We start from the raw sequence: 57,671 nt of genomic DNA, 5'->3' as shown, positions 1-57,671 counted from the left end.
GATCTCCGCGTTTGCGGGGTGGGGAAGCACATATCGCAGCAACACGAAGCTCATCACCGCTCCGATCGAGTTGGTAAAAACCAACGCTGCCGCATACGCGAGCGTGATCGGCTTAAGGAACTGGTTGAAGATGGGGACAAATGATTCTGGAAGCTCAGGCAGGCGCACCGGGCGCGTCATGACGGCGCACCTCCAGTGGTTTTGCGTGCACCGTCACTGAGCCGTGCGGCCAGCAACGGCTCAGCAACGGTGAGGTCTCCGAGGCGGATGATCTGCCACTGAGCGGCCTCATCGGAGTCAGCTGCGTTGATCGCCTCGACTGTTGCGAGCACCCGGCTGGGCCGCGTTTTAGCGTGATCACTGAGTTGAGTTGCCTTGATCACTGGCATCCCGAGCACCGTGTACTCGAATCGTTCTGCGGCGCCGATGTTGCCAGCGAGCGCGCTGCCAAAGGCGACACCGATACCGAAATCGAGGGCTATCCGTGCGTGCAGTGTGGCGCGCATGTCGCGGGCGCATTGCAGCGCAGGTGTGACAGAGTCGGGGATCTCAAGCGGCGCACCGAATACCGCGACGGCTGCATCGCCCTCGAACTTGCTGACGAAACCGCCATGCTCGCTCACGGTGTCGACCACAAGCTCGAAGAACTCATTCAGTGCAGCGACGACGACCTCTGGTGGCTTTTCGGCAGCAAGCCGGGTGGATCCGGTGAGGTCGATAAACAGGGCCGATACTTTCCGGAGCGCGCCGCCGCGTGCATTGCCGTGTTCAAGGGCGGCGCGCGCGACCTCCTCGCCAACATGTTTGCTGAATAGCTCTGCTAGCCGCTCACGTTCCGCAAGACCCTTCACCATGCTGTTGAAGCCGGCCTGCAACTGTCCGATCTCGGAGCCGTCATAGACGGCGGCGCGCGTCGACAGATCCCCGGCTTCGACCCGGTGCATTGCGTCACTGACCTGCTGCAGTGGGTCCGAGATTGAACGGGCCATAACGATGATTCCGACGAAGCCGATGATCATGGCTATCAGCGACAGCACTAGTACGGCTGTGTTCATCTCGGTGGCCGCTGGGCCGGCGTGATCGGTGATCTGCGAAACAGAAATCATCACGACGCCCAGCACCGGCACAGCCGTGGTGAGACCCCAAATGAGCACGATCCGAGTGCCCACGCCCGGTGCAGTATGGGCAGCCGGGAAGCGGACCGACATCGCGATCGCGGTAAGCGGCCGAAGCATCCGCTCGCCGATGATGTAACCGAGCGTCACAGAAACTGAACCAACCAGCGCTGTGGTGATCACAATGAGAACCAGTAGCTCCGGCGACCGCGCGGCAAGGTTCACCACCACAAAGCAGAAAGTGGCGGCGACCCACGCGCCTGATTCGATCATGACCTGGCGTTTCGTCTGACCGAGTGCGACGTGAGCTTCATACGCACGTGGCGTGCCGCCCCGCGCCAGCCACATGAGGTTCGGCCAGGAGTACCGCAGGTGCAACCCACCGAACGTGGCGGCTGCGAAAGGCACGGCGAGGAGGAACCAGCCGACGTTGCGTTCCCACACGCCCTCGGGATCCTCGAGGACAGGGATCGGCAGCACCGCACCGATCAACAGAAGCGCCGTCATCGCCGCGATGAGATTGATCATCAGCATGCTGAGGATGTAGGTCAGCACGATAGGGTGCGCTAACTGTCGCAGCACATCCCATTGATTCATCGTGATTTCGCTCTTCCGGATCGACTAGCGGTTATCCGGCTCCGGCGCTGCACCGTCACCAGGCGGTGACTGATCATCATTATGATCAGCCGACGTCTCATTGGAGTGGAAGATATCGCCTTCAGCGAATTCGCGGTCCAAGTCGGCGTCATCGGCCTGGCTGGCTCGGAAAAGGAAGAAGAAAATTATCCAGCCCACGATGTTGACCAGCACTAGGTTGATGAGGCGGTAAACGAACACCGTCGCGAGTGCCTGTGAGGCCGGAAGCCCGGCTGAGATCGTCAGTGCGGCGAAAAGGGTGGCATCGACCGTGCCGAGTCCGCCGGGCGCCAGCGGAACCGATGCGACCGCCTTGCTGGCGGCGAACGCGATGAGAACTCCGGAAAGCCGTGGTTCAGCGCCAACCGCCAGGCAAGCAAAACCTAGGCAGGCGACGTCGGTGATACGGTGCAGCGCCGACCACCAGAAAGTCTTCAGCGCGTCCCAGCGGTTCATCTGGACCGCCTCAATCTGCTGGAGAACCGCACCTACCCGGTGCATACCGTCCTGCCGGGGGCGTCGCCGCACCCGGTTGATCGTGCCGACGATCCACCGGCCGAAAGACTCGAGTGACTCCGGGTTCTTGGAGACGTACCGGCTGCCCACCGCCAGTGCGAGCAGCCCCACAAACGACGTGATCAGCATCACCGGGCTTACGGTCGTGCCGACGACGAGAGCTCCAATCGCAGCCAGGGCGGCAAGTGTCGTCGTCGCGATAACGCCAGCCATCGCGAGTTGCCAGGAAGCCACCACATGATTAGCCCCCCACCTGCGGGTTTGCCGGTAGGTGAACGCCGCCGAGAACACTTGGCCCGCGGGCAGCGTCAGCGTCATCGAGGTTGCCGCGTAAATTACCGCAACCGATTTGCGCTGCGACACCTCGACCCCGCCCGCGCGGAGCAGGGTCTTCTGCACCCAGCCGAAGCTTGACATCGAGAGGGCCATGGCCGCGATACACGCGGCCAGCCAGGGGATGTGGAGTTCGCGCAGCGCCCGAAACGAGTCGCTGAAGGTTGGCCAGAGCACCACGCCCTGCACAACCATGAGCCCGAGGAGTGCGATGCCGCCGGCAATTTTGATCCAGCGCCAGCGGCGCTGCTTTTTCGTAACCTCGGTGGCATCCGACGAAATGCTAGTGGCGTCCGCTCCTGCAGCATCGTTTGCACCGGCAGACATTGCCCGGGGCTGCTTCGGCGCGGACTGGGTCACTACGCCAGAGTAACCATTACGCTCGCAGGATGCCGCAGGGCGTGTGCATTGTTACCGCATCTCCGCATCGATGCCTGATTCGTTCGGTTCTTGCTGGTCGCCGTGATCGGACGGCTCTTTCGGCGCGGCCGACAGCTGTGTCGACGGCGGTCGGCTCGGTTCTTGCGCCGTCCGGGGCCACGCGAGTTGAGTGAGCTTCGTGCGCCCACGCAGCGCGACGAGTTCCCCGAGTTCCCACAATTCTTGTTCTTCGTCGCTCGCGAAGTACACCGTGTAACTGGAGGCGAGGACACTGCCTGGACGTGACTTCGCGAGTTCCGTGAGCCGGGCAGCTTCATTGACCGGGTCGCCGATCACGGTGTACTCGAAACGTTCTTCCGAGCCGATGTTGCCCGCGACCACGGTACCCGAGGACACCCCGATGCCCACTGAGATCTCAGGCATGGCTTCGAGTTCTGCTCTGAGTTCACGCGCGGCGTTCAGCGCCGCCGTAGGGGCGTCGGCGCGGTAAAGCGGAGCCCCGAAAATCGCGAGCGCTTCATCACCGACGAACTTGTTGACGAACCCACCATGCCGCTTCACCACACCGATGACGATGTTGAAGAACTGGTTCAGCAGCGCGACTACATCCGCGGGACGCTTCGTCGATGCCACCGATGTCGAACCGACCATGTCTACAAAGAGCACAGCCACGAAGCGGGTTTCGCCCCCCAACTCGGTGCCGAACTGTAAAGCTTGTCGCGCTACGTCTTCACCGACATGCTGCCCGAAAAGCTGACGTAAGACGCGGCGCTCTGCCGAGTCCGCCATCATCTGGTTGAAGCCGACTTGAAGCAGACCGACCTCGCTACCGTCGTACACCTCCACCTGAGCGTCGTCACCGCGCTGCGCATCTGTAACAGCCTGGGTGAGCTCCCGCAGCGGGGTCGAAACCTGGTTTGCCAGCAGCACCGTCGTCACCAGGGCCGACACGATCATCGCGACCGCCACCATCAAAACCGCCCAGGCGAAAGATCGCGGCGCGTAAGCGTGGGTCGAGAGCTGCGTGAAGCTGAGCAACGTGATACCGATCGCGGGCACAAGAGTGCCCGCCAAGAGCCCCACCCCCATGCGCAGCCGAACGCTCGGAGCGATGCGTGGGTCCACGTTGCCGTCAGATAACGCGCGCGCAGCCACTGGCCGCATGACCCGCTCACCGAGCAGGTACGCAAAGCCACACGTGACCACGCCAGCGAGAGCGGTCGTGAACGCGGTCGTCGTCATCAGCTCGGGCATTTCCCGGCCGATGAGCAGCACAAAAAGCACGCCACCGATCAGCCACAGCACCAGATAGACAAACGACTGAATGAGCGGCCCCCGCACCGCCATGATTTGCTCCTGGCGCGTCGGCGGACCGCCGCGCACGTACCATCTGATCACGAATCGGAGCATCACGATCGCGGAGCCGAGAATCATGACCGCGCTGAAGCCCAGGTAGACCGCGAAAATGATTTCACTTACCGGGTCACGGACGATCAAGCCCGGGCCGGGCGACACCGGCAGTCCGTAACGGATGAAGGACAGCACGAACAATGCGCCCACACCGTTGACTACAAGCATGGAGACGACGTAGAACACCCACCGCGTGCTGAGTGTGCGGGAGAGCGAACCCGGAATCAGTCTCACCGGTAATACGGTACTGGTACTGTGCGCCGGATTTCACTGGATACGCAGTTCACAGGAATTCACCAGATCAGCGCGGCGGCCCCGCGTCCGGCGACGAAGGCCAGCACCCCCACTGTCAGCGTCGCGGCGACATTTGCGATCGCGATGAGGCGGGCACCGTCTTCGGCAAGCCGCACTGTTTCGTACGAGAACGTGGAATATGTCGTGAGTGCCCCGCAGAAGCCGGTGACGAGCACAAGTTGCAAGTGGTCAGGCAAAAGGCCAGCCGCGATCAAACCCACCAGTACGCCGAGGAAGGCGCTGCCTGCCACGTTGACTGTGAAGGTCCCCCATGGGAACGCCGGACCAAGCCGGGTCGCTACCCAGCGATCGACGAGATATCGGAGGGGCGCACCCACCGCAGCCCCGGCGGCAACAAGCAGCCAGGTCACGATTCAGCCTGGTAGCGGACGAACTCTACCGGATCAACGAGAACAACCGCTTCCGTCAGTATCTCGTCGAGGTGCGGAAGGAACGCGCGGACTTTCTCCTCGCTGTCGACAATGACAACAACGATCGGCAGATCTTCGCTCAGCGACAAGAGCCGCGATGTGTGCACCAGCGCGGACGCTCCGAATCCCTCGATGCCGCGAAATACACTCGCGCCCGCGAGTCCGGCGGCGCGGGCGCGGCGCACAACCTCGCTGTACAGCGGTTTGTGCCGCCACGTGTCGTCTTCGGCCAGTAACACCATGATGCGCAGCGCAGTGCTATGCCGTTTCACAATGCTCCTTTCTGCCGCCGATCCTGAGCTAACGGCTCGCGATTGCCCGCGTGAACCGCATTCCGGCCCACGCGCCGGCCAGTGAGGCGACGAGGGTTAATAGTGAGTATCCGGCAGCTGCCCATACCCGCGCATGCTCTGCAAGAACAATGATTTCATCGGTGTGCAGCGAGAACGTGGTGAATCCGCCGAGGACACCGGTCCCGAGAAAGGGGCGGACCAGCCGGTGCGCGGTGCGAACTTCGCTCACCAGGACAATAATTACGCCCAGCAATGCCGAGCCTGACACGTTTGTGACGAGTGTGTGCCACGGAACGCCCTCTGGGGCAGCAGGCCATGCGAGCGCAAGCGCGTGTCGCGCGACAGCGCCGAGTGCGCCACCGACTGCGATGACGGCGAGGATTCCCCACTGGCCGCGGAAGAGGTGGCTCCGTGACTGTCTTGACGTACCCGGCACGCGCTGCCTCGCCGTGGGACTAGCCGCGCTGGCCGGGCGGCGTCATCTCCGCGGGCGCGGGGCCCGCGGCAGGAAGGCTGTCCGCAGTCAACCGCGGTGCGTTCATACCGCCGGGGCGCAGTTCGTCTTCGAGTTCGTGCTCCTGCAGGCCGATCCTGCGCTGGATTCGTTTCATCCACGCTGGGGCCCACCAGCAATCCTCACCGAGGAGCCGCATTACCGACGGGACAAGAAGCATTCGGATCACCGTAGCGTCAATTATCAGCGCTGCGATCATGCCGTACGCGATGTACTTCATCATCGCGATCTCGGACAGACCGAAGGCGCCGGTCACAACGATGAGGATCAGAGCTGCGGCAGTAATGATGTGGCCGGTTTGCGCCGTCCCCATCCTGATGGCCTCACTTGTGCTCGCACCTTTGGCTCGTGCCTCGACCATCCGTGATACAAGGAAGATCTCATAGTCGGTTGAGAGGCCGTAAATAATCGCCACAATCAGCACGACTACCGCTGCCATGAGAGGTCCGGGTGTGAAGTTCAGCAGCTCGGCCCCGTGGCCGTCAATAAAGACCCACGTCAAGATTCCCAGTGTCGAGCCGAGACTCAGGGCCGTCATGACGACCGCCTTGATCGGCAGCGTGAGTGAACCAAACGCAAGGAACATCAGCAGCGTCGTGATGAGAACGACCGCGATCGCCATCAACGGCATCATGGTCACCATTGCGTCGATGCTGTCTCGTTCAATCGCTGGACCGCCACCGACAAGGACGACGGCCCCCTCGGGTGTGTCGATCGACCGCAGGGCGCGGACCGCCTCGCCGGCAGTCGCTTCGTCTTCTAGCCCCGCGGACAGGACGACGGCGGTCGCACTCCGGGACTCCAGCGAGAATGGCGCGGTGAACCCCGGCACCTCGTTGGCCTGCCGCAAAACCGCGCCCGTGGCGCCAACATCACCGGTCACGACCACCTTGATCGGCTTGGTGCGGAACTCCGGGAAAAGCTCATCGAATTGCTGTTGCGCGATACGTGTCTCATTGTCCGGCGGCAGGTAGTTCTCCGACATGCCACCGAACTGGATGTTGCTGAACGGAATGACGAGCAGCAGCAAACCGATCGTCACTGGTACCGCAACGCGCAACGGCCGCTTGATGGACCAGCCAGCGATGCGGCCCCAGAACGTATGCTGCATTTCCGCCGCGGGCTTCGTGGGGCGCAGCTTGGCGAAACCAAGCGAATCCACCCGCCGTCCCAAGATGGAGAGCATCGCGGGGAGCACTGTAACGGCGAGAATGGCGGCGAGCGACACCGCGGCGATCGCACCGTAGGCGACCGATTTCAGGAAGCCCTGCGGGAACACCAGCAGCCCGCCGAGGCTGATCGCAATGATGGTGGCTGAGAAGACGACGGTGCGGCCAGCAGTCGCCACTGTTCGGCGCACTGCGTCAGGCACCGGATAGCCTTCTGCTAGTTCCTCACGGAACCTGCTCACGACGAATAAGCCATAGTCGATCGCGAGGCCCAAACCGATCAGCGAAATCACGGATTGCGCGAAAACGTTGACTTCGACAACGCTGGTGAGCAGACGGGTGATGCCCCACGCGCCGCCCACCGTGAGTACGCCGATGATCACGGGCAGGGCTGCGGCGACCACACCGCGAAAAATGAAGAACAGCAGCACGGCGACCGCGGGCAGGGCGATCAGCTCCATGCGCTTGATGTCGTCTTCCATGCCCTGGCTCAGCGCGTTGGCGACCGGCTGCAGGCCCGCAAGCTGAACGCTGACGTCGCCTGTCCGGAACTGATCCTTGATTGCCTGGAAGTTGCCCAGGACCTCGGTGTCGTTCTCGCCCCTCAGCCCGATGCTCGCGAAAGCGTGCTGGCGGTCCGCGGTCGCGAGCGCATGCAGGGCGCCGCTATCCCAGTAGCTGTGGACGAACGCCACCTCGTCAGGGTTGTCGTCGCGGACCGTGCTGAGGAGTTGCCGGGCTTCGGCAGCGAATTCCGGGTCGTCGACAGTGCTCCCCGCAGGCGCGGTGAAAAGCGCAACGATGTCGCCGGCGTTATCGCGGCCGAACTCGGCCCGCATGACTGCTTCCGCCGCGATGGATTCGCTGCCCGGATCGTCCCACCCGCTTTGGCTGAGCCGATCGCCCAGGCCGAGCCCAAATGCGCCGAGCCCGGCCAGGATCGCAACGAGCAAGGCAAGCACGGTGAAACGCGCCCGATAGACGAAGTGTCCCATCGTCGCGAACAATGTGTACTCCTCACGTTTCAGCGCACGGCGCAGCTGCCGACGCGAACAACGCAATCAACAGTGGCAGACGAGGCCCGCTGCTGTCAGCGCATGGTGAGCAACGCCGCAAGCGGGCGGAACGGCTGCAGCCATGCTCCCTCTTCAGGCAGTGAATCAAGGCTGACGCGCGGCAGCGGCTCGCGGAACACGCCGGGGATCTCTTCGAGGTCGACGAAATCGAGCGTCGCCGACGAAACTGCCCAGCTTGCGTGCTCGCGGAAGCCAATTACCTGGACCGGGACTTCTGCGGCAGCAAGTTCTTCAAGCGGTTCACGGAATGCCTGACCATCAGCCGAGGCAACCATGACACCCGCGAGGCCGTCACCAGTGTGGCGGTGCTCGATGTGGCGGAGCATGTCCGCATCGACGTCGCTGTCTTCGTCGATCTTCGGCTTGGCGAACACCGCGAAACCAACGTTGCGCAGCGCCTCGACCCAGGGCCGGACTACGTCCGCGCTGCCTGGCGCGATGTTGGTAAAAACAGTCGCTTCGGGTTCGAGGCTCCCAGCGGGGAGACCGCGGATTTGTTCGATCTCGGCGGTGCGCTGCAGCAGCCACCGCCCGAGGGCGTCGAACCGGGGCCGGTATGCGGCAGTGGGGCGGCCGCCCAGAATCGCTCCGAGACCCATATCCAGATTCGGTGCGTCCCACACCAGCAGCACGCGGGACCGGCGCCCGCTGAGGCTGGGGACGTCAAACGCGTCCCGATCGGTTGTCTCAGGTATCTCCTGGCTGACGCTCATTCCGTAATTCTCCCCCATGCGAGGTCCGTAATCGCGCTACCGACGCGCGCCGCCCGCCCTTCGAACTTGGTCTCGGGACGGACGCTGCTCATCGGCCACGGCCACGTGACCGAACCAAGCATCGGTTCGGAATTCCCGGATTCTTCAATGAACTCAGCGTACTCGGCGTGATCCGTCGCGACATGCAGAACGCCGTGCGGCTGCAGCCTCGTTGCGATAAGCCGAAACATCTCGGGCTTAAGCAGCCGCCGCTTGTGGTGCCGCTTTTTTGGCCACGGGTCTGGGAAGAACACGCGCACACCGGCCAATGAGGCTGGCGCGATCATCTCTTCAAGAATCGTGACGGCATCACCGCGAACGATACGAATATTCGCAATGTTGTTCTCTTCAATCAATTGGAGCAGCTTCGCGAGTCCCGGTTTGTACACATCAATCGCGATGACATTGACACCCGGTTCGGCGAGCGCCATTTCCGCGGTGGACGTGCCCATACCGCACCCGATTTCCACGACGGTTGGCGCTGTCCGCTCGAACCACCCGTCCACGTCAATGGGCCCAGCGCCGGCGTCGCGGCCGAACGTGGCCCACAGGCGGTCCCACGCGTCCTGGCGGGATGGCTTCAGCACGCCGGTGCGTGTCCGGAAGCTCGTCACACGCGGGAAGCCAGCGCGGTCCGGTGCGTCGCCGGATCGGCCGCTGGCGGGCCCGGGGCCTGCGCTGGTCTCGGGTTCAGGGTCGTTCAGCACCCGTCTATGGTTCACGATTCTTGCGCTCTGTCCAAGTCGGGGCGGCGCAAGCGCAGTTCTGATGTGCCATTGGGGCCGGTGAGTGGGACAATCCCCGCGGGGAGATTGGGGGAAGTCTTGAGTGCGGAATCATATCGCGTCGCGGTCGCCGGAGCCGCGGGCGCTGGCGTATCGATACTGGCAGAGTATTTTCGCGAAACTTTGCCGGAGTGTGTCACCGTGTTCGACGCTAGCGCCTGTGACGTCTCGGTGGATGCGGACGCCGTCCTTTACGTATGCGGACCCGTGCCGCGCCCGGAAGATGTCACCGCGGTCGCAGCTCTGTGTGAAGACCGGGCCGGCGGTGCCTCCGCCCGGCCGGAGGCCTGGCCACGGGGTGTTCTCGGCGTGCTCGCACGAGCCGACCTCGTTGGCTGGATGCCTGGTCGCAGTCAGCGAGTTTCCGCTGCCGCGGCGCGTCCTCACGCGGATTCGGCGGAACGTGTCCTCACAATAGGGGTGGTTCCCGTGAGTGCAATGCTGGCGCGGGCGGCGAGGCGCATCACCGTTGAGGACTTTGATGCACTGCGCCGGATCGCCAGCGTGCGTTCCACGGACGACCGTGGGCAGCCGGATGGAGTGTGGTGGTATTCCGCTGATCTCTTCCGCACGCACGCGGTCTGGGTGGAGCGCAGCCAGCGTGAGCAGCTGCTGTCGCTGCTTGACCTGCCGGGCGTCCGGCTGGCGGTGGATGCGTTGCGGGCGAACCCGGGTATGACGCTCGACGAGATGGGGGAGCTGATGCGCAAAGCAAGTGGAATCGCTGCGCTCGACACGTGGGTTCGCGGCGCCTTATGGGATGCCGCCGCAGCGCGCGCGGGAAGCGCCCGCATGGCGCTCGAAAGACTGATGGTGACTGAGCTGGCATCGGGCCGCTCCCGTGCAGCGGCGAGCCTGCGGCTGCTGCGGCGCTCAGCGCTTATCAGCGTGCCGTGGGCGGTCGACCAGCTTGTGAGCGGCCCGCGGACGCTCGAGAACGTGCTGGCATGGGCTGCGGTTGCGCGGCGCGAGGCCGCGAGTGCCCGCACCTCGCATGGCGCGCACGCGGCGCTCGCCCGATACCGCCATTTTCTGGCGGTCGCGGAGGATCTGATGTTGGAGGGACGGGCGGCGTGAGCGGCCACGATCCGGCCCGTACCGCAGTGCAAAGCCGGCATGCTGCCCGCATTCTGTGTGACGAGATGCTGCGGACTCTTGAAAGGCATGAGCCTGCCGCAGCCGCACGCCTGGCGAGCCGGAGCAAACTGCGCAGCCCACGCGGGCAGGACACAATCGAGGTCGTCGTGACAGGGCGCGAGAACACCGGAAAGTCCGCGCTGGTGGAGGCACTGAATGCAGTGCAGCCGCGCGGCCCCGTCCTGTTTCGCGAGTGGTCAGAAGCTGACGGGGACGGTGTGCAGCTGGCGGTCGTGCTGATGGTTTTTGACGCTGCAGGACCGATGGGCAGCACCGAGCTCGCCGAACTTCGCCGTCTGAATGCCAGCGTCGACCGGGTTGTCTTCGCGATCACGAAGACTGACATGCACCAGAACTGGCGTCAGGTGCGCGACCGGGATGCGCAATTGCTCTCGATTCACACTCCGAGGTTCACCGGCGCGGAGATTCATCCGATCGCGACCCCGCTTGTCCAGGCGGCCAACGACCGCCGTGATTCTGATCCGGAAGCTGCACGAGCGCTCGCTGAGTCGGCTGGGGTCGAGGCGCTTTACGAGGTGATATGCAATGAGTTGCCGCCGCCGGGCGCCGACTATGTGGCGCGCAACCTGCTGTGGTCGGTGACTGGGGCGCTGCAGGAAGCACGCGCCGCGCGGCAGCGCGTCAGCCGCGACGTCCAGAACAACCCGGAGATCAACAGGCTGCATCGCATGCGCGCCGAACTGTTGCGTAATCGGGGTGCGGGGCGCAGCGATGAACTGAGCTCGTTGCGGTCCGATGTGCAGTTGTCTCGTGTCGAGCTCGGGCACGATGTCGCTGAGTGGGCCCGGGCGACCGCGGCCGTGACCAGGGCGGAAATCGACGCACTCAGTGGCAGCGCGATAGTGAGCTATCCGGCGCGGGTGCGTTCACTGGTACGTACCGGGCTTAACGAGAATGATGCGCGTGTCACCGCGCGCTCCGGCGCGTTGCAGGCCGGGCACGGCGTGGACGGCGAAGCCCCGGCAGACGCGATGACAGCTGAGCCAGACAGCGCCGCACCGGCAGGTGATGAACCGGGTTCCGGACCTGCCGGCGTCGTACCCAACGACGAACTGCCACTGGAAGCTCCGCGCCGGGGAGCTGAAGACTATGTCATGATCTTGATTGGCGCGTCGGTTGGCGCGGGTCTGGGCAGGATCGCGGTCGCGCCACTGTCGCTGGTGCCTGTGCTGGACATTCTGACAATTCCGCTCACGCTGCTTCTTGGCGGGGCGATTGCGTTTCTGATGTTGCGCCTTCGGCGGCAGGTCGCTGCGCGTGCCCGCCTTCGGGAGTGGGCCGCAGAACAGTTGTTAGATGCGCGCGGCAAGATGGAACGCGCTGTCGCCACCCGGCTAGTCACCGTCGAGCAGGAAATCGCCACCGCAATCGGGCGGCGCTTCGACGCGAAGATCGCGGACACCGATGCGCAGGTACACGCGATCGAAGCGGAACTGCAGCACCTCACGTCGACCAGGGATCGCGAACTCAGCGTGCTATCGAGCGAAGTAAGTCATATCTCCGCCGCAATGGAGCGGGGTATGCGCTTCCTCCATGGCGAGCGCATACCGCAGGAATAGCAAGGAATAGCTCTGTGCTTGGTGGAACCGAACCGGGACGCGCTGCGTCCTAACTTCACACAGGGATCACCGGACGCGCGGATGAGAGGGTTGTGGGATGTGGACGCCAGACGAATTGGGCGCAGCGGAGTGCCTAGGGACACTGCTGGACGGCACTTCGGCAGAACTATGCCGCGCGGAGCTGCTGAATCCCACGATCGACATGAGTGGTGACGGAGTTGCCGATAGCGGCAGATTCTTCGCCGATGACCTCGTGTACGTCGGAACAGACGAGACGGGTGACGGATTCGCCGATACCGTGACCGAAATTGCCCCGGATGGAAAGTTCGATGTGTGGGAGCTGGCGGAAGACGCAGCTAGCGGTGCTGTGCAGTGGCGGCTTGGGAAAACCGGGCTGATAGCCTAAGGGGGTGACACACCAGGTTGTGCTTGGCATCGGGATTCCAGGCGCGGCTCTCATGCGCAGGAACAGTCAGCCGGCTCCTACCCCGGTCGGTTCTGAATCGGTCCTGTGCGACATCCAACAAGGCAGGCGCCGCCCCACCGACCGTGTTGGCGCTAACCTCTTAGTCAGGACACCTGGTGCTTGCGTTTTCGTCGCTCCGAATTCGGTTAGGGTTTGAGAACGACGGGCGTTGAGCACCAAATGAGTGGATCCGGTCAGTTCGCTTACTGTCGCCCGGGGGCAGCGGGCACAGGGCCGGTTCCTATACCAGGAGAGGCTGATGACAGCAGCGACCATTCCAGGGCTGAACGGAACGGACGACACGGTCCCCACGAAGCATGCAGGACTTCTCGCTTGGGTGCAGGAAGTCGCTGAACTCACCCAGCCTGACCGTGTGGTTTTTGCCGACGGTTCTGATGCTGAGTGGGAGCGTCTGACGAACCAGCTCGTCGAAGCGGGAACCTTCATTCCCTTGAACGACGAGAAGAAGCCGAATTCTTACCTTGCGCAGTCAGACCCGTCTGACGTCGCCCGCGTCGAGTCGCGCACGTTCATCTGCAGCGAGCGCGAAGAGGACGCTGGGCCCACCAACAACTGGGTCGACCCAGATGAGATGCGCGCGACCATGACCGAGTTGTATCGAGGGTGCATGCGCGGTCGCACCATGTTCGTCGTCCCGTTCTGTATGGGGCCGCTCGGTGCAGTGGAGCCAAAGCTCGGCGTTGAGATCACCGACTCTGAGTACGTGGTGGTGTCCATGCGGGTGATGACTCGGATGGGGCAGGCGGTACTCGACAAGATGGGTACGGACATGCCGTTCGTCAAGGCGCTGCACTCTGTTGGCGCGCCGCTCGAACCGGGTGAGAAAGACGTCCCGTGGCCCTGCAATGACACGAAGTACATCACGCACTTCCCAGAAACCCGGGAGATCTGGAGTTTCGGTTCTGGCTACGGCGGCAATGCACTGCTCGGCAAGAAGTGCTACTCGCTGCGCATCGCCTCGGCGATGGCCCACGATGAGGGCTGGCTCGCAGAGCACATGCTCATCCTCAAGCTGATCTCGCCCGAAAACAAGGCCTACTACGTCGCCGCGGCGTTCCCGAGCGCGTGTGGCAAGACGAACCTCGCGATGATTCGCCCGACGATTCCGGGCTGGCGTGCCGAAACACTCGGTGATGACATCGCGTGGATGCGGTTCGGAGAGGACGGCCGGCTCTATGCCGTCAACCCCGAATTCGGATTCTTCGGCGTCGCCCCAGGCACCAACTGGAGTTCAAACCCGACCGCTATGCAGACAATCGAGGCGGGTAACACCGTGTTCACCAACGTTGCACTTACCGACAATGGTGACGTGTGGTGGGAAGACCTCGAGAACATGCCCGACCACTTGACTGACTGGCTCGGGCAGGACTGGACCCCGGATTCCGGCCGTAAAGCCGCGCACCCGAACTCCCGGTACTGCACTCCGATGGCGCAATGCCCGACCTTGGCGCCGGAGTGGGACGATCCACAGGGTGTGCCCATTTCCGCAATCCTCTTCGGCGGGCGGCGCAAGACTACAGTCCCCCTGGTCAATCAATCTTTCAACTGGCAGCACGGCACGTTCATGGGCGCCACCATGTCCAGCGAGCAAACCGCAGCTGCGGAAGGAAAGGTCGGTTCCGTCCGGCGCGACCCAATGGCGATGCTGCCGTTCCTCGGCTACCACGTGGGTGACTACCTGCAGCACTGGATCAACGTCGGAAAGAACGCCGACGAGTCGAAGCTGCCTAAGATCTTCTACGTCAACTGGTTCCGCCGCGGCGACGACAAGCGTTTCCTCTGGCCAGGATTCGGCGAGAACAGCCGCGTGCTGAAGTGGATCGTCGAGCGTATCGAGGGCACTGCTGACGCGCAGGCCACCCCAATTGGGTACGTTCCTACAGCCGCCGACATGGATCTTGACGGACTTGATGCCAACCCCGCCGATGTCGACGAAGCGCTGGCCGTGAATGTCGAAGACTGGAAGGCCGAAATCCCGCTAATCGAGGAGTGGCTCCAGTTCGTTGGGGACAGGCTGCCCAGCGGTATCCGCGACGAGTTCGAGGCGCTGAAGGACCGGCTCGACAGCTGACACCGTCAGGGCTACAGGTTCACGACTAACGGGACAGGTTCACGGGTTTTTCCTGTGAACCTGTCCCGTTTCCCGTGCGTCTGGCTTAGGCCGGGCCCTACGCAGGCACCCACAGTCCTGACGGGCGCCGCTGTGCGCGTGCCCGGCTGAGGGCCTGCAGTACGCGGCGCACGAGGATGAGCGGGCGGTTGAGGTCATCCCACATCCACCTGATGATGAGCCAGCCGAGCTCCCGGAAGGCATCTTCGCGGCGCTTCTCGCGGATCACCGCGTCGGCGGCAGTTTCACCCGGATTCAGCAAGGCGCCGTACTTCACCTTCCCGTCGAACTCACCGATCAAGCCGTCGTCGTAGAGGAAGTCTGCCCGGCCTACCAGCGCATGTGCCTCGTCGAATACGCTGGCCTGCAAATGTGGAGCCGCGAGTCCGTGATTGTGGAACAAGACGCGGCTGCGAGACTCGCCTGGGCTTTCGCTGCGATTGTCCATGAACGCAACTGCCCGGCGTGCGCTGGCTATCCCTTTCCAGTTGCGGGCGTGAGCGAGTGCCGCATCGAGCTCGGACCGGGTGACGAGCCCGCGGTTGAGCGCCGCGTCACCAATGACTACAGCCTGCTCGAACGGGGCAGTGCGTGCGACATCGACAACAGTGCGGGCTGGGCTGGTGATTAGCGCGCCGTTTGCCTCCGATGTGTCTGCGGCTTCAAGTGGTGCGGAATGAAGCACCTGGTGACTGAGAATCCGTCCCCCGGTCCGGGACGGCTGCGTGAGATGAACTTGACGCAGCGGAAGGTTCCAGACCGGCAATCCGTGCACGACAGCTGCGGAAACGTGGCTTAGCACGCAGTCAGTGCGCTGCTGATCGCCGACGGCCGCGAGGGCCAGCAGAAAGTGCCGCTCCCGCTGGGTGAGTGAATCCCACACTGCAGTAGGGACGTAGGTACCGCGCCGGACGCGGTGAAGGTGCTGAGTGCGCGCGTTGGTTCGCCGTTCACTGGCCGAGAGGCCGCGGATGAGATGTCTTCTTGTATCGCCGTGCCCGTGCATGCAGCGATTCTTCCCCACCTCGCCGACTCGGCCCTGAAGTTATCCACAGCTGTGGATAACCGCGGGTGTGCCTGCAAAAACGCTCGCGGGACAGGCTCACAGGAAACGAGACAGGTTCACGACTTCTGCTCGTGAACCTGTCCCGTTTCCTGTGAAACTGACGGAATCAGTGGAAACGACACGGACGCAACGGCATCAGCGAAAGAATGGAGCGATACTGTCCGCTAGTCGAGGAGAAGCCATGTCGGACCACACCTACCGGGTCACCGAAATCGTCGGATCGTCCGCGACGAGCGTGGACGATGCCATCAAGGGGGCCATCGCACGCGCGTCACAGACGCTGCGGGACCTCGATTGGTTCGAAGTGACGGAGATCCGCGGCCACATCGAAAAAGGTGCCGTCGGCCATATTCAGGTGGGGCTGAAGGTCGGTTTCCGGCTGGAAGAAACGAGCTAGCGCTTACGCAGCACGAGGACAAGATTGCTGACGATAAGCTCCCGGATTCCGGGTACGGACGTCACGAACCAACTCCAGCGCGGGTTGTATCGGGGGAACGCGCCGAGCAGGTCGGCGCGGCCCTCGTCGCTGATCCCGCGCGCCCACCGCAGCCCCGCGGCAGCCGTGATCGGGAACAAGGAAACCCCGTAACGGTTCTTTGGCTCCGCGCCGTGCTTTCGGCGGTATCGGCGCGCAGCAAACTCCCCGCCGAAGTAGTGCCAGCGCCCGGTCTCGTGGCCCCCAAAGGGCCCCCACCACAGGGTGTACGACAGGACTGTCAGCCCACCCGGACGAGTCACGCGCACCATCTCGTCGGCCATATCCCAGGGGGTGGCTACGTGTTCGGCAACGTTCGAGGAGAAGCAGATATCGACACTCGACGAACGAATCGGCAGTGCCATGCCAGAACCGCGGGCGGAGCCGGCGAACGCGATGCCAGCGGCGTGCATTTCGCTGGGATCTGGTTCGACCGACAGGTAATGCGCCCCATGGCGAGCGAACACGTCGGCGAAGTATCCAGGTCCGCCGCCGACGTCAAGGACCACTGTGCCGGTGAGATCCTGCCCGGTGACCTCGTGATAAAGGTCGCTGAGCATGTCGGCAGAGTCGCGCGCGATCGCTCCGTAAAACAGGTCGGGACGGGTTTGTTCATGCTTGAAGTCGCTCAACAGTCGCAGCGAGCGGCGCAGGCTGGCGCGGCGGGCGAACTGTCGGGCGGCGGGACTGGTAACGGCTAGCGTGCGCACATCGATACAGAATACGGACTGTTACGGATTGGGACACCCGGTCCGGAGCCGTCGCAGTGGCCCCGCCTTCGGGGCTATTGTGTGGCATAACCGCCCTGTACGGTGACGTTGTGCTCTGCGTGAGACACGGCAGAGGACAGGGGCGGCCGTGATGTTGGGAGCGACGCGTGCGAGAAGTACTACTCTTGTGCTGGCGGGACACCGGCCACCCGCTGGGCGGGGGCAGTGAGCGCTACCTTGAGGAGGTCGGTGCTGCGCTCGCCGCGAAGGGCGTGCGCGTAACGCTCAGGACGTCACGGTACCGCGGGTCGGCACGATCGGAGCACCGCGACGGCATGTTCATCAGCCGGGGCGGAGGCAGGCTGACTGTTTATCCGCGCGCGTTGCTGGCGATACTCGCGGCGCGGTTCGGCTTCGGGCCATTGAAGTCAGTCAAGCCGGACGTCATCATCGACACCCAAAACGGTGTGCCCTTCTTCGCACGGCTCGTCGCCGCAGTACCGGTCATTCTGCTCGTCCATCATTGCCATCGTGAGCAATGGCCAGTCGCTGGCAGGCTGCTAAGCCATCTGGGCTGGTGGATCGAATCCTGGCTTTCCCCGCGTGTGCACCGGGGCAACCAGTATCTGACGGTTTCGCTGCCCTCAGCGGAAGAACTCACGACCCTTGGGGTTGATTCGCATCGTATCGCTGTAGTGCGCGCAGGTGCGGACGCAATCCCCGCACAGACGAAGATCGGTTCAGCGCTTACGCGCGCCGAATCGCCGCGCTTGTGCGTCCTTTCCCGGCTGGTGCCGCACAAGCAGATCGAAGACGCACTCCACGCCGTCGCGTCGCTTCGCCACACCTATCCAGATGTGCAGCTTGACGTCATCGGTGATGGCTGGTGGATGCAGCCGCTCCGAGACGCGGTGCATGAGTTGGGAATCGAAGGCTCTGTGACGTTCCACGGGCACGTCACAGAAGAGCGCAAGCACGAGCTGCTTTCGCGGAGCTGGGTGCACGTCATGCCGTCCCGCAAAGAAGGCTGGGGGCTCGCGGTGATCGAGGCAGCTCAACACGGCGTCCCCACCGTCGGGTACGGGACGTCGAAGGGACTGACGGATTCCATCATTGATGGCGTCACAGGGCATCTGGTGTCCAGTCCTGCGGAACTCACTGCTGCGGTTGGTGAACTGCTTGCGGACCCTTCACAACGGCTGCTGATGGGCGAAAAGGCGCGCATCCGCGCTGGCGAGTTTTCCTGGGAGCTGTGCGCCGACGGCGTCGGTGAAGTGGCCGCGTCGGTGGCGGACGGGCGTCATCTTGCAGGCATCGTTACGCCGGTCCACTCACATTTTGGTACTGCGCGTACTGCGTAGTCGCCCAACTGCGAGCATTACTCCCGCCGCAAGGGTGACGGCCAGCCACAGGGCGTGAGCTCCTACAACAGCTGTCCTGGCGGCGCTGGGTGCCGAGAAGTCAGCGGGTTCTCCTGGTACGCGGTACAACGCCACGTCGATACCGGAGTGTTCGAGCACAAGCTGGTCAAGCGTCTCTCGGGAGTCCCCGCGGTCACCGGGCGTGTCGAGTTGCACGAGGACCCATTCGATCCCGAGGTCCAGAAGTTCCGCGCTAGATGCTCCCCCCAGCAGCGCCGCCTCGGCCGCCCGGCCGCGCCCGCCTTCACCCTCCACGAGAGTTCCAGCGACAACAAGATCGCCGGACAGGAGCACGTCACGCGGCATCATCCGTGGTGCTGGGTCGAGGACCACGACGTCACCCGTGAAGGGATAGACGCGAAACATGCCTGCGGGCAGCACCGCGACCGCTCCGTGCGGTGAACCGTCTTCGACAATGCGTGCTGCCGCCTCCCACCCCGGAGGGTACTGAACGGTGCGTAACTGGCCGCCAGCGCCCCATGCGAGGTCCGGCAGTACACCGATGACCATCACACAGGCGAAAGCTGGTACGGCCCGCGTGAGAGCCCGAGCGTGCGGTGCGAGTAGCAGGACCGCTGCAGCTGCGCAAAGAGCGTAGAACGGCATGGCGAGGGCGACGAATTTTTGTGTGTCACGCAGGAGGCCCCCGCCCGGCACACTCGACGTCACCCACGTCAGCGCGGTGAGGCCAGCGGGCGTCGCGGCGAAAGCGGGGATGGTTATGCTCGTGAGCGCGATAAGCCCCAGTGGCAGCGCACCCGCGATTCGCAGCCGCCGCAACGCCCCCGCACCCCCTGCCACAAGGATCAGGAGCCATGCGGTCGCGAGCAGTGCGACCGGCGTGGTCCGGCTTACCGGCACCGCGTCGCCATTCCAGATGCCGCCGAGGCCAGCGAGGCTGCCGAGAGTGCCGAGCCACGGTTCAGCCCGCGCAGCAAAGGCCTCCGTGCCGGCGCGGCCAGACACACCCGGATCACCACTCAACAGCGCCGCGACAACCCAGGGCGCACCCGCGGCGGCGCCGATCACAAGAATGAGTCCGCTTCGCTTCAGGTGCCTCAACGTGTCGCGAGCATTGACGCCGAGCGCAAGCATGACCGCGAGCACGGCGCCCGTAGGAGTGAGGGCGGCGCACCCCACGGCGAACACCAGCAACGGCCAGCCACCGGCGCGGGCGTTCTTGATCCGGTGCATCGCAACAACAATCCAGGGCAGCGCCGCGTACCCCGCGAGGAGGCTCCAGTGCCCTTGCAGCAACCGCTCAGCGACGAACGGATTCCAGATCGCAACTGTCGCAGCTGTGCACTCCGCTCCCGGCCCGGCGCCGTGTTCACGCAAGAAAGTGCGGGCAAGCAGGGCCGCGCCACAGCCCGCGAGCCACACCGAGAGGACGAGTAGGACGGTCACGGCGAGGCCGCCATCGATGATCACCGACACGCCCGCGAGCAGCCAATCTTGAGGCACTGCCCGCGGTGCCGCATCACCGAGCCCGAGCGCAGAATCGGTGAGATACGACCGTGGCGTACTCACGGCATCGCGAAATAGCAGGTAGCCGGGCTGCAGCAGGGGAGCGAGGACAATGAGCGCGAGCAGTGCGGACCACGAGGGCGCGATGATCCGCTGCCGTTCGACTACTCGCATGGCGGCACCTTAGACCGGGGATGTCGAAGATCAGCTCACAACACGCCATGATGGTGGGATGAATATGGCACCCCGGCGCAGCACAGTGATCGCCGGGGTGTCAGTTGTGACGGCCGGTTCGATGACGGCCAACGCGGCAGCGTATCTTCTGCACTTGCCCGCGAGCCGGTGGCTTGGGCCAGCTGGCTACGGCGAGTTCGCCAGCTTGCTCGCGGCGCAATTGATCGTCGCCGTGCCCGCGCTGGCGCTACAGATGGTGATCGCGCGGGAGGTCGTTACAGCCCGTCTCGACGGACGTGCAGCCACATCCCAGTTCCGCCGACTGGGCTATTCGACGGCGGCGCTGGTGGCGCTGGCAGCGCTGGTGGCAGCGCCGATGGTTGCATCGGTACTGAACACTTCGCTCGCCGCTGCGGCCGCGGCGCTGTTCGCGGCTCCGGCGCTGGTGCTGCTCGCCACCGAACAAGGCTTGCTGCAGGGCCAGCACCGGTTCACTGAACTTGCAGCGGTGCTGGCCGGCGCGGGAATTGCCAGAGTGGGGCCCGCAGTGGTCACGCTGGCGCTGGGTGGCGGTCCCGCGGCTGCGCTGGCCGCCGCGGCCCTGGGTGCACTCGCAGCGGCGATTGGCGCGAACATGCTGGTGCGGCTCGGGCCAGGAGCAGATGGTGATTCTCCTCGCGTGGCTCGCACGGCCCGGCAGGAGGATAAGCGTCTTAGCGTGACAGCGGTGTTGCGCGCATCGCAGATTCAGCTGGCAATCGTTGTCTTTACCTCGCTTGATTTGGTTCTTGCGCGCGTCGTGTTCGAGGACACGCTTACGGGGCAGTACGCGCTGGGTGCCGTCGCGGCGAAGGTGGCGTTCTGGCTGCCACACGCGGTGGGCATCGTGTTCTTCCCCAGGATGGCGAATCCCAGCCTCACCAGGTCTGCGCTGAAGTTCACGATCGCTGTACTCGCCGCGCTCGGAGTCCTCATGGTGATCGCTGCGGCGGTACTTGCCCCCGTTGTGCCGGTGCTGGTGGGGGAGGACTACCGCCCGATCGTGGGTCTGTTGTGGCTGTTTGCCGCGCAGGGAGCCGTTCTCGCGATCCTGCAGGGCGTACTTCTCTCCGCGATTGCTCGTGACCGCACCGCTGTCTCGCTTGTCGTGTGGGGCGGCCTAGCAGTTGAGGGTGCACTGCTCCTCACACTGCCGCTCACCCTCACCACGTTCCTGCTGGTAGCGCTCGGGAGCGCGGCGGTGACTACGTTACTCGCGCTTGTCACAGTGCAGGCTGCGCTGCGTCGCTAGCGGTGTTCGTCTGCGTTCGCCTCACGGTGGCTGCTTGCTTCGACGTCATCGAGTTCGCTGTGGGGCCCGTCATCGTGAGGCACGTACATAGCGACGGCAGGGTCGTCATCGGCGGCCGTTTCTTCTTCGATGGTGTGCTCCGCCGAATCGTCTGCAGCTCCCTCAGCTTCAGGACGTCGCGTCGCTGAGAGCCCCATGAGCACGCCGAAGACGGTGGTGAGGAGCCCGAAGAAGCCGACGAGCCACGGTGCGGCGATTGCGACCGGCCCCAACTGCCACACCATGCCAACCCGGTCACGCTCAGCGTCGGCAACTCCCAGCATGGCGTTCACGGTGGCGTCCGTGTAGCGGACGTCGTACGACGCGACTGAAACAGCGCGGTCATCGGCGCCGGTACCGAAGAACTGGCTGACCTGTTCGCGAGAGTCCACGATGATTCCGCTGGCCGGTTCCACCCACACGTCGCGCGTGGTGGTCGAGAACCTGTTCATGAACACGATTTCGCCGGCGTCTGCGCTGCCCTCCTCGCTGAGCCCCCACGCCGCACGTGTCTGCCCCACCCGGTTGGCCGTGTCTCGCGTGGCCACGAACAGGTCGACGGGCTCGAGTTCCTGACGGTAGTGGTAGACCTCGGTGCCACCGAGTGTGGTGGACTCAACGAAATCGATGTCCGCGGTGGTCCGGGAGGGCAAGTCGAAGAACGGATAACTACGCTGCTCCGCGCCGTAGGGGAACTTGTATTGAAGCCCGTCGCGCGGCAGCTGCGCGGCAGGCCGCTGCCGGTCCGTCTGTAGCGAGCCGACTGGGTCGTTAGTGGGCAACCCAGTTGTGCGGTCGATGGTGACCCGATCGATGCTTGCGTTCAACAGGCCGCGGCCGGGTGAGGTGTCAGCCCGCACGAGCGTGAGTCCGCCCTGCAACGTGGCGATATCGCTGTCTGCCGGGTCCTCGACGGTGATGTAGAGCTGCTGCCGCAAGGGGACTTCGTCCCCAAGCGCGTCCTCCGGGTCGCCGGTTAGCTGCGCGTTCGCATCGAGGAAGGCGCCGCTGCCTTCAGAAACCTGTACCGCTTCGTAATCAAGGGGAAGCTTCTTGAGCTTCGGGATCGTGTACAGCGGAAGCAGCACCGCGCAGACGAGGAGGAAAACGCCCAGGCCAACGAGCACGGATGCGATTATTCGCTGCGAGCCCCCAAGGCGTGCGGTCATACGGTTACTCCTCCATGGCTGTGGGCGCGTAGCGCGACCCGAACGGGCTGCTTTCCCCAGTGAGCAGCCGCATGCGTCCCGACCCTAACAGGTTCTCAGCCCGCTGCGCCGTGACGAAAGCACACGAGGGCTGCATGTTGGACTCAATTCGATACCCATCAGTGGCCAGAAATGTGTATTATCGCCTGTTTCCCTGCACACTAGATGAGAAATGACTGCCACACAGCTGGAACCTGGCTCCCGACAGCACCACGCGGTCGCGGGCGCACAGGGGTTTCTCCCCGCATTCGAAGGCATGCGAGGCGCCGCCGCGCTTGGCGTGCTGCTTACCCATGTGGCGTTCCAGACTGGCGAAGTCACCGACACACTTCTCGGCCGGGTTTGGGGGCGCTTCGATCTGTCGGTGGCGCTGTTTTTCGCCCTGTCCGGGTACCTGTTGTGGCGTCCGCATTCCCGTGCGGCACGAGGTTTTTCCTCTGCCCCCGGAATTGCCCGATATCTCCGGCACCGGATCGTCCGCATAATGCCCGCCTATGTTGTCGTGGTTGTCGCGGTCCTCATCCTCCTGCCAGAGGCACGGACATCGAATCTGCAGGTGTGGTTCGCAAACCTGACCCTGACGCAGGTCTACACGCCGTACACGCTCGTTGAGGGACTTACCCAGATGTGGAGTCTTTCCGTGGAGATGGGGTTCTACCTCATTCTTCCGCTCGTGGCGGCGATTCTGATCGCCCTTCGGGGCCGCCGCGCTCGCTGGCGCATCCCGGTGATTCTTCTCACCGCGGTGCTCAGTCTGGGCTGGAAGTACCTCCCGATCGCTACCGCTGATGGCGTGCATCATGACAACTGGCTGCCGGGATACCTTTCGTGGTTCGCGGCCGGAATGATCCTCGCAGAGCTTGCTGTGGCCCCCCAACCCCTTATGGTGCGCCTGGTGCGTGTCCGCTTCCTCATGCCGGTGATCGCGGTAGCGGCGTTTGCGGTTGCCGCATCCCCGCTGGCAGGACCACCTGGCCTCGTGGAGTTGCGGCCGCAAGAATACGCGATCAAGATTCTCTGCGGGGCGCTCATCGGTTTCGCGCTGTTAGCGCCGATCGCGCTCGCTGCGCCAGGTCATCAGCACCGCATCTTGGCGAGCCCCGCGGGGCTGATGATCGGCCGCTGGTCGTACGGGATCTTCCTGTGGCACGTCGCGATACTGATGGTCGCCTTCCCTATCCTGGGCGTGCCCGCCTTCTCTGGGTACATGTGGCCGATCCTGATTGTCACAGTGCTGTTGAGTGTGGCGGTGGCATCGGTGAGCTACGCGCTGGTTGAGGAACCCGCGCGCCGCGCGCTGCGTCAATGGGAGGCGCGACGTGCGAATGCGTTACCCGTCCGCGCTCGGGAAATAATCGATCAGGTGCCGCCGGACTCGCCACGCCAGCAAGGCAGCGCGGCGATCACAACCGCTGCCACGGCAAGCAGCGCGAGCAACTGAACCCAGCCGGAGTGGCCGAGATAGCCGGACGCCGCACGCCACGGACCGGTGGACAGCACTGCGGCCGCGCCCGCCATGCCGGTCCCTGCTACCGCGACGAGCAATTGCCCCGCCGCGGATGCACCCCAGCGCCGCCGTACCACTAGCGCAAGGCCGCCGAGTGTGAGCGCGCCCGCCACACCCGCTGGACCGGCGATCACAGCCACCGCAACGAGGGCGGCTAGCGGAGCCGCGATGCGCGGCTGCCACACTCGCACCGGCACGCTGTGGTCGCGCGGACGGGGACGAATGAGAACGAGGAGCGCAAGCGGTACGAGCAGGCCAAGTCCGCCGAACAGCGCGGTCCGGTATATGCCGTCGTGAGCAAACGTCAGCGTCACTTCCCCAGCTGTGCCTGCGGGTATCACCCAGCCTTGCTGCCAGCCGTTGACAGGTATTCGAGGTAACTCACGTCCGTCCTCGGTGACCGCTGACCACGCGTTGTTGTCACTTTCCGGGATTGTCAGCAGCCGGTCCGTGTCAGCGCGATCGAGAACGATGACTCGGTGGGTGTCGCTCCACGAACGTACGTTGACCGGTGCAGCGGTGATCGGGGTGCCGGTGTCTGCGACGGACGCGCCATTCGTGTTTTCGTGGGCTTCGTGCAGGGTCAAACGGTCGACGATGAAGGGGGCTGGCACTTCGGTCTCGATGTCCACAGTTCCGGTCGGCAGATTGAGCGGCTCCGCCTCGCAGAGGGTGGCAGGGATGGCTGCGCCGGTGCGCAGGTCGTCCGCTCGGGCACTGATTGCCAACTCGGCGCTCGTATCGCCGACTTGGACGAGTGGGCCATCTCCGCAGGCGATCTCGATGATCCGATCTGGGTCAGCGGATTGTGCGGGGATTGGGTCTCCGTCTGCACCGATCGCGGTGATCTCTGCGATGCCGGGCGGCATCACAGATGACCAGCCGAAGAGATCTGGGGCTCGTACCTCATCCCAATCGCTCACAGTGATCGTGATGCTCGATGTCTCACGCGGATCAAGCTCGACGGTCGTGTCGCCTTGCGGGCGCAGCTCTGCGGTGACGGTCCCGTTACCGTTGCCCACGCGGACCTCGGTCGGCCGCGCGGGAGCAGGCCCGGGTGCTGGCGTGATGCGCACCGCGGTGACCATTCTGGATTCCGGCAGTTCCAGGGTCACGGTGGGCCGTGTCCCGTTCCCGGGGGCCGAACCGAGCGGCGCGTACCACACTGTTTCTGGATCACCGTCGGCGGCAGCGTATGCATTGCCACGGGGGTCACGGATGCTGCTGAGCCCGCGTGTATACGCGGCTGTGTCATCGGTGAGGAGATCATCGAGCGCGGGACCTGGTACGGCCCGTACGTGAAGCTCCGGTCTGACACTGCTGGGTTCGCCGACACTAAGCCGCCGGACAAAAGCACCAGCTTCCTCGGGAACAAGCTCAAGACCGGGCGAGCAGAGAACCTGACTGGGGCCGGTCACGCATTCGCGACGACCCGGAAACTCCTGGCCAAGGTGCCACGCGCTGACGTTCGCGCTGGTCGTCAGCGGAGGAAGCGTCGCCACCCGGCGCAGGGGGACATCGCGGCCGTTTGCTTCCACAGTGACGTCCGAGATGCCGAACTGGTCGCCTGCGGTGCCAGTGTCCGTGGCACGCGCGGTAATGCGTACCCAATCCGCGGTTCCGGCGGGCAGCGCCACCGTCAGCGATTCGCCGGGGGATTGGACGACGGCTGAGGTGGAGCCATTCGGGGTCGTGACTTCAAGGATCCGCACGGTCGGACCGACTGCTTCGCGGCTGGTGGTTACGCGTAGAAGCGCGTTTTCGATTGGCTGTTCGAAGTCGATATGCAGCCACTGACCTACCGCGGCCTGGAAGGTGCTGCTCAGCCAGGACGTGTCGGGATTGCCGTCCACGGCGGCAGCAGGGCCGCGACCCGGTTGAACGGCCCCCAACTGGGTGGCGTCTGAAACCGCTGAGGACACTGTGACATGGCCACCGCCTGACTCTGCGAGAACGAGGGGGTCGGCAGCGGGGTAGTCGGGTACTCGGTTGGTGGTGCGCCGCGGGTCCGCTGCGCTGAGCAGTCCGGAACGTTGGTGATCGACGCGGCCGAAGTCGGTTTCGCGAGCCTTGGGCGTATCAGTGATGATGACACCATCGACTGAAATTCCCGCATTCGCGGCGTCGGCGCTGACGAGGATGGGCAGCGGCTCGTTCGTCCCACTGTCTTCGTTGACGCGAACGATTGCTTCTGGCCCGCCCTGCACAATCGGGATCCCGGAAAGGTCAGTCGTGAACGGTCCTTGCGGCCAGGTCTCACCGACGGTGACGCGGTAAATCTCGACGGGAGGCAGGGGTGCGCGCATACCAGCGCCTCGCACCACGGACGCACGCGCCTCGTCGCCGACCGGCGTGCCGAACTCGGCGACTTTCTCAAACCCCGGCGACGTCTCAAGGGTCTGGCGGACGAGCAGCGGAGTGGTCGCGCGGGCCGTGTCAGGGTCGAGATCGTTCCGCACTACCAGGTAGCGGTAGCCCTGCGCCAGCAGGGCAGGGGCTAACCCCGGAGAGGATCTTCCGTCGGCAAGCACCCGCTGCACGGCGTCCATCGCACGAATCCCGCCGGGCGGGATGAGGGGAATCGCGTCGCGCACGCCCCATGGTGTGCGAGCAAGCGGCTGAAGTGGTTCGTCACGTGTGAGGCCCCAGCGCTGCGAACCGAACGGCGAACCTGGGACCACGAGTGCACGGTCAGTGGCCGCCTCGCCGCCGCCTTCAGCACCCGCATGTTTGGTCAGCCAGTCTGCCGCCTGGTGCCAATAGTCGGGGACCTCGCTGTATGCGCCGCGTGGTGCGAGCTTCCCAGTCCACGCCACGGAGGTGGCGACTACCAGTGCTGCGAGCGTCACGGTGCCAACCGCAACGAGCGGCTGGCGTTCTGGGCGTGCGAAGGCTCGCTGCCACTCGCGTGGGGGGACCCCGCCCGGAAGTGGGACACGGGCGAGCAGATGCGCGATTCCAAGCACCAGCGGCAGTCTGATGAGCGGTTCGATCTTGTGCACGTTTCGCAACGGCGCGCCGGTGCCGTCGAGGAATGTGCGAACCTGGTCTGCCAGCGGGGAGCCAAGATCACCGGCGTAGCCTGCGCCGATTCCGGCGAGTCCCGCTACGAGGATGAACACGAGCCGCCCTTTGGCGGGCATGCCGCGCATCGCGAGTCCGGCAAGCCCCGCCGCCGCCAGGGCACCGGTTGCGAGCACGGTGATCGGCTGCGTCACGAGGGCAGCCCCCGCGACACGGTCAGGTGAGACGAAGGGGGTCCAGCTATCCGTCCCGCGCAGCACTTCGACAAGTGACGTCCAGCGTGTCGTTGTTGCGGCTGACTCGATGTAATCGAGGAACGGCGGGCTCACAAGCCCCATCAGGAAGAGTGGTATGACCCACCACAATGTCGCGATCAGGCCGAACAGCACCCACCATCCGGTGAACGCAAGCCAGCGCCGGTCGGGGCGATGCGCGAGCCACCACAGCAGCGCCACCGCAACGCCCCCGGCAGTTGCAACAGCGTTAATCGCACCCATACACGCGACCGCCAGCGCCGACCCGGCAGCGAGCTGCCAGAGTGGCCGGCGCGATCGCCCATTCAGCGCGAGGATTACCGGTAGCAGCGCCCACGGTGTCAACATCATCGGTGTCGTTTCCGAGGAGATCGCACCGATCGTCGTCAGAACTCTGGGAGACAGCGCGAAAGCTGACGCAGCGATGATGCGGGAGGGCTGACTGCCGATATCGAGTGCTTCTGCGACCCGAATGATGCCCCAGAACCCAGCTGTTAACAGCAACGCCCACCACAGACGCTGTGCGGCCCAGGCGGGGATTCCCACACTGTCAAGGACGACGAAGAAAGCGCCGTGCGGAAAAAAATACCCGTAAGCCTGGTTCTGTACCTGTCCGAACGGGGAGAGGCTGCTCCACAGATGAGCTGCCCGTCCGAGGAAGCCCTGAGGATCGACGGCAAGGTCCAGCTTGGTATCAGCGACAATCAAGCCGGGGGACTGTGCGAAACTCAGCAGCAGTGACACACCGAAAACGACAAACAGCCCACGCCGGGGAAACCGGTTCGGCGGGCTGTTCGTGTGAGGCGAGGTTTCGGGTTTCAACACCCCGATGTGCGGTTAACGCGCGCCATATTCAGGCTGGTTCAGCAGGTTGTTTTGCTCTTGAACGACGCGGTTGATTTCGGGGCGTGAGTTCTGCTCCGCGAATGTCGTGCCCGTAATCACCAGAGCGAAAGCGAGAGTCGTGCCCGCGAAGGCGCTAATGGCCCCGGGGATCAAGAACTTCATAGGACTCTCCTCGTTGCTTCCACTTCAGCCCGGCCGGTATGCGGGCCAGGACACTGCGCGCGAAACTCGTGTAACAGCTTTCAGGGTAACGCCTCCACCTAGCATGACCTAGCATTGCTGTGATGCAACCCATATCCGTGTCGCGCGTGTCCTCAGCTAGTTTTTAGCATTTTTTCAACGTTCCCGCTGAACGCGCTGAGTAGTGTGCGCAGTTTCACCGTCGTTTCGGCGAGTTCCTCCGCAGGATCAGAGCCGCGAACGATGCCGCCGCCCGCGTACGCTCGTGCCGTTCGCCGCTGAACCTCCGCGCAGCGGATCGCGACCATCCACTCGCCATCTCCGCTCGCGTCGCACCAACCAACCGCGCCCGCGTAGAAGCCGCGGTCGCCCTCGTACTGGGTGATCGCGCGCAGAGCGGCCGCATGGGGAGTTCCGCAGACCGCTGGAGTGGGGTGCACCGTGAGCGCGAGATCCAGCGCGGTCGTGGCTGGATCACGCAACTCCCCGGATATCGGCGTTCCGAGGTGCCACACCTCCGGCGTCGCGAACAGCGCTGGCTGGGGCTCGATTCTGAGTTCACTGCACAGTGGCGCCAGTCGTTCCCGCATCCACTCGACGACGAAGGCATGTTCGTGCTGATTCTTTTCCGAGGCGAGCAGGCCCTGGGCCCGGGACTCGTCAACAGCGGGGTCGCTCGAGCGCGCCGCCGACCCGGCGAGCGGCCAGCACGAAACTGTCGTGCCTGTCTTTCGGATCAGCGTCTCGGGGCTAGCCCCCACCAGATAACTGGCGCGGTACTTGCCGCCCGCGGGCGAAAGATCGGCACAAAACCCGTTCCCTACGTGGTCTAGCTCAACCAGCCGCGCCAGCAGGGACAGCGGATGAATATCGTCTTCGCACTCGACCACGACGGATCGGGCCGCGACCACTTTGTCCAGCTTCTTGTCCGCAACCTCGGCGAGCAGTTTTTCGACGGTACGCATGTGCTCCGCAGGTGCGGGATGCTCAGCGGCAACCGTGCCACGCGGCAAGGGAGGCAGACCCGTGGGCGAGGTCCAGGGGCCCAGATCGAAGCGGTAGGTCTCCGGCGCGATGAGCGCACAGTTCTGGGAGGCGAGGAACGGTATAGCACCGACGATCATGGGTACAGCGCGGGTATGCAGGGCATGCTGGGCTGCCGCGACGTCGGCAAAGGCCTGCCGCGCTCCGAACGCTGACAGCGTATGGTGCGGCCGTGACAGCACGAATCCAGCATCGTCCACGCACCTGAGTATTGCTGGTGCGCCCGCGCGCCCGTGCAGCAGGTCAGCGTGGCCGGATCAGTTTCCTTCGTTGGGCGGCACGATCAGCACGGGGCGATGGCAGTGTCTGAGCACCTGGTCTGCAACGCTGCTGTGCAGGAGTGCACGGATGCCGGTGCTGCCGCGGGTGCCCGTCACGATGATGGTCGCGTCGAGTTCCTCGGCGGCGTCCACGATCGCTGCCCACACTGTTGTCTCGGTTTCAATGCAGCGGCCATCGGCCTGCAGGCCGGCAGCTTCCGCGAGCCGGATGCCCTCGTCATTGATGGCCTTTGCATCCGTCAGCGCCGCGTCTTCTTGCTGAATATCGGGAACCCATCCGGGCTGCATCACGCCGCTGAGGCCAGAAATGCGGGCTGCCTGCCGCGCTAGCGGTTCCCACGCGGTCACCACAATTGCTCGGCCTGCACTGAGAAAGTGTCCGGCATACCGGATTGCGCGCTGTGCGTTCTCTGAGCCGTCGTACGCGATAAGAATGAGATCAGCTGAACTCTGCGCCATGTTCCCTCCCGTTTGTTGCTGGCTGCGCACTGTCGCTTTGGTACGGGCTGCTATCGGACGAATCCGGCGATGGTTTTGAGCGTACTCCGCCGCGCTGCTGTTCGGGCGGAAGATCATCTCGCGCCGGTAGGATGCGGGCAGCCCGCACATCCGTCAATGTGAAGGAAAGCCGATGATCCTGCGCACCCAATTCACGCGTGTGCTTGCGCTGACCGGCGTCGTCGCGACCGCGGCTCTCGCTTGCGGTGCGCCAGAGGGCGGCGGCGATGAGGTGGGGGGCCCAACGTCGCCGCCGGGCACAGTGACGTCCCCGGCCCAAACCGAGCAGGTGTCGCAGCGGCCGGTGGGGTGCACCGGCCACGATGAGTTTCTCGCGCAATTCACGACGCGGCAGAAGCTCGCGCAATTGCTTAATGTGGGCGTCACCGGCAAGGACGATGCCCTGGGTGTCGTGAACGATGAGCAGATCGGTGGAATTTTCGTCACCAGCTGGGCGGACCCAGAGTTCTTGGCGAGCGGCGGAGTGCTCGAGGTGGCTGCGGCGTCCGACGTGCCGCTCATGATCACCATCGACGAAGAAGGCGGCCGGGTCAGCCGCGCCGCGCACGTGATCGGGCAGGCGCCGTCAGCAAGGCAAGTTGCGCAAACCCTGACGCCCGAACAAACCTACGAGCTCGCGAAGGAACGCGGTGAGGCCCTGCGTGAACTGGGGATCACCGCCGATTTTGCGCCCGTGGTCGATATTACTGATCAGGCAGACAACGAGGTGATAGGCGACCGTGCTTTCGGGGCGGCGCCGGACGATGTTGTTGCGTACGCCGGGGCTTACGCGCGGGGCCTGCGGGACGCTGGGGTGCTCCCCGTAATCAAGCACTTCCCTGGACATGGTCGCGCGACCGGCGATTCGCACTATGAAGGTGTGACGACACCGCCGCTGAGCGACCTCGTCGACTGGGACCTGATTCCGTATCGAGATCTCGCGGGCACTGGCGCGGCAGTGATGGTCGGGCACTTGACCGTGCCGGGTCTCACCGAGCCGGGTGTTCCGTCGAGTCTGAGTCCGGCCACGATGGAGTTACTGCGTACCGGCGCGGGCTATGGCGCTCCACCGTTCGAAGGGTTGATCTTCACCGATGACCTTGGGAGTATGCGTGCGATAACCGACTATTTCAGTATCACCGAAGCGGTTCTTCGTTCGCTGCAGGCAGGGGCGGACGTCGCGCTCTGGATATCTACCGACGAGGTGACGGCGGTGCTGGATCGGCTTGAGACCGCAGTCGCGGATGGTGAGTTGCCACAAGATCAGGTCGACGACTCGGTAGTGCGCGTCGGTGCCGCGAAGGGGCTTATAGACTGTTAGCAGTTCGTTCGAGTCCCGGATTCTGCTCCGCGACCCAGAAGCCCGTAAACTTACCCCCGGGTAAGGTGGGAAGTGTGGGTGGCAGATCGATGACAGAACGGCCCAAGAGGTTGCCGCGCGCGGTGCGTGAGCAGCAAATGCTGGATGCGGCTATTGACGTCTTCGCAGAGCATGGCTATCACGATGCCTCGATGAACGCGATTGCGGCACGCGCTGAGATCTCGAAGCCCATGCTGTATCTCTACTACGGGTCTAAAGATGAACTCTTCGCGTCGTGCATCCGCCGTGAAAGTGCCCGGTTTCTCGAAGCTCTCACTGGTGCGGCAGATCCGGAGTTGTCCCCGCGGGAACAATTGACCCATGGCATTCGCGCTTTCCTCGGTTTCGTGTACGAGAATCGGAAAGCGTGGCACGTGATGTACCGCCAGGCGATGTATCAGAAGGCATTTGTTGACCTTGTGACTGGAAGCCGTGAGCGTGCAATCGAACTCACCGCGCTGATCTTGCGCTCGAGCAGCAGGGAACCGCACAGCAATGAGCAGTTTCGCCTGATGGCCACCGCACTCATTGGGGCGGGTGAAGCCGTTGCCGATCGTATTGCGGACGGCGCGATCGACAAAGAAGCGGCGGTTCAGTTGCTCGTGAATCTAGGCTGGCGGGGTCTCGCGGGCAAGAAACCACAGTGAACTAGACCCCGCTCAGCAACCTCGGCGATAAAATATCCCCTATGTCGCTTTCGCGGTCAATGATAGCCGGGTTTGCGGTGCTTGCGCTCGCTGCGGGGGCATGCACTGCTGACGAGCGGGAGGATGCCGCGGGAGCGGACGATCGCGCGGAAGTTCAGGCGAACTACTTGTACACGATGTCAGGCTTCTCGAGCGGCCGCCTGGATCCGGTTGGTGAGGGGGGTGAGTTCGCCTTGCTGCTGGAGGACGCACCGTCTGGACTCGTCTTTTTTTCAGATCGCCCCCGTCGGGAGGTGGGAACTGTCTCGACTAGCCAGTTCCTCCAGGAGTTCGACTTTGTTGACGACCCGCCTAACGCCGCCCTGGCAATCGAATCAGCGGGAGAAGCTGATATCGCGGTATTCGAGTTAACAGCACCTGATTATGACGCGCACGCTGCCACGCTGCGATTCTCGGCCCGGCACCTTGTCGGCGGCGAGGTGCAAAGCGAAGATTTCGGATCGGCTCAGGCGCTGCTCGAGCTGGACATGCTGCCTGCGGAGTTCGGGCCGAGTGCGTTGTTCATCGACAGCTCATGCAGTTTCTGGGATCCGCGAGGTTGTTAAGCACACGCAGAAGTGCCCTGGAATCTGGATTCCAGGGCACTTTGCAGCGCAGCACTAGCGCGCGGTCACCTTCGCGGTCAGGTGTGTGAAGCCCTTCTTCGGGTGGCGCAGCGCGATCTCCCAGGTGCTGCCGGTGTGCCGTGTGAAGACTTGGACCTTGGCAGGCAGGAGAACTGGCTTGCCGAAGTCGACCGAGTAGTCAACAGCATCTGGGATGCGTCCTTCGAGGATCCCGAGCGCCGCCGCGCAACTCCACATGCCGTGCGCGATCACGGTGGGAAAACCGAACGCTTTCGCACCGACCTTCGAAATGTGGATCGGGTTGCGGTCTCCAGATACTTCCGCGTACTTGGCGATCTGCTTGCCGGTGACCTTCAGCGTCGTCTTCGGCAGATCGCCGTCGGCGCCAGGCGCGTCGTCGACCTTCTCGGGGCGGGGCTGATCGCTCAGGCTGGTTCGCTGCTTGCGCAGGAACGTACTGGTCTGCCGCCAGGCCAGTTCACCTGCGACCGTGACCTCGCTGATTACGTCGACAAGGATGCCGCTGCGGTGCTCACGCATGTTCTCGGCGTGCACGTCGATCGTGAGGGTGTCGCTCACGGAGATCGGGCGAATCTGCTCGATTTTGTTGGACATGTGAACGAGACCCATCGCGGGCAGGGGGAAATCCTTCGCGACGATCAGACTCATGACTGCGGGAAAACTCAGCACGAATGGGTACGTGACGGGAAGAGTGTCACGCAGCCGCAGTCGGCAGACCTTGACGTACTCGGCGAGGTTGTTCGTATCGATCGTGACGTCCGCGATACGGAGTGTTCGCTCGGGCAGGCTTTCTGCCTTCGCACCTGGCAGTGGAAGCATGCCGAGGACTGCCTTCGCGTATGTCTGCAGCATGCTTTGCTGATCGAGGATCTGGATGTTCTTCTCGCTCATCACGCACCCAGCAGGCTTTGACCGCACACCCGAACGGTGTTGCCGGTGACGGCGCTCGACGCTGGGCTGGCAAAGAATGCGATGGTCTCTGCGACATCCACGGTTTGACCACCCTGCAGCAGTGAGTTCAGCCGCCGTCCTACCTCGCGTGTGGCGAGCGGAATCGCGGCGGTCATCTGAGTTTCGATGAAACCCGGTGCGACCGCGTTGATGGTGATGTCTTTTTTCGCCAGCTCTGCGGACTCGGCATCGACCATGCCGATAACGCCAGCCTTGGACGCGGCGTAGTTGGTTTGCCCACGGTTGCCGGCGATACCCGCAATGGAGGACACGTCAACGACCCGGCCACCCTCTTTGAGTCCGCCGTTCGCCGCAAGTGCCTCGGTAATGCGCTTCGGCGCGAGGAGGTTGACGCCGATGACTGAATCCCAGCGGGCGTCGTCCATGTTTGCAAGCGTCTTGTCACGGGTGATCCCTGCGTTGTGGACCACGATGTCGAGGCCGCCGAAACGTTCTGCGGCTTCCGTGATCTTAGTTGCGGCATCATCAGCCGTCACGTCGAGAGCGAGCGCAACACCGCCGACCTTGTTTGCGACCTCGGAGAGCGCGTCACCTGCGGGCGGGATGTCCGCCACGATTACTTTCGCGCCGTCACGGGCGAGAATCTCAGCGATGGTTTCACCGATGCCACGAGCGGCGCCGGTGACGAGTGCCACCTTGCCGTCGAGTGGCTTGTCCCAATTCGCCGGCGCCTCGGCTGGCTTCTCGCTGACGCGAATCACCTGTGCATCGACATACGCGGACTTCGCCGAGAGGATGAAGCGCAGTGGCGCCGCCAGACCCGTGAAGTCGGTCTTCGCCTTCGGTGCTACGTACACGAGGTTGCAGGTCGCCCCACGGCGCAGCTCCTTCGCAACCGAGCGGGTGAAGCCCTCGAGCGCGCGCTGCGCGATTCGCTCGTCAGTCTTGCGCACGAGCTCCGGGGTGGTACCCACGACGAGTACACGCCCGGACGGTGCCGTCTTCCGCATAAGCGGCTGGAAGAAGGTGTAAAGCTGCTTCAGTTCTTCGATCGTGGTGATTCCGGTCGCGTCGAACACGATGCCGCCGAATTTTTCGGTGTCGTCACCAGCAAATTCGTAATCGGACAGCAGGTCGCGGATCGGCTCCACGAGCCGACCGGAGCCCCCGATGAGCAGCGGGCCGGGCAGGGGTGGTTCGCCGGCCTGGTAGCGGCGCAGCGTTTCGGGCTGCGGTAGGCCTACCTTGCTGGCGAGGAACGCGCCCGGCGCGGACGAAATTAGAGTGGAGTAAAGATCCGAGCTTCCCTTTTTAGACACGGGCCACCTCTCGTGAGTGATGTCACTCTTGCGCTGTTGCAGTTTCACTACCGCGTGGCTTTCCCCTAGAGAACGCCATTAACCATGGTGTTCACCGGCTTGCCCCCGATGCGTTGTATCCTGCACGAACGTACGGCGGAGCACGCGGTATCGACAACCAACTTACCGGTGAGTAAGAATACGCGGTAGTCCAACACTCCCGAATTGTATGGAGATGCAAAGTGGCAACCTCAAAGGCTAGCGCTCCGGAAGCGCGCCAGACCAAGCCTGTCGCGATTCTCGGTGGCAACCGGATTCCGTTCGCGCGAAGCAACAAGGCATACGCGAAGGCGTCCAACCAGGACATGTTTACAGCGGCACTCGACGGCCTCGTGAGTCGCTTCAGCTTGCAAGGGGAGCGCCTCGGTCTCGTCGCCGGTGGTGCGGTCCTGAAGCACAGCCGTGATTTCAACCTCATTCGTGAGTCGGTGCTCGGCAGCGCACTCTCGCCGTACACACCGGCGGTCGATGTTCAGCAGGCTTGTGGCACAGGTCTCACCGCGCTGAGCATCGTGGCTGACCAAATCGCGCTCGGCCGCATCGAAGCAGGCGTGGGTGGAGGCAGCGACACCACGTCGGATGCTCCGATTGCGCTCAACGAAGACTTGCGCGGTGTGCTCCTGGATCTCAACCGCGCCAAGACTGCGGCCCAGCGCCTCAAATTGCTTGGCAACCTGCGACCCAGCCAGATCGTGCCGTCCATCCCGGAAAACGGTGAACCGCGGACCGGCCTGTCCATGGGCGAGCACGCAGCGATCACCGCGAAGGAGTTCGGGGTCGCACGTGAAGCACAGGATGAGATTGCGGTCGCGTCCCACCAGAACATGGCGGCCGCGTGGGATCGCGGCTTCTTCGATGACCTGGTGACCCCATTCCTCGGCCTGAGCCGCGACGATAACCTGCGCGGCGATTCGTCCGTTGAGAAGCTAGCGAAGCTCAAGCCGGTCTTCGGTGTGTCGCTCGGTGACGCCACGATGACGGCAGGCAACTCGACGCCGCTCACCGATGGTGCGTCGACGGTCTTGCTGTCCAGCGACGAATGGGCAGCCGAGCGGAACCTCCCCGTACTCGCTTACCTGCGCGACTACGAAACGGCGGCGGTCGACTTCGTTCACGGGCCAGACGGCTTGCTGATGGCTCCGACCTACGCTGTCCCGCGCATGCTGGCTCGTAATGGCCTGACGCTGCAGGACTTCGACTTCTACGAGATTCACGAGGCGTTCGCTTCGGTGGTTCTGTGCACTTTGCAGGCGTGGGAATCCGACGAGTACTGCAAGGAGCGACTGGGCCTCGACGGTGCGCTCGGCAAGATCGACCGCAGCAAGCTCAATGTCAACGGCTCGTCACTCGCGGCTGGTCACCCGTTCGCCGCAACGGGTGGCCGAATTGTCGCTTCCGTGGCGAAAGCGCTGGCGGAGAAGGGATCGGGCCGTGCGCTCGTCTCAGTCTGCGCGGCAGGCGGCCAGGGCGCTGTCGCGATTATCGAACGCTGAAAATAACCGGGCACGCGTGGTAACACCCGTGCTCTGACGCGCGATACGTAAGTAGTCCCGCGCACGCATCCGACCCCCGACCCGGTGCGAGCGCGGGATTCTTACGTTGTGGCGGCGTTCACGCGAGCGGTACGCGACTCGCAGGCGAGGGCTCCGACCGCTTACTCTAAAGCGAACTTGGACAAAGAGCTTTTTTCGCCAGTAACTGACGGAAATGTTCTGTGGCGGGTGCGCATTCGGTGTGTCCGGTAGGGAGGCAGTGTGGCAGGCGAAGAACGGGCAGGGACGGCGCCGCGCGCTTCTCGGTCAGCGCGGAAACCGGTTCGTAATGGCCTGGTCGTCATCGCTGGCCTGATCTTGGTAGCGGCTGTTGCTTACGTGCTCGACTGGGTGACGTCGAGCGGGAAAGTGCCCCGCGGAGTCACCGTAGCTGCCGTGTCGATCGGCGGCCTGACCCCTGATCAGGCCGAAGCTCGGCTGCGCGGGGAGATCGAGTCCCGCATCGACGAGCCCTTCACGGTTATCGGCGGCGACGTGCCGGTCGATCTTGTCCCCGCCGAGTCGGGACTGACGCTGGACTGGTCCGCCACCATCGACAGGGCGAGCAGCCAGCCCATTAATCCGATCACACGGTTCCTCGCGTTGTTCCGCGAACGCGAAATAGGCTACGTGAGCGATGTCCGCGATACTCAGCTCGACGCGGCGATGGATGAGGTCCGAACTGCCGTTGACCGGGAAGCCATCGAAGGGGACATCGAGTTCGACGGTGCGACGCCCGTGGCGGTAATGCCGGTCGATGGCCTTGCAGTGGAGGTTGACGCCGCGCGTGAGGTGATCATCGACAACTGGCTGTCCCCGGAACCAGTCGAAATCCCGGTGACGGTTGACGAGGTGACGGTCACACCGGAGGGCGTCGAGCGTGCACAAACGGAGATCGCCGAGCCCGCAGTAGCTACAGACCTCGTTGTCATCGGGGAAGGCGATATCGAGGCGATCGCCGAGCCCGCAGCTGTGGGTGATTACTTGAGTTTCGAGCCAGACGGCGATGGTGGGCTGGACGCCGTCTACGACATCACCGCGCTGTCGGAGATTCTTGCGCCGCAGCTGTCAGAGACTGAGTCGCCCGCCGTGGATGCGACGGTCCGCATTGGCTCGGATGGGCCGATCGTCGTGCCGCATCAGGACGGACGGGGGGTCGACTGGGATGAGACCTTCGCTGACATCGACGATGTGATGCGTCAGCCAACCGGCCGGGTCGTCACGGCACTGTACAGGACCACTGATGCCCAGTTCACAACTGAGGACGCCGACGCCCTGGGGATTGAAGAGGTCGTTGGTGAGTTCACGACAGGAGGTTTCACCCCCAACTCGGGTGTGAACATTCGTCGTGCTGCCGAACAAGTCAACGGTGCCCTGATAAAGCCCGGGGAGACCTTTTCGCTCAACGATCACACCGGCCCGCGAGGGTACGCACAGGGATATGTTGAATCCGGCATCATCTACAGCGGCCGACCGTCGACGGCAGTCGGCGGCGGTGTGAGCCAGTTCGCTACCACTCTCTACAACGCCGCGTATTTCGCGGGTCTGGAAGACGTCGAACACACCGAGCACAGCTATTACATCTCGCGGTACCCCGCAGGACGCGAGGCCACCGTCTTCGAAGGTTCGATCGACCTCGCGTTCCGTAATCAATATGACACTGGCGTATTGCTCGAAGCTTACGGTGACTCGTCATCGGTGACCGTGCGGGTGTGGGGAACGAAAACGGTCAACGTGGAGTCGATCAACGGCGGCCGCTGGGCATACACCCAGCCCAGGCGAATCGTGCTGCCGGCAGGCCCGAATTGTCAGCCCAGCGGCGGGGGACAAGGCTTCACCACCAGCGACACCCGCATCATCACCGACGCTGACAGCGGTGAAGAGATTTCGAGGGAAACCCGCACCGTGACCTATGAGGCCCAGCCAGTTGTGGTGTGTGAAGTACCGCCACCGCCCCGCCCGCGAGAGCGGGACGACGACGATGACGATCGGGACAATGGTGACCGGCGCGCACCGGAGCCGTCGCCAGCCCCTGCCGAACCGCCTGCGCCCGCGGAACCCCCAGCGGGCGGCGACGAAACGCCAGAGGACGGCGAGTGACGGCGCTTCCTGCGCGCGTACCAGAATGGGGCCATGACATCCCGAACTGAAGCGCAAAAGCCGTCGCCCGAAAGTTTCTCAGCCCTCGTCGCACGCGAAGAGGACGACGACGCTATCCTGCTCGCCCCAGAACAGCGAAGCGAAACTGATCTCCCGCCCGGCGAACTCACCATCGCCGTGCAGTACTCGAGCGTGAACTACAAGGATGCGCTGGCGGTGACCCCTCGCGGCGGAGTGGTGCGGCAGTACCCTATCGTCCCCGGTATCGACCTCGCGGGCGAGGTCATCGAGTCGGAGCATCCCGATTTCGCTCCTGGAGACAGCATTGTCGCCCACGGCTACGAGATCGGTGTGAGCCGCGATGGAGGGTATTCTGAGATCGCCAGAATCCCGGCCGAATGGGCGGTTAAACTCGGTGACCTCTCGCCCAGGGACGCCGCCGCTATCGGCACGGCGGGCTTTACCGCCGCGATGAGCGTCCTGGCACTGCTGGACAGCGGCGTGACCCCTGACGGTGGTTCGGTGCTTGTCACCGGTGCGACCGGTGGTGTCGGAAGTGTGAGTATCGACATTCTCGCGGGGCTGGGGTTCGACGTGACAGCGTCGACCGGTAAGGAGCAATCCGATCTTCTGCGTGAACTGGGAGCCTCGGGTGTGATCGGGCGCCTGCCAGAAGATCCGGACGGGAAACCGCGTCCCTTGGGCCGTTCTCAGTGGGCAGCGGCCGTCGACTGCGTGGGCGGCGCGACGCTTGCGCATGTGCTGAGCACACTCAACTATGGAGGTGCTGTCGCAGCTAGCGGCTTGACCGGTGGTGCCGCGCTGCATACGACGGTGATGCCATTCATTCTGCGAGGTGTGCGGCTGCTGGGCATCGACTCGGTGCAGCTAGGTATCGAACGCCGCCGCGAAATCTGGCGACGGCTCGAAACGGACCTTCGTCCTCGCCGTCTCGCGCAACTCACCCGTGAAGTTGCGGTGCGTGACGTTAACGATGTACTCGCCGCCATCAAGAAGGGTGGCGCGACAGGCCGGACCGTCGTGCAGGTGCAGGACGGATTCTGAGCAGCTACACCTTCAGCGACGGGTGCAGTCGCTTCATCGTCCACTCTTGCTGTCGCCGCGCCGCAAACGCCGCGACAGCAAGAGAGCCGACTAGCAGGCCCACGAGTACCGCTACTGAAAGCCAAAGCCGTCCATCGGCGCCGCCGATAATCAACTGCCGCAGGCCGGTCACTGAGTAACTCATCGGGATGTACGGGTGGATGACCTGGAATAGCCGGCCCGTCGTTTCGGTGGGGTAGAGGCCACCGGAGGAAACGAGCTGAATCATTAGTAGCGCTAGCACCGCGACGCGTGCAGTGGAGTTGCCCAGCACGACGAAGACGGCCTGAGTGAACGCGAGGAACGATAATCCGGTGAGGACCAGAAAGGCGAGCGTGCCGGCGCTGTTGCTCGGTTCCAGGCCGATCAGGTAGCGGACCACCGCGAACATAACGACGCCCTGCGCCACGCTGATTACGGCTGCAGGCCAATAGGACGCTAGGACGGTGCGCAAGCCACCGAGTCCCGCCGCAAGCGCCCGGGTCTGGAGCGGGCGCATCACCATCCAGATGATAAAACCACCGATGAACAGCGCGAGGGAGATGAAGAATGGCGCGACTCCCGTACCGAAATTCGCCGCGGAAGCCAGGTGGCGCTGATCAAGTTCTACAGGTCCACCCAGGACGCCCGCCTGCGCGGCTCGCTCCTGGTTGTTCCAGGCCGGGATCTGTTCGGCGCCTTCCGCCAGGCTTGTGGAAAGCACCCTCGCGCCCTCATCGAGTTGCGCGCTGCCTTCACCGAGGCGGCCAACGCCTTCTGTAAGTGCGTCACCGCCACTGGCGAGTTGCCGCAACCCATCGCTCAGTTCCAGGGCTCCGGCATTGAGTTGGCTGCTGCCATCGCGCAGCTGTGTGAGTGCCGCTGTCAGTTCACCGCCACCCGCCGCAGCCGTAGCGAGGCCAGCGCGGAATGGGCTCGAGGGGTCGCCGAGCTGGAATGCGAGCTCTGCCGCGCCGTCACGGAGACGCTGCAAATCGCTAAGTGCCCCCGGGCCGAGCCCCTCCCGGTCGATCTGCGCCCGGAGGTTCTCCAGTTCCCGCGCTGCGTCATGCACCGCGGGGTGAGGGACGGTGTAGAGGTGATCCGCTTTCTGCTGGATCATCGTGGTGAGTTCCGTCTGGCGGGCACCGAGTACATCGAGCTGGCTCACGAGCTGGCTCACACCCTGGCTGAGCGCCGTGGCCCCCTCGCCGAGTTGCTGGGCGCCACCCTGCAGCTGCTGCAGCCCGTCGGCCAGGGGCAGCGCACCCTCGGTCAACTGGTTGACGCCGTCTGCGAGCTGGGTGGTTCCGTCAGCGAGCTGGACAGCTCCTTCACTGGCAGCGCGGAGGTTGGTGGCGAGCAGATTCGCACCCTCATCGAGTTCCGCGACACCTGCACGCAGCTGGCCTGTCCCGTCAGCCAGCTGGCCGCTGCCGTCAGCTGCTTCCACGAGCCCGCCGCGAACAGTCTGCAACCCGATCAGCACCTGATCGACGGCTTGAGTGCCGATCTGCTCGGACAGCACGTTGAGGATGCGTGACATCGCGGTCTCCGCGATAGTCGTGCCGATCGCGCTGTTGGCGTCGTTATACGTCACGTTGATGACGGCGCGGCGGGGATCGTTCCTGGCAGGCGAGGTAACGGCCTCGCTGAAGTCAGTGGGGAACTCGACCGCGAAATAGTATCGGCCGCGTTCGACGCCCTCTTGTGCCTCGGCGAGTGAAACGCGCTCCCAGCCCAGGTCGCCGCGGCGCAGCAGCTCACGCGTGACCTGCTCGCCGACACGCACCATGACACCGTCGACCTGGGCCCCGTAATCGCTGTTGACCACTGCCACCGGCATCTTGTCGACATTGCCGAGTGGGTTCCAGTACGCCCATAGGTACATCGCTCCGTAGAGCAGTGGCAGAAAGATGATCGCGACGAGGGCGAGCCGGGGGAGCCGTTCACGGCTGAAGCGGCGAAGTTCTGAGCCAGTTGAGAGAGCAGAAACCATAGAGTGTCCCCGATGCGCCTTACTGCGCTGCCTGCGCTGCGCGATTGGAATCTGCCCCTAGGTCGACGTGACAGATGCCGTACCCGGAAACAGTGTCCACCGCGGTGGACACCACGGTGCATGATGGTGCGATCGCGCACAGCCGTTCGGTGAAGAACGCGCGGTCTGAGTCGCTTTCTACCTGTTCGAAATCGTCGACAGCGAGGAGGTACGGATCGGGGACAAGGGCGAGCGCGACTCGCAGCAGCAGTTGATCGAGCTGCCCCAGCTCCCAGATCACTGTTTTCGCGGGTGGCACCGCCCGGTCACCGAAGACGGGTGCGCAGATGGCCATAGCGGTGTCGTCAGAAACTTTGCGAACCCGCCGATACCACGGAGCGGCCCACACCAAGCGTTCGCGGATGGCTTCTCCGACAGTGACGGACTCGTCGAGATCATCGATATCGTCGAACCCTGCGATGGCGGTGTGGGCGCGAATCGCCTTTCCCCTCTTGGGGTAGGGAAGACCCAAGACCGTGAGGCCGCCGGAACTCGGGCGCATCCGCCCGGTGACGGACAGGAGAAGCGCGGTGCGCCCTGACCCGGGGCGGGACTTGATGACGGTGAGTTCCCCTGCCGGAATGTCGAAAGTGCATGGGCCGTAAACCCGCCCGCGCGTGCCATTGAGCACGATCTCACGCGCGGTGACGACGGCGGCTTCGTCTCCGTCTGAGTCACCATGCACGGAATCCGGCGCTTCCTCCGCGTCAGTCATGTTAATGATCTTTCCACGAGCACCCCCTGCCCGGCAGCGTAGTCCGCCGACCCCCGGAAGTTGCAAGCGGGGTGTTACTGCGTGCGTAGCGCAGTAACACCCCGCTTACGGAGTGAGAAGCAACGGATTCACCGCTGCTTCGGCATCAGAATGCGGCTTCGTCGAGCTCCATGATGTCGGCGTCGATGTTCGACAGCACCTGACGGATCGCGTGGATCTCCGGCAGCTGGTTCTTAGCGAAGAAGGACGCCGCAGCGACCTTGCCCTCATAGAACGCCTTGTCTTTATCGCTCGCGCCCTTGTCGAGTGCGCCGAGTGCGATCTCGGCCTGGCTCAGGAGCAGCCAGCCGATGACGAGGTCACCGACACCGAGCAGCAGACGAACCGACCCAAGCCCGATCTTGTAAAGCTCCTTCGGCTCTTCGGCAGCCCCCATGAGATGACCGAAGAAGGTACCCAATACGGCCTGAACGTCTTCCAGGGCGGCGCTGAGGAGTTCGCGCTCATTCTTCAGGCGCTCGTCACCACTGGGGTTGTCGATGAACTTCTTGATCTCGCCTGCCACGTGCGTAAGGGCAACACCCTTGTCGCGCGCGATCTTACGGAAGAAGAAGTCCAGCGCCTGAATGGCTGTCGTGCCCTCGTAAAGGGAGTCGATCTTCGCGTCCCGGATGTACTGCTCGATCGGGTAGTCCTGCAGGAAGCCGGAACCACCGAGCGTCTGGAGCGAGTCGGTGAGGTACTGGTACGCCCGCTCAGAGCCGACACCCTTGACGATCGGAAGCAGCAGATCATTGATGCGGAAGGCCAGATCCTTGTCCGCGTTGGAGACGATCTTCGCGGCGGAAAGGTCCTGGTGTACGGCCGTGTACAGGTAGACGGCGCGCAGGCCTTCGGCGTATGCCTTCTGGGTCATGAGACTGCGCCGGACATCGGGGTGATGCGTGATAGTGACGCGGGGCGCGGTCTTGTCGGTCATCTGCGTCATGTCGGCACCCTGGACCCGCTCCTTGGCGTACTCGAGCGCGTTCAGGTAGCCGGTCGACAACGTGGAAATGGCCTTGGTGCCCACCATCATGCGGGCGTGTTCGATGACCTCGAACATTTGCGCAATGCCGTCGTGCACTTCACCGACGAGCCAGCCAACGGCGGGCTTGCCATGCTGTCCGAAGGTCAGCTCACAGGTGGCCGACGCTTTGAGGCCCATCTTGTGCTCGACTCCGGTGACGAAGACACCGTTGTGCTCACCGTATTCCCCGGTCTCCCAGTTGACGTGGTACTTCGGGACGAAAAACAGGCTGAGGCCCTTGGTGCCGGCCCCGGCGCCCTCGGGACGGGCGAGCACGAGATGCATGATGTTCGGGAACAGGTCGTCTGAGGTGGCGGAGGTGATGAAGCGCTTCACGCCATCGATGTGCCACGTGCCGTCGTCCTGCTTGACGGCCTTCGTCCGGCCTGCGCCGACATCCGAACCGGCATCAGGCTCGGTGAGGACCATGGTGGCGCCCCAGCCGTTTTCGACGATGTGCTCGGCCCACTTCTTCTGCTCCTCGGTGCCGAGGTGGTACAGAACGTTGGCGAACGAAGGTCCTGCCGCATACATGAAGGCAGCTGGCTGTGCACCGAGGAGCATCTCAGCAATCGCCCAGACAACAGTGCGGGGAGCGGGGATGCCGCCGATCTCTTCTGCGAGCCCCATGCGGTACCACTCACCGTCCCAGAGCGCCTTAAAAGACTTCTTGAACGATTCGGGCAGCGTTATTTCGTGGGTCTCAGGGTCGAAGACCGGCGGGTTGCGGTCAGCGTCCGCGTAGGCCTCTCCAAGAGGTCCCTCAGCGAGTCGCGCAACCTCGGTAAGCATGTCACGAACAGTCTCGGCGTCGAGGTCGCCGAACTCCCCGGACTTCAGGACATCGTCCAGCTTGAGGAACTCAAAGAGGTTGAACTCCAAGTCGCGGACGTTGCTCTTGTAGTGGCCCATTATTAACTCTCTCCGTTGAGATTGTCGTACGGTCGCTATACCGGCCGACGTAGCGTTCACTAACTACTCGCCAGTAACTTAAGCTAGTTTACGTGGTAGATGCGCTGCTGCCAATACGCGCTGTTGCGAAGTGGTTCACATTCAGCTAGCGACTGTGCTATCGGATGCGCGGGTGTACGAGGCCCCACCCGTCCTGCTGCGCAATGCCGCCCTGATCGCGCGAACAGCGGGAACGAAAACGATCGCGGCGACGAGTACTTCCGCGAGGAGGAATGACCAGCCCACTGCGGCGAGTCCGGCGTGTCCTGCGAAGAAGGCCGCGCCCAGAAGCAGTGTCGCTGTGCTAACGAGCTGCGTGATGATGACGCGGCGGTAATCCTTCCGGATTTGCGCGAGTGCTCCGTAAAACGCGCCAAAAGCCAGAAACGGAATCGCTGCAGCTGCGAGCTGCAGCAATGGCCCGCCGTGCGTACGGTAGTCCTCCCCAATGAGCCCAAGGCCTGTGGGCGCAATTACAGCGAGGAACATTGAACTCGCGATGGTCGCTAGCACGCTGAGGAAACCGAAGCGATAGGTGAGGCCAGCGAGATCGGCTGCGTACTGGGTAGCCGCTGACGTAAACGGGCCCACGGTGGCTGACAGAAGCACGGCAAGCATCATGACCAGCGAAAACGTAACGATATAGTACCCGGCCTGCTCGGGGCCAAGCGTCTTGATGATGATGAACGGCAATGCTGCGGGCACTAGCGCAGCCAGCAGCGCGGGCGCGTAGGACAGCCTGAAGTCGCGCAGCAGCTGACCGCGCCGTCCCGCCTCCGGGGGTACCTCATTTGGCTGGGTCTTACCAATACGGGACATGATCGCGACGCTCAGGATCGGTACCAGAATCATCACAGGCAGGAACCACGCGAGAACCACTCCCGTCGTGCCCAGCGGAATGAAAGCGAATATCGGCAGCAGGACCAGTCTGAGTGTTGCGTGGCTCGCGTTGGCGAGCGCCGACCACCGCGCGCGCCCAAGACCTGACGCCGCTGGGTCGTACAGCATCGAGAGGGACAGGATTCCCACGAGCGCGGGAAACATGAGGACCTCAGTGGGGCTGCCGAACAGCAGATCACGGGGCGCGATGAGCAGGAACAGTGAGCCTGTGGTCACGCTGGCGGCGAGGACTGCGAAGTGGCTCCGGAAAAACCAGCGCATCGCCTGTGAGCCCGAGAGTGGCAGGTATTGCGTCGCAAGGGTGCCCACGCTGAAGTTAGATACAGTACTCAGCCCGAGGGCAGCCCCGATTACCACTCCTGCAGCGCCGACGTCTGCGGCGCTGAAGAGGAAGGCGGCGGCGATCCAGAACAGCAGGTTGGTGACGGCGCCGAGCACATTTGCGGCCAGTGTGGCAAGCGAATCGGCCGTCAGCACCCGCCGGGATGGGAGCGAACCGGATGCGACAGAGGAAGAAGGCTCCCAGTCTGCCCAGTCGGCCCGCCCAGCGTTTTGCACGATTTGAGTTTAGGTCCCGCCGTTCGTACGCATGGCGCAGTCGCTGGAGCGGCGAGCCGCCGGATTAGTCCGATATATCGGCAGAGGGGTGCTCAGCGCGTGTACTTACGTTTGGTGCGGCTACGGCCGACGAGAAAACCGCTGGCTAAGCCGAGAACGAAGATGATGGCCAGCGCCAGCCACATGGGCCACTCCACTTGCAGCCAGAGCAACGTGATTGTGGACCGAGCGGTATTCTGCGCGATGAACGCTACCGCGAGTGCGATCAGCACAACCGCAGCGACGCGCTTCGGTGTGACGATCGAAGAGGGAGTGGAACGGTCTGGGGTTGTCATGGGTTCCCCTCGTGTGGCGAAAGTGCGCTAGTCACATCGTATTACCAATGAGCGGCAGTGTGCAGGTAAACAGCGGTGTGGTGGGGTGCGGGGCGTCGGCCCCGGAGGTGACCGCTACAGGTACTCGTGATCTGAGCTTGGCACCGCTACCCTCTAACGGTGCTGCTTTCCGACCGTGACATCCGCGCTGAGATTCATGCCGAACGCCTCAGGCTCGACCCGTTCGACGACTCGCTCGTGCAGCCGTCGAGTGTGGACGTGCGCCTCGACAGTTACTTCCGAGTTTTCAACAACACTCGATACACCCATATCGACCCGAAACTGCAGCAGGACGAACTCACCTCTCTCGTTGAAGCGCCGGCCGGTGAGCCCTTCGTCCTGCATCCGGGAGAATTCGTACTGGGGTCGACACTCGAGGTATGCACGTTGCCGGACGACTTGGCCGGGCGTCTCGAAGGCAAGTCCTCACTCGGGCGGCTCGGCCTGCTGACACACTCGACTGCCGGCTTCATAGACCCAGGCTTCAGCGGTCACATCACCCTGGAGCTTTCCAACGTCGCGAATCTTCCCATTACGTTGTGGCCCGGCATGAAGATCGGTCAGCTATGTCTCATCAGGCTGTCCAGTCCTGCGATGGATCCCTACGGCAGCGCCCGCACCGGCTCGAAGTATCAAGGTCAGCGCGGACCGACCCCGTCGCGGGCATACCTGAATTTCCAGTAGACGTCAGCACTCCGGTACCGCCACAGTCACGTCGGCGCCGGTGGCGAGGGGCTGGACAGGCACGCGCGCCGCGCCAGCGGCTGTGGGGTACGGTTTCGGGTGTGAGGCTGCGGCCTGAAGCTCGCGACCATATCGCGCTCGAATTGCGATTCCAGAGCGACGCTTGTGCGCGGCTTGGTTCAGCACTCTATTCCTCTCTGATGGCTCGAGCCGCGCAGAATGCACAGGCTGGGGGAATCATTGCTGAACTGCTCGAGCCATACGTCGCGAAGCCTCGGGGGGCCGCAGTTGCACTTCGGCTCTTCGGCAGTGTGCATCTGCTCGCGCTCAAAGGCCTGGTGCCGGAACTGGCCCGGTGGTATCCGAGTTGCGGGGGAACCACGCGCTCGCACCCCGACACGGTATGGCAGGCGTTTGCGGAGGCATGCGAGGTGCATCGCGAGGCTGTCGCGGAGGGCCTCACACATCCGCCGCAGACCAACGAGCCTGGTCGTGGCGCAGCGTTGCGAGGGGGTATGGAACTCACCGCTGAGCGCACCGGGCTTCCTTTGCGCCTGAATGAGATCGGCGCCAGCGCGGGCCTCAATCTGCGAGCGGATCTTTTCCGCGTCGGTACACCAGAAGGTTTCCGCGGTCCGGCCGACTCGCCCGTCCTCATCCCCGGGGCGTGGGTCGGTAACACGCCGCCTTCCGCGGCGCTCACAATCTGCGAGCGGCGGGGATGCGACCTCGAACCGATCTCCCCGGTAGATGACGCCGCCGCGCTGCGTCTGCAATCCTATGTTTGGCCAGACCAACAGGCTAGATTCGAGCGGTTGCGCGGTGCCTTAGAACTCGCTCGTGCGGTGCCTGCCGACGTTGCGGCACAGTCGGCCGAGCAGTTCCTGGCCGGGCTAGAACCTGAAATTGGCTGTGTCACAGTGATTCAGCATTCTGTGATGTGGCAGTATCTGCCCGACTCAGTGCGCGCTGCATGCACGCGGGAACTTGCCCGTCTGCGAGCCGCAGCGACATCCGCGGCACCAGTCGCGCATATCGCGCTGGAGCCGCGCCGCGTACGCGACGACACCGATGTCGATTATCACGGCTTCGAATTCACGGTGACATGGGCGTGCTGGCCGTACCAGGAAGAGCACATTGTCGCCTATGCGTCGCCGCACGGGCCGCCGATTCACTGGGAGTAGGTTCGCGGCTGGACGTTCAGCCGGAACCACTCGGCGCGGCAGGAATGAACTGGCGGAGCTTACCTCCGGGGCTCAACTCAGGTGGTGCGGTACCGCGCTTCAGCGTGTACTCCAATTCGTTGTCGGCGAGGAGTCTCGCGAGCACGGCGAGGGTATTAGTCCAAACCGACTCCGATTCCACGCGGTGGTCTGGCACGAGCCTCACCTCCAAAGTGGCGGGACCCGTTTGCAGAAGCTGAAGTTGCCGAATGCCGTCCACCTTCGCGGCGAGTGACTCCACGACAAGCGCAGCGCTCGTCTTCGCTGCGCCGTCTGGTGTGCGCAGCAGATCAACCGCCCGGCCGCTGACGCGCACCGCCGGATTGGGGTTACCGCATGGACACGGATCGGGCCTTTGCAGGACCGCGTCGCCGAGGTCATAGCGAATGATCGGCTGCGTCTTTCGGTACAGAACGGTGAGCAGCGTGGTGTGAGACAGCGTTCCCGGTGGGACTGGACGCCAATCCTCGTCCACCGGTTCGACGATAATCCAGTCGCTGAGGATGTGGTGCCAGCGGTGCTCGCAGGAGCGACTCATGGTTATCGCCTCGCTGCAACCGTACGAGTCGATGACTCGCGCACCAAACACCCGCTCGATCCGGGCGTATTCGCTGGTTGGCAAACCCTCGCCTGTAAGCGCGACGAGCGCCGGCCTGATCGATAAGGTCCCCTTCTCTTGTTCTGACGCGAGGATGGAGATGATCCCGGCGTAGCTGCTGAGCATGACCGGCTGAAACGCGTTGAGTTCACGGACGAGTTCGCTGACTGGCTGGAGCACCGACAGCACGATGTTGCGGTTACTTCCCTTCCGCCGACCACTCTCGCTCGACCTCAGCCTTATCGAATTGAGGATGTGGTGGGCCCCGGTCGCGATAATCGACGCCGAGCGCAGTCGGCCGCGAACAAGCCGAAGCGCAGCGCCGGATACGATTCCCTTCTTCAGAAAGTCGACAACCTGCGGCAGAAGATTGATCCTCCCAGCTTGTGCCAGTTCCTCCTCCGACATGAGGAAGATTCCGCGATAGCCGGATGTGCCCGACGTGGTTGAAACGAGATACTTGCCCAGAAACTTGTGCCCGATCATTTCGGGATCGCTGACGAACGCCTCAGCCGCGTCGCGGGTGATCTCCCGATCGGTTGACCAGTCGTCGAAGTCTTCCATAAGCACAGCTTTGTTCGTGACCGGCAGGACTGCTGGGTCCGTCACATGCTGTGGGACACCGTCGTACAGGCCGCGGTAGAACGGGGAATGAGTTCTGGCGAACTGCACTAGTTCGGTGAGACGGCGGCTCTGCAATTCGCCGAGCCGCTCGCCGGTAGAGCCATTCAGCACGTTAATACGCTGCGCCATGTTCACAAGAGTCATGCGTATCCCTCGGTTGCCTTCCGGGCAGGCAAATTACGCGCCGTTGCGGCCGCACCGGTGGGGTCATTCAAGCAAACGAAGCCGGGTTTTGTGAGGGGGCGCGCGGGGGTCGGCGATTGATTACCTTCAGCGGGGAGCGGCGACGCCCAGGCTTAGCCAACGACGAACGCCCCGGCGGAAGTCAAGTCCTCTACCAGGGCGTTCGTCGTAAGAGCCGATGACGGGAATCGAACCCGCGTATTCAGCTTGGGAAGCTGATGTTCTACCATTGAACTACATCGGCGCTGCCGCGATGTGCTGCGGCTGCCGAGTTTAGCAAGCCTCGGCCGTCAATGCGTAAACGGCCCCAGCTCGTGTCACCCCGGCGTTTCTTCATCCTCTGCCGCGGGTATTGAGCAGAGGGCTACTGCAGCTCCGGAGGGGTCGAGAATATGGGCGATACGCCCGTATTCTGTGTCGAAGGGCTCAGCTGTGAGTTTCCCGCCGAATTCGAGGGCTTGCTCCACGGTCGCATCCGTATCAGCAGTGCCGAGATACGCGTGCCAGTGCGAAACTGAACCGTCTGGCAGCGACCCCTTGGCGTCGAATATGCCGCACACCTGCTCCCCTTCGACGACGGCGGTTTCGTAGCGCATCCCCTCAGCGCCGAGCGGCTGAAACTGCCAGCCGAAGACGTCTCGGTAAAAGGGCAGTGCCGCATCGATATCGAGTGTGTTCAATTCGAACCAGACTGGTGCGCCTGGCTCGGCGATCACTTCAAGGCCGGATTGCTGCCCGGCTTCCCACAGGCCGAGCACTGCACCACCGGGGTCGACGATGAGGGCGAAACGGCCTTCCGGCCCGACTGTGGTCGCAGGAACTACTGTGCGTCCGCCAGCCTTCTGAACCGCGGCGATAGTCTCGTCCACGTCCGCCACGGCCATGTACACGGTCCATGAATCAGGCAAATCTGATCCGGGGGTATTCGGACCCAATCCGGCCACAGCCTGGCCGTCGAGGTAGAACATCACGTAATCTTCGTCGCCTTCGCCCGAGCGCTCGGAACTCCACCCGAAAAGCCCGGTGTAGAAGGGGGTCACGAGGTCGGGTTCAGTACTAATAAGGTCGATCCAGCAGGGCGTACCGAGGGCGGACGAAGCTCGGTGCGGCATAGTTTCTCCCTCATGGTTTAGTCACGTACCTCATGTGGAAGCCTACGCCTCAAAAGTGAGGCCGTTCCAGGTTTGAGTAGCTCTCAGCAACGAAGCGGAGGACGTCAGCGAATTAGCGATAACTGATTGGATGGACTTCAGAATGCGGATGCCTTGTGTTCATTAAGCGCCCATATTGTCCAGCCATGTCGATTCGGATGGCCGTCTTCGGAACTGGGTATCTTGGGGCTACACACGCCGCCTGCATGGCTGAGCTGGGGCACGAGGTACTGGGTGTGGACGTGGACGTGAAGAAGATCGCCCGCCTCCGGGCCGGTGAGGTGCCCTTCTATGAACCCGGTCTGACTGAACTCCTGCAGCGAAATATTGAGAATGGCCGACTTGCTTTCACCACGTCGTATGAGGAGGCCGCTGAGTTCGGCGACGTGCATTTTCTTGGCGTTGGCACGCCGCAGCGGCGCGGTGACTACGGCGCCGATCTCAAGTATGTGCACGCCGTCATCGATACGCTGGCGCCGCTGCTCACCCGACCGGCGCTCATCGCGGGCAAGTCGACAGTGCCGGTGGGCACCGCAGCCGCGCTGGCTGACCGTGTACAGCAGCTCGCGCCTGCCGGTGCCGATGTCGAACTCGCCTGGAACCCGGAGTTTCTCCGCGAGGGGTTTGCGATCAAAGACACGCTCGAGCCCGACCGCATCGTCATCGGCGCGCGCCCGGGTGGGCGCGCGGAAGGAATCCTCCGCGACATATACGCGAGCGCCGTGCAAGCTGGTACACCGTTCCTTGTCATGGATTATGCGACGGCGGAATTGGTGAAGGTCAGCGCAAATGCGTTCCTCGCCACAAAAATCTCCTTCATCAATGCGATGGCGGAAGTGTGTGAAGCAGTGGGTGGCGATGTGACGCTGCTTGCCGATGCGATCGGCTACGACAATCGCATCGGGCGGAAGTTCCTCAACGCTGGTCTTGGCTTTGGTGGAGGATGCTTACCGAAGGACATTCGCGCCTTCATGGCGCGCGCTGGTGAGCTTGGTGCTGATCAGGCGCTCACGTTCTTGCGTGAGGTCGACAGCATCAACATGCGCCGCCGCTCGCGCATGGTCGAACTCGCGACCGCGGCGAGTGGCGGCTCTTTGCTCGGGAAGAACATCGCGGTCTTGGGTGCAGCGTTCAAGCCGGATTCCGATGACGTCCGAGATTCGCCGGCTCTCAACGTGGCTGGGCAGATGCAGCTCAAAGGCGGCAACGTCAGCGTTTACGACCCGAAAGCCATGGACAACGCAAGGAAAGTGTTCCCGACGCTCGAATACGCCGATGCGGTGACCACAGCGTGTGAAAACGCGGATATCGTGCTGGTGCTCACCGAGTGGCGGGAATTTCGCGATCTCGACCCGGACGTCCTCGACGGCGTTGTGCGCAATAAAGTCATCGCGGATGGCCGAAACTGTCTCAACGCGCCCAAATGGGTGCAGGCCGGCTGGCGGTATCGTGCGCTCGGCCGGAGCGCCTCGTAACCGTGTGTTGCGATTTGACAGCGAACGGACACGTTTCGTGTATCAGTCGCTGGAGCTGCCTGCACACTTGCTGACGAGGTGACTTCGCTGGTCACCTGCTGGCAGGCGGAAGGGACAGCAAGTGGGATCGGTACTGGGCATCGCGGTCGACGCGCGGCATGTACGTTCCGCGCTGCGCTACCCGGACGGTTCATGCGACGAGCAGACCGTCCCGGTGGGAAGTGAGGGCGTCGGCACTGCTGTCGCCAGGGCTGTCACTTTGATGGAAGAGTGGGCAGGTCCCATCAGATCGGTGGTCATCGCAAGCCCCAGTCGGGAACCAGTGCGAGCCATCGAAGGTGCGCTCAATGATGGCGACCGCACCCTGCAATTCGTCGACATCGCCTCTGCTCAGTGGGCATACCTGCAGGAGATCGGCGTCTTCATGGCGCCGGGCGACGTAATCTTGTACAGCCTGGGGGACAACGCTGCGACGGTGAGCCTTCTGGACCCCGAATCAGGGGAGACGCTCGCGCGTGACTACCACCCGTTCATGGGGCAGCGAACGATCGATGAGGCAATCCGTCAACTTACGGGGAGCCGCCATCGCATCGAAGAGTTGAGGACCCTCCTGGCGGACCGCGCAACCGCCCAGGCAGGCGGCGTCACAGTCCATCGAACTGACGTCACTGAGCGGATCTCGCGCGGTGCTCACCAGTCATTCAGCGCGGCGATGCAACTCGCAGCTGACAGCAGCCGGGACGCGAAATCGATCTACCTGCTCGGCGCTTCAGCCGTCTTGCTCGCTCCGGTCGCCCGCGAGTACCGCAACGTACCGATCATCGTGCCTGAGGACCCAGCCGCTGTTGCAGCTATCGGTGCGGCAAGTCTTGTCACAGTCGTGCACGCGGCTGAGCAAACCGGCGCGAACCCTGCTAGCACCGTTTCGGTCGTCAAGGCGGCACGTGTCGGAGCGCGGCGGCGCCAGCCCGCCGTGCATCGCCGATCACCCAACTCGCGGCGGCTGCTCATGGGTGCCGCAGTCATTGCGCTGTTAGCCGGCACAGGTCTCGGTGTGCACCAGGCGGCGACTACGTCACAAGAATGGGGCCAGCGGTCGGACCGGCAGTCCTCAGCCGAACTCAGTCGGCCAGATAACGCTGAGCGGCCCGTAGCCGCTGATCCTGTGCCAGCGGAAACCGCTCCTGAACCGGTAGAAGAGCCTGAGCCCGCACCGGCGGCTGACGAGCCCGCGCCGTTCATTCCGCCCGCTCCAGTTGAACCAGTGGTGCCCCCGCTGCTGCCTCCGCCTGCTCCGGCCCCCGAACCGGGCGAAGCGCACGAACTTCCGGGGCGGACGGAAGCTGGTCAACCGGTTGACGATGGCAGCGCCGAAGCGAATCCGGATCACGACAGCGCATCCGATGACGGCGCAGCCGTCGCCGGGGAGGACACTGACCCGGGTGATGAACCCAGCGGGGACCAGCGTGACGAGCAACCGGCAGACCCTGGCGACACTCTGACACAAATCCCGCTGGGATTCTGATCTGGCAGGTCCGCGTATATCCTGGACGCGCGCAAGAAGCGCTTCCAGCTGAGCGGGGGATCGTGTGGCGGCGACAATCGGCATCGCGGCAGGCGAAGCGAACGTTCGATGGGCGCTGAAAACCTCCGAGGGCGCGGTTAAATACGGCACCCTGGCAGACGGCGCAGACCTGATCGAGCTCGTGGCAAGCATCGAACGCAAGCACCGGATTTCGCTCAAGCACGAAGCAGCGGTGCGGGTCGCTGATTCGAGTCGCCCGGGCGTGATCGGTGCACTGCGGGACGGGGGTTACCAGCCCATCCCGGTGCCGGCGGGAACCGCAGCGTGGGCGGGGATCTTTGATTCAATGGATCTCCCGCGCGAAGGTTATCTCCTGGTATGTGACTTCGGGTCTGCGGCTGTCCGATATGTGCTCGTCGATGCGTCAGATGGCGCAGTGCTGCAGCAAGTGACTGACACCAGCCCCAGTGGCGCCGCACTCGATCAAGCGATTGCCTCCTATTTGTATGAGCGAAGCCTGAGTCTGGCACCGATCCAGCAGGGTGATCTTCAGCGCGCGGCCCAACGGCTCAAAGAGGCTCTTTCTTCGTCTAACAGCGCAGTAATCGATGTGGGTGGGGAGCGTGTTGCCCTCACAACGGAAGAGCTCGACCGCATTGCGGCACCCATCGTCGCGGCGTCCTTCGCAGGTATCGCTAGAACCCTTTCCGGAGCATCAGCTGCCGTCACAGCCATCGCCCTCGTGGGCGCCGGGGCGCAGTTGCCTTTTCTTGTCGAGTTGGCGAGCGACTGGTTCCGCGTCCCCGTGCTACGGCCGATCGAATCCGAATTCGCCGTTGTACACGGGCTGGTGGCGGAATCACAGATTGCGGGCTCCGGCGCACGCGGCAGACGATTCCCTGTGGGCACACTCGTTACTGCCGCCGCGATTTCCGTTGTCGCCGCAGTCGGTGTAGGACTCTTTCTGGCGTCCGAGGTCAACTCTCAATGGGACAGCATTGTGAGAGACCGGCAGGGCGCGGTCACCGTGCCGCAGCGTGACCCGTATCCGTGGGAGACGGATAGGACGCGTATACCGCGCACCGAATGGATGGCCACCCTTCAGCCACCCGTCGAAGCAACACCGACGGCTACCGCCGAACCGACTGAGGACGAAATCACTATGCCACCACCGTCACCGACACCCTCGCCGGAACCGGCACCGACAGAGGACCCGGTGAGCAGTGTCACAGAGCAGATGAATGCACCAACGATGCCGCCGGTCACAAACGCGGATCCGCCACGACGAACGCGATCATCCGAGCCCGAACGGACCAGGCAGCGTCCCCCGAGGGACGAACCGACCGCAACCGCGCAACCAGTCACCGATCCTCCAGCCCTGGCCCCCACCGATGGAAATGAACCGGCGCGGCCTGACCGGGAGTCGGAGGGGTCCGATCGAAGCAACAACGATGCATCCGCCGACGCGAGCGAGACTGACCAGCGAGAACCGGCTACTGCGAGTAGCTAGCCAGGAAGTTGCCGATCCGTTCGATCGCCGCTGACAGATCCCGAGAGTAGGGGAGCGTCACAATCCGGAAGTGGTCAGGATCCGGCCAATTAAAGCCAGTTCCCTGGACGACCAGAATTTTCTCGTGCAGCAGCAAGTCCTGCACGAATTGTTCGTCGTTGTGAATCTCGTAAACCTCGGGATCGAGCTTGGGGAAGCAGTACAGCGCACCTTTCGGCTTCACACAGCTGAGGCCGGGGATTGTGTTGAGGCGCTCCCACGCGACGTCACGCTGCTCGAGCAGGCGCCCTCCAGGCAGCACGAGCTCGTCGATGCTTTGATGCCCGCCGAGCGCTACTTGTATTGCATGCTGGGCAGGCACATTCGGGCACAACCGCATCGACGCGAGCAGATTGATGCCCTCGAGGAAGCTCAGCGCATGGTCTTTGGGCCCGGTGATCACGAGCCAGCCGGAACGGTAGCCGGCCACGCGGTACGCCTTTGACAGTCCGTTGAACGTGAGCGTGAGGAGGTCGGGAGCCAACGTCGCAAGGGACACATGTTTCGCGTCGTCGTACAGGATCTTGTCGTAGATCTCGTCCGCGAGTAGCAGGAGCCGGTGCTTCCGCGCGAGGTCGACGATCTGGTTCAGCACGTGGTCCGAGTAAACGGCCCCGGTGGGGTTGTTCGGGTTGATGACCACGATCGCTTTGGTCTTCTTGGTGATCTTCGCTTCGATATCGGAGACGTCCGGATTCCACTCGTCCTCTTCGGAACAGAGGTAGTGCACCGGCGTGCCCCCGGCGAGGCTCGTCGCGGCCGTCCACAACGGGTAGTCCGGCGCCGGGATGAGCACCTCGTCCCCGTTGTCGAGCAGCGACTGCATGACCATGACGATCAGTTCAGACACGCCGTTGCCGAGAAATACATCATCGACATCGAACTCGGGAAAACCTGGGATCAGCTCGTAACGCGTGACGATCGCCCGACGGGCCGAAAGAACACCCTTCGAATCGGAGTATCCCTGCGCGTAGGGAAGGGCTGCGATCATGTCGCGCATGATCACGTCGGGTGCTTCGAACCCGAACGGCGCGGGGTTCCCGATATTCAGCTTGAGGATCCGGTGCCCCTCCGCCTCGAGCCGCGCCGCGTGCTCATGCACAGGTCCGCGGATCTCGTAGAGGACATCCTGAAGTTTGCTGGACTGCTGCAGAACTCTCGGATGGTAGTGGTGCACGGGCAAAGGATCATTTCGGCTCACGTGCCTATCGTGCCACCGCTGTCGAGCGAATTTGTGCGGCGGGGGCCGATTTGTGACTGATCTCTTCGGTTGAGCCACCAAAGACCGCAGCCACCACCCTGTTGTCAGGAATGGTGGCTGCGGGCTGGTTGGGGTGCTGCTAGCTCTTTCCGCCGGGCTTCTTGGCTCCCGGCCGCATCGCAAGGCCCTTGGGCTTAGGCGCGGATTCCGCGGTCGGTTTGCCGTTATCCGACTCATTCGCGGGAGCAGGCTCCGGTGTCACCTCTGCAACTGGCTCCTTTTCGGCAGCCGGTTCAGCAGTCGGCTCTTGGCCAGAGTCAGACGTATCGGCAGTTGTCGGCTTGGCGGGGGCCTTCCCGGGCGCCTTCTTCGCCTTCATTTGCAGACCGCCGGTGCGGATCGGTTTCGGTGCATCCGCAGCCGGGGTGGGGGCGGTCGTCGTCTCGGCAGATTCCGGCTGTGGGGCCGTGGTTTCCTCGGCTGCGGCTTGTTGCGACGCTTCCGGCTGGGCGGGCGCTGCGGGTGCGGCTTTCGCCGGTGCCGCTTTGCCTGGCGCTTTCTTTGCCTTCATTTGCAGGCCGCCCTTGGCGGGTGCCTTCTTTGCGACCGGAGCTGCGTCAGCCTGTTCTGGCGCGGGCGCTGCGGGCGCGGCTTTCGCCGGTGCCGCTTTGCCTGGCGCTTTCTTTGCCTTCATTTGCAGGCCGCCCTTG

Annotated in this window: 47 protein-coding genes, 1 tRNA gene and 1 pseudogene (1 of these 49 running past the window's edge); 19 read left to right on the top strand and 30 right to left on the bottom strand. The window is 63.6% G+C overall.

What is annotated here, in order from left to right:
- From ONR57_RS21355 to trmB, 10 genes are all read right to left on the bottom strand, one after another.
- Window positions 1–180: the beginning of an adenylate/guanylate cyclase domain-containing protein gene (locus tag ONR57_RS21355; RefSeq protein WP_265125722.1), read on the bottom strand. The gene continues 1,359 nt to the left of window position 1, outside the view; the window shows 180 of its 1,539 coding nt (coding positions 1–180); it begins with the start codon at window positions 178–180; its stop codon lies off the left edge, out of view.
- Window positions 177–1,712: an adenylate/guanylate cyclase domain-containing protein gene (locus tag ONR57_RS21350; RefSeq protein WP_265125721.1), complete on the bottom strand. Its 1,536-nt coding sequence runs from the start codon at window positions 1,710–1,712 to the stop codon at window positions 177–179. The genes ONR57_RS21355 and ONR57_RS21350 overlap by 4 nt, the downstream gene beginning before the upstream one ends.
- Window positions 1,713–1,736: 24 nt before the next feature.
- On the bottom strand, window positions 1,737–2,960 hold the full coding sequence (locus tag ONR57_RS21345) for a YbhN family protein (protein WP_265125720.1): 1,224 nt from the start codon (window positions 2,958–2,960) through the stop codon (window positions 1,737–1,739).
- A 51-nt stretch (window positions 2,961–3,011) separates the two neighbouring features.
- A complete protein-coding gene (locus ONR57_RS21340; protein WP_265125831.1) occupies window positions 3,012–4,559 on the bottom strand; it encodes an adenylate/guanylate cyclase domain-containing protein in 1,548 nt (515 codons plus the stop codon).
- Between the two features lie 125 nt (window positions 4,560–4,684).
- Window positions 4,685–5,056 carry a fluoride efflux transporter CrcB gene (crcB, locus tag ONR57_RS21335; protein WP_265125719.1) on the bottom strand — a complete coding sequence of 124 codons (372 nt, stop codon included), beginning with the start codon at window positions 5,054–5,056 and terminating at the stop codon, window positions 4,685–4,687.
- Window positions 5,053–5,388 carry a DUF190 domain-containing protein gene (locus ONR57_RS21330; RefSeq protein WP_265125718.1) on the bottom strand — a complete coding sequence of 112 codons (336 nt, stop codon included), beginning with the start codon at window positions 5,386–5,388 and terminating at the stop codon, window positions 5,053–5,055. The genes crcB and ONR57_RS21330 overlap by 4 nt, the downstream gene beginning before the upstream one ends.
- A 28-nt stretch (window positions 5,389–5,416) precedes the next feature.
- Window positions 5,417–5,845 (bottom strand): CrcB family protein, encoded by a 429-nt coding sequence (locus ONR57_RS21325; RefSeq protein ID WP_265125717.1) that lies wholly within the window; start codon window positions 5,843–5,845, stop codon window positions 5,417–5,419.
- A 19-nt stretch (window positions 5,846–5,864) separates the two neighbouring features.
- Window positions 5,865–8,099, bottom strand: a complete 2,235-nt coding sequence (locus ONR57_RS21320) for an MMPL family transporter (protein ID WP_308198735.1) — start codon at window positions 8,097–8,099, stop codon at window positions 5,865–5,867.
- A gap of 83 nt (window positions 8,100–8,182) precedes the next feature.
- The gene (locus ONR57_RS21315) at window positions 8,183–8,881 is read right to left on the bottom strand and encodes an NYN domain-containing protein (RefSeq protein ID WP_265125716.1); all 699 of its coding nucleotides are present in this window, start codon (window positions 8,879–8,881) and stop codon (window positions 8,183–8,185) included.
- A complete protein-coding gene (trmB, locus tag ONR57_RS21310; RefSeq protein WP_279348080.1) occupies window positions 8,878–9,624 on the bottom strand; it encodes a tRNA (guanosine(46)-N7)-methyltransferase TrmB in 747 nt (248 codons plus the stop codon). Before trmB ends, ONR57_RS21315 begins: the two co-directional genes overlap by 4 nt.
- Before the next feature lie 120 nt (window positions 9,625–9,744).
- Here trmB and ONR57_RS21305 point away from each other — a divergent pair, with 120 nt between their 5' ends.
- The 4 genes from ONR57_RS21305 (at window position 9,745) to ONR57_RS21290 (ending at window position 14,980) form a co-directional block, all read left to right on the top strand.
- A complete protein-coding gene (locus ONR57_RS21305; protein WP_265125714.1) occupies window positions 9,745–10,782 on the top strand; it encodes a hypothetical protein in 1,038 nt (345 codons plus the stop codon).
- A complete protein-coding gene (locus tag ONR57_RS21300) occupies window positions 10,779–12,422 on the top strand; it encodes a hypothetical protein (RefSeq protein WP_265125713.1) in 1,644 nt (547 codons plus the stop codon). Before ONR57_RS21305 ends, ONR57_RS21300 begins: the two co-directional genes overlap by 4 nt.
- Before the next feature lie 97 nt (window positions 12,423–12,519).
- A complete protein-coding gene (locus ONR57_RS21295; RefSeq protein ID WP_265125712.1) occupies window positions 12,520–12,828 on the top strand; it encodes a DUF6802 family protein in 309 nt (102 codons plus the stop codon).
- A gap of 319 nt (window positions 12,829–13,147) precedes the next feature.
- Window positions 13,148–14,980 carry a phosphoenolpyruvate carboxykinase (GTP) gene (locus ONR57_RS21290; protein ID WP_265125711.1) on the top strand — a complete coding sequence of 611 codons (1,833 nt, stop codon included), beginning with the start codon at window positions 13,148–13,150 and terminating at the stop codon, window positions 14,978–14,980.
- Between the two features lie 97 nt (window positions 14,981–15,077).
- Here the strand turns inward: ONR57_RS21290 and ONR57_RS21285 are convergent, their stop codons facing one another.
- Window positions 15,078–15,902 carry a hypothetical protein gene (locus tag ONR57_RS21285; protein ID WP_265125710.1) on the bottom strand — a complete coding sequence of 275 codons (825 nt, stop codon included), beginning with the start codon at window positions 15,900–15,902 and terminating at the stop codon, window positions 15,078–15,080.
- A 364-nt stretch (window positions 15,903–16,266) separates the two neighbouring features.
- On the opposite strand from ONR57_RS21285, the gene ONR57_RS21280 reads away from it, so the two are divergent.
- Window positions 16,267–16,482 carry a dodecin gene (locus ONR57_RS21280; protein ID WP_265125709.1) on the top strand — a complete coding sequence of 72 codons (216 nt, stop codon included), beginning with the start codon at window positions 16,267–16,269 and terminating at the stop codon, window positions 16,480–16,482.
- Here the strand turns inward: ONR57_RS21280 and ONR57_RS21275 are convergent.
- Window positions 16,479–17,276 (bottom strand): class I SAM-dependent methyltransferase, encoded by a 798-nt coding sequence (locus ONR57_RS21275; protein ID WP_265125830.1) that lies wholly within the window; start codon window positions 17,274–17,276, stop codon window positions 16,479–16,481. The two genes, ONR57_RS21280 and ONR57_RS21275, sit on opposite strands and share 4 nt — an antisense overlap.
- Window positions 17,277–17,437: 161 nt before the next feature.
- Here ONR57_RS21275 and ONR57_RS21270 point away from each other — a divergent pair, with 161 nt between their 5' ends.
- Entirely contained in the window at window positions 17,438–18,631 is a 1,194-nt protein-coding gene (locus tag ONR57_RS21270) for a glycosyltransferase family 4 protein (protein ID WP_265125708.1), read from the top strand.
- Here ONR57_RS21270 and ONR57_RS21265 read toward each other — a convergent pair.
- Window positions 18,602–20,332 (bottom strand): hypothetical protein, encoded by a 1,731-nt coding sequence (locus ONR57_RS21265; protein WP_265125707.1) that lies wholly within the window; start codon window positions 20,330–20,332, stop codon window positions 18,602–18,604. The genes ONR57_RS21270 and ONR57_RS21265 overlap by 30 nt on opposite strands.
- Window positions 20,333–20,390: 58 nt before the next feature.
- Between ONR57_RS21265 and ONR57_RS21260 the strand changes: the two genes are divergently transcribed.
- On the top strand, window positions 20,391–21,623 hold the full coding sequence (locus ONR57_RS21260; RefSeq protein ID WP_265125706.1) for a polysaccharide biosynthesis protein: 1,233 nt from the start codon (window positions 20,391–20,393) through the stop codon (window positions 21,621–21,623).
- On the opposite strand, the gene ONR57_RS21255 is transcribed toward ONR57_RS21260, so the two are convergent.
- Window positions 21,620–22,831 carry a DUF3068 domain-containing protein gene (locus ONR57_RS21255; RefSeq protein WP_265125705.1) on the bottom strand — a complete coding sequence of 404 codons (1,212 nt, stop codon included), beginning with the start codon at window positions 22,829–22,831 and terminating at the stop codon, window positions 21,620–21,622. The two genes, ONR57_RS21260 and ONR57_RS21255, sit on opposite strands and share 4 nt — an antisense overlap.
- 211 nt (window positions 22,832–23,042) lie before the next feature.
- On the opposite strand from ONR57_RS21255, the gene ONR57_RS21250 reads away from it, so the two are divergent.
- Window positions 23,043–24,311, top strand: a complete 1,269-nt coding sequence (locus ONR57_RS21250; protein ID WP_265125704.1) for an acyltransferase — start codon at window positions 23,043–23,045, stop codon at window positions 24,309–24,311.
- On the opposite strand, the gene ONR57_RS21245 is transcribed toward ONR57_RS21250, so the two are convergent.
- From ONR57_RS21245 to ONR57_RS21230, 4 genes are all read right to left on the bottom strand, one after another.
- Window positions 24,230–28,399, bottom strand: coding sequence for an alpha-(1->3)-arabinofuranosyltransferase (locus tag ONR57_RS21245; protein WP_265125703.1), 4,170 nt, complete (start codon window positions 28,397–28,399; stop codon window positions 24,230–24,232). The two genes, ONR57_RS21250 and ONR57_RS21245, sit on opposite strands and share 82 nt — an antisense overlap.
- 93 nt (window positions 28,400–28,492) lie before the next feature.
- Window positions 28,493–28,663, bottom strand: a complete 171-nt coding sequence (locus ONR57_RS21240) for a DUF2613 domain-containing protein (RefSeq protein ID WP_265125702.1) — start codon at window positions 28,661–28,663, stop codon at window positions 28,493–28,495.
- Window positions 28,664–28,815: 152 nt separating this feature from the next.
- A complete protein-coding gene (locus tag ONR57_RS21235) occupies window positions 28,816–29,925 on the bottom strand; it encodes an isochorismate synthase MenF (RefSeq protein WP_265125701.1) in 1,110 nt (369 codons plus the stop codon).
- Between the two features lie 57 nt (window positions 29,926–29,982).
- The gene (locus ONR57_RS21230) at window positions 29,983–30,465 is read right to left on the bottom strand and encodes a universal stress protein (RefSeq protein ID WP_265125700.1); all 483 of its coding nucleotides are present in this window, start codon (window positions 30,463–30,465) and stop codon (window positions 29,983–29,985) included.
- A gap of 172 nt (window positions 30,466–30,637) precedes the next feature.
- On the opposite strand from ONR57_RS21230, the gene ONR57_RS21225 reads away from it, so the two are divergent.
- From ONR57_RS21225 to ONR57_RS21215, 3 genes are all read left to right on the top strand, one after another.
- Window positions 30,638–31,825 carry a glycoside hydrolase family 3 N-terminal domain-containing protein gene (locus ONR57_RS21225; protein WP_265125699.1) on the top strand — a complete coding sequence of 396 codons (1,188 nt, stop codon included), beginning with the start codon at window positions 30,638–30,640 and terminating at the stop codon, window positions 31,823–31,825.
- An 89-nt stretch (window positions 31,826–31,914) separates the two neighbouring features.
- The gene (locus tag ONR57_RS21220) at window positions 31,915–32,511 is read left to right on the top strand and encodes a TetR/AcrR family transcriptional regulator (RefSeq protein ID WP_265125698.1); all 597 of its coding nucleotides are present in this window, start codon (window positions 31,915–31,917) and stop codon (window positions 32,509–32,511) included.
- Between the two features lie 41 nt (window positions 32,512–32,552).
- Window positions 32,553–33,116, top strand: a complete 564-nt coding sequence (locus tag ONR57_RS21215; RefSeq protein WP_265125697.1) for a hypothetical protein — start codon at window positions 32,553–32,555, stop codon at window positions 33,114–33,116.
- A 54-nt stretch (window positions 33,117–33,170) separates the two neighbouring features.
- Here the strand turns inward: ONR57_RS21215 and ONR57_RS21210 are convergent, their stop codons facing one another.
- Complete coding sequence (locus tag ONR57_RS21210; protein ID WP_265125696.1) at window positions 33,171–34,049, bottom strand: MaoC/PaaZ C-terminal domain-containing protein; 879 nt, start codon at window positions 34,047–34,049, stop codon at window positions 33,171–33,173.
- Window positions 34,049–35,389, bottom strand: coding sequence for a 3-oxoacyl-ACP reductase (locus ONR57_RS21205; protein WP_265125695.1), 1,341 nt, complete (start codon window positions 35,387–35,389; stop codon window positions 34,049–34,051). Before ONR57_RS21205 ends, ONR57_RS21210 begins: the two co-directional genes overlap by 1 nt.
- 221 nt (window positions 35,390–35,610) lie before the next feature.
- Here ONR57_RS21205 and ONR57_RS21200 point away from each other — a divergent pair, with 221 nt between their 5' ends.
- The 3 genes from ONR57_RS21200 (at window position 35,611) to ONR57_RS21190 (ending at window position 40,125) form a co-directional block, all read left to right on the top strand.
- Window positions 35,611–36,921, top strand: coding sequence for an acetyl-CoA C-acetyltransferase (locus ONR57_RS21200; RefSeq protein ID WP_265125694.1), 1,311 nt, complete (start codon window positions 35,611–35,613; stop codon window positions 36,919–36,921).
- Window positions 36,922–37,182: 261 nt separating this feature from the next.
- Window positions 37,183–39,060, top strand: a complete 1,878-nt coding sequence (locus ONR57_RS21195; RefSeq protein WP_265125693.1) for a VanW family protein — start codon at window positions 37,183–37,185, stop codon at window positions 39,058–39,060.
- A gap of 33 nt (window positions 39,061–39,093) precedes the next feature.
- Window positions 39,094–40,125: an acryloyl-CoA reductase gene (locus tag ONR57_RS21190; RefSeq protein WP_265125692.1), complete on the top strand. Its 1,032-nt coding sequence runs from the start codon at window positions 39,094–39,096 to the stop codon at window positions 40,123–40,125.
- A 4-nt stretch (window positions 40,126–40,129) separates the two neighbouring features.
- On the opposite strand, the gene ONR57_RS21185 is transcribed toward ONR57_RS21190, so the two are convergent.
- The 5 genes from ONR57_RS21185 to ONR57_RS21165 form a co-directional block, all read right to left on the bottom strand.
- Window positions 40,130–42,142, bottom strand: coding sequence for a YhgE/Pip domain-containing protein (locus ONR57_RS21185; protein ID WP_265125691.1), 2,013 nt, complete (start codon window positions 42,140–42,142; stop codon window positions 40,130–40,132).
- A 19-nt stretch (window positions 42,143–42,161) separates the two neighbouring features.
- On the bottom strand, window positions 42,162–42,896 hold the full coding sequence (locus tag ONR57_RS21180; protein ID WP_265125690.1) for a hypothetical protein: 735 nt from the start codon (window positions 42,894–42,896) through the stop codon (window positions 42,162–42,164).
- Between the two features lie 145 nt (window positions 42,897–43,041).
- On the bottom strand, window positions 43,042–44,877 hold the full coding sequence (locus tag ONR57_RS21175) for an acyl-CoA dehydrogenase (protein ID WP_265125689.1): 1,836 nt from the start codon (window positions 44,875–44,877) through the stop codon (window positions 43,042–43,044).
- Between the two features lie 141 nt (window positions 44,878–45,018).
- Complete coding sequence (locus ONR57_RS21170; protein ID WP_265125688.1) at window positions 45,019–46,374, bottom strand: lipopolysaccharide biosynthesis protein; 1,356 nt, start codon at window positions 46,372–46,374, stop codon at window positions 45,019–45,021.
- Between the two features lie 92 nt (window positions 46,375–46,466).
- Window positions 46,467–46,709 carry a LapA family protein gene (locus ONR57_RS21165; protein ID WP_265125687.1) on the bottom strand — a complete coding sequence of 81 codons (243 nt, stop codon included), beginning with the start codon at window positions 46,707–46,709 and terminating at the stop codon, window positions 46,467–46,469.
- Between the two features lie 159 nt (window positions 46,710–46,868).
- On the opposite strand from ONR57_RS21165, the gene dcd reads away from it, so the two are divergent.
- Entirely contained in the window at window positions 46,869–47,432 is a 564-nt protein-coding gene (gene dcd / locus ONR57_RS21160; protein ID WP_265125686.1) for a dCTP deaminase, read from the top strand.
- 101 nt (window positions 47,433–47,533) lie between these two features.
- The gene (locus ONR57_RS21155) at window positions 47,534–48,616 is read left to right on the top strand and encodes a DUF2332 domain-containing protein (protein ID WP_265125685.1); all 1,083 of its coding nucleotides are present in this window, start codon (window positions 47,534–47,536) and stop codon (window positions 48,614–48,616) included.
- A gap of 16 nt (window positions 48,617–48,632) precedes the next feature.
- Here ONR57_RS21155 and ONR57_RS21150 read toward each other — a convergent pair whose 3' ends face one another.
- The 3 genes from ONR57_RS21150 to ONR57_RS21140 form a co-directional block, all read right to left on the bottom strand.
- Window positions 48,633–50,021, bottom strand: a complete 1,389-nt coding sequence (locus ONR57_RS21150) for a hypothetical protein (RefSeq protein WP_265125684.1) — start codon at window positions 50,019–50,021, stop codon at window positions 48,633–48,635.
- 212 nt (window positions 50,022–50,233) lie between these two features.
- Window positions 50,234–50,304: transfer RNA gene (locus ONR57_RS21145), tRNA-Gly, on the bottom strand.
- A gap of 73 nt (window positions 50,305–50,377) precedes the next feature.
- Window positions 50,378–51,172: a VOC family protein gene (locus ONR57_RS21140; RefSeq protein WP_265125683.1), complete on the bottom strand. Its 795-nt coding sequence runs from the start codon at window positions 51,170–51,172 to the stop codon at window positions 50,378–50,380.
- Window positions 51,173–51,363: 191 nt separating this feature from the next.
- Between ONR57_RS21140 and ONR57_RS21135 the strand changes: the two genes are divergently transcribed.
- The 3 genes from ONR57_RS21135 to ONR57_RS21125 all read left to right on the top strand — a co-directional run bounded on the left by ONR57_RS21135 (window position 51,364) and on the right by ONR57_RS21125 (window position 55,721).
- The gene (locus tag ONR57_RS21135; protein ID WP_265125829.1) at window positions 51,364–52,686 is read left to right on the top strand and encodes a UDP-glucose/GDP-mannose dehydrogenase family protein; all 1,323 of its coding nucleotides are present in this window, start codon (window positions 51,364–51,366) and stop codon (window positions 52,684–52,686) included.
- Between the two features lie 121 nt (window positions 52,687–52,807).
- Window positions 52,808–54,211 carry a hypothetical protein gene (locus tag ONR57_RS21130; RefSeq protein WP_265125682.1) on the top strand — a complete coding sequence of 468 codons (1,404 nt, stop codon included), beginning with the start codon at window positions 52,808–52,810 and terminating at the stop codon, window positions 54,209–54,211.
- Window positions 54,212–54,275: 64 nt separating this feature from the next.
- Window positions 54,276–55,721 (top strand): Hsp70 family protein, encoded by a 1,446-nt coding sequence (locus ONR57_RS21125; RefSeq protein ID WP_265125681.1) that lies wholly within the window; start codon window positions 54,276–54,278, stop codon window positions 55,719–55,721.
- Here ONR57_RS21125 and ONR57_RS21120 read toward each other — a convergent pair.
- Together ONR57_RS21120 and ONR57_RS21115 are read right to left on the bottom strand one after the other, a co-directional pair.
- A complete protein-coding gene (locus tag ONR57_RS21120; RefSeq protein ID WP_265125680.1) occupies window positions 55,705–56,961 on the bottom strand; it encodes a pyridoxal phosphate-dependent aminotransferase in 1,257 nt (418 codons plus the stop codon). The genes ONR57_RS21125 and ONR57_RS21120 overlap by 17 nt on opposite strands.
- Before the next feature lie 139 nt (window positions 56,962–57,100).
- A pseudogene (locus tag ONR57_RS21115) lies at window positions 57,101–57,671 on the bottom strand (Fe-S oxidoreductase); the annotation flags it as partial.

The sequence above is a fragment of the Hoyosella sp. YIM 151337 genome (assembly GCF_026041215.1).
Taxonomy (GTDB): Bacteria; Actinomycetota; Actinomycetes; order Mycobacteriales; family Mycobacteriaceae; genus Hoyosella.
Note: the sequence above shows the minus strand (reverse complement) of the source record. Positions and strands in the feature narration are given on the sequence as shown.

What these genes read in the sequence shown, in the direction of transcription:
- ONR57_RS21350 (WP_265125721.1), bottom strand. Translation starts at nt 1,712, where the DNA reads ATGAATCAATGGGATGTGCTGCGACAGTTAGCGCACCCTATCGTGCTG.
- ONR57_RS21340 (WP_265125831.1), bottom strand. Translation starts at nt 4,559, where the DNA reads ATGCTTGTAGTCAACGGTGTGGGCGCATTGTTCGTGCTGTCCTTCATC.
- ONR57_RS21315 (WP_265125716.1), bottom strand. Translation starts at nt 8,881, where the DNA reads ATGAGCGTCAGCCAGGAGATACCTGAGACAACCGATCGGGACGCGTTT.
- ONR57_RS21295 (WP_265125712.1), top strand. Translation starts at nt 12,520, where the DNA reads ATGTGGACGCCAGACGAATTGGGCGCAGCGGAGTGCCTAGGGACACTG.
- ONR57_RS21290 (WP_265125711.1), top strand. Translation starts at nt 13,148, where the DNA reads ATGACAGCAGCGACCATTCCAGGGCTGAACGGAACGGACGACACGGTC.
- ONR57_RS21280 (WP_265125709.1), top strand. Translation starts at nt 16,267, where the DNA reads ATGTCGGACCACACCTACCGGGTCACCGAAATCGTCGGATCGTCCGCG.
- ONR57_RS21265 (WP_265125707.1), bottom strand. Translation starts at nt 20,332, where the DNA reads ATGCGAGTAGTCGAACGGCAGCGGATCATCGCGCCCTCGTGGTCCGCA.
- ONR57_RS21260 (WP_265125706.1), top strand. Translation starts at nt 20,391, where the DNA reads ATGAATATGGCACCCCGGCGCAGCACAGTGATCGCCGGGGTGTCAGTT.
- ONR57_RS21255 (WP_265125705.1), bottom strand. Translation starts at nt 22,831, where the DNA reads ATGACCGCACGCCTTGGGGGCTCGCAGCGAATAATCGCATCCGTGCTC.
- ONR57_RS21250 (WP_265125704.1), top strand. Translation starts at nt 23,043, where the DNA reads ATGACTGCCACACAGCTGGAACCTGGCTCCCGACAGCACCACGCGGTC.
- ONR57_RS21240 (WP_265125702.1), bottom strand. Translation starts at nt 28,663, where the DNA reads ATGAAGTTCTTGATCCCCGGGGCCATTAGCGCCTTCGCGGGCACGACT.
- ONR57_RS21230 (WP_265125700.1), bottom strand. Translation starts at nt 30,465, where the DNA reads ATGGCGCAGAGTTCAGCTGATCTCATTCTTATCGCGTACGACGGCTCA.
- ONR57_RS21225 (WP_265125699.1), top strand. Translation starts at nt 30,638, where the DNA reads ATGATCCTGCGCACCCAATTCACGCGTGTGCTTGCGCTGACCGGCGTC.
- ONR57_RS21220 (WP_265125698.1), top strand. Translation starts at nt 31,915, where the DNA reads ATGACAGAACGGCCCAAGAGGTTGCCGCGCGCGGTGCGTGAGCAGCAA.
- ONR57_RS21215 (WP_265125697.1), top strand. Translation starts at nt 32,553, where the DNA reads ATGTCGCTTTCGCGGTCAATGATAGCCGGGTTTGCGGTGCTTGCGCTC.
- ONR57_RS21210 (WP_265125696.1), bottom strand. Translation starts at nt 34,049, where the DNA reads ATGAGCGAGAAGAACATCCAGATCCTCGATCAGCAAAGCATGCTGCAG.
- ONR57_RS21190 (WP_265125692.1), top strand. Translation starts at nt 39,094, where the DNA reads ATGACATCCCGAACTGAAGCGCAAAAGCCGTCGCCCGAAAGTTTCTCA.
- ONR57_RS21185 (WP_265125691.1), bottom strand. Translation starts at nt 42,142, where the DNA reads ATGGTTTCTGCTCTCTCAACTGGCTCAGAACTTCGCCGCTTCAGCCGT.
- ONR57_RS21180 (WP_265125690.1), bottom strand. Translation starts at nt 42,896, where the DNA reads ATGACTGACGCGGAGGAAGCGCCGGATTCCGTGCATGGTGACTCAGAC.
- ONR57_RS21175 (WP_265125689.1), bottom strand. Translation starts at nt 44,877, where the DNA reads ATGGGCCACTACAAGAGCAACGTCCGCGACTTGGAGTTCAACCTCTTT.
- ONR57_RS21165 (WP_265125687.1), bottom strand. Translation starts at nt 46,709, where the DNA reads ATGACAACCCCAGACCGTTCCACTCCCTCTTCGATCGTCACACCGAAG.
- ONR57_RS21150 (WP_265125684.1), bottom strand. Translation starts at nt 50,021, where the DNA reads ATGACTCTTGTGAACATGGCGCAGCGTATTAACGTGCTGAATGGCTCT.
- ONR57_RS21140 (WP_265125683.1), bottom strand. Translation starts at nt 51,172, where the DNA reads ATGCCGCACCGAGCTTCGTCCGCCCTCGGTACGCCCTGCTGGATCGAC.